Here is a 46,690-nt window from a genome sequence, read left to right as displayed (position 1 = left end):
CGGCCAGTAACGTGGTAAACTTCTGCCAATGGATTTTGGGGGAGTTCATGAAGCGATAGATCGTATCTTTTCCAAACTCCGGACAATGGTGACTGGTCACATAATTCATGTACATCGATCGGTTGGTAAAAATGACACTTAGCAGATACTCAAAAACCGAAATCACTGAAAAGCCTTTGGTTTTATAGGCGTTGCATCGCTTCAAAAGAAGGCCAATCTGATATTTTCTCAAAAAACGGGTGACGAGTTTTAAATTGGAATTCAATTCTGCACAGGTTTGTGTTATAATTTTCATAGCATGATCCTCCAGCTTGTTTGTTTGTTTTTAGCAATTCAATTATAACAAATCTGGTGTTTTCATGCTATTTTTATGTTTGCAACATCGAATTTACGATGATTTTGCTCGATTATTATGTGCGAAGTTTGAGTTAATCAGATAAAAAATAACCGATATCGGTTCATGATTATTGATAATAGAATTGTCTGGTATGGCGGTATCGATATTCTGGGAAGAAGCCTCAATGAGCAATCTTTAATTCGGATCGATAACGAGGCATTGGCAAATGAATTGACTGGTATTATTTATGAGCACATCAGTCAATAGATTAAAATACTTACTCCCGGGTGGCATTGCATGATAATCGGTTGGAGATCACCTTGCCAGGGATGCTGTTGGATGAGGTTTCCATATTAAAATTAGGTTTAGATGAAGAAAGCATAAGAAGACAAAAAATGCTGATTTGAATTTGTCTTTATCGTTTGTATAATATATAATATAAACGAACGATAAAGACAAAGAGGTGCTCAAATGACCTATAAAGAAATGATTCTGGATGCTCTAAAAAAGAATAACGGTGTGATCGAGACGAAACAATTTGCTGAGCAGGGGATTGATAATAAGGTCTTCCGCCGATTAGAGCAAGAAGGAAAAATCGAGCGAATCAGCAAAGGCATTTATATTGATGTAGAACAAATGGTGGACGATTATTTAATCATGCAGTATCGCTGTAAAAAAGGGATCTTTTCTCATGAAACGGCTTTATTTCTTCATGATTTATGCGATCGATCGCCGTTGAAACTGATGATGACCATTCCCACCGGTTATAATACCCGGTTGTTGAAAATGGACGATCACTATCAATTTTTTTATATGAAAAAAGAATTTCATGAAATTGGTAAAATGAATGTGCAGTCGCCATATGGTCATACGATTGCAGTTTATGATAAAGAGCGAACCATCTGCGATTGCCTGAAAAAAAAGGATAAGCTGGATACCGATCTTGTTTTAACGGCAGTCCGACAGTACATGCGTGATCCGGAGAGAGATTTTATTAAACTTCAGTCGTATGCAGGTGTTTTTAAGATTTCATCCCTGGTACATCAATACATGGAGGTGTTAGCATGACCATCAATAGCCCCAGACAACTGAAAGATTGGATTAACAATCGTGCCAAAAGAGATGGTGTAATTGCGAACACCTTGCTTCAGAGTCTCATGATGGAGCGCCTACTGGAAAGAATTGCGATATCGGACTATCGGGATAACTTTATTTTAAAAGGCGGCTTTTTAATTGCCGCAATGATTGGGATTGACATGAGAAGTACGATGGACATGGATACCGTGCGACAAGAAGTCGCATATTTAATTGCTTAACAGCTACCCTTACCATTTGGGGTATCCCTACCGCAACATGCGCAACTGGTAACGGTGGGTATGAAGCTTGCGGAACAATGTTGGAATGACGAGAAGCCTTAATCTGGTCTACTGCTAGGGAAAGAGAGTCATGGAGAACAAATGTGAACCATCGCAGGTATCGTAAGGTCCAACAAGTGAAATAAAGGCTGATACACTTGAACCAAAAGGTATGGGAACAGTCAATATCTGCACAGTGTCAGGATGTTGAAAATGGTCGTAGTTTCCCCGGTATTTAGATGGCTCCTAAAACTCTCATAATTATTAGATATGCGGAACTTGGTAAACCCAATGGTTTCCTCTAGCAGGTATCTACTCTGTAAAGAGTGGAAATGAACTAGTGGGCAGAGGAACGGAGTAAAAAGCGAATACTGTAACTGTAATGGTATGCAGATAAAGGTTCAAAATTTGCCTTGCCTTGAAAGAGGGCTGACTTACTCTATGGTATTACATGGTATGAAGGATGAGGTATATCTATGAATGGTACTACTACAATTACAGAAGATATTTCTGAGAGAGTATCAAACGGGAGAATGCTAGAACAACAATGGGATTTGATAAATTGGGAACTAGCGCAGAATTATGTTAATAGACTACAATCCAGGATTGCCAAGGCAACTCAAGTAGGTAAAAAGAGCACTGTAAAGCGCTTGCAATACTTGCTGACACATTCTTTTTATGCTAAAGCTATGGCGGTAAAGAAAGTAACAACGAACAAAGGGAAAAAAACAGCTGGTATAGATGGGGAAATTTGGTCAACAAAAGCAGCAAAGATGAATGCCATCAAGAGCCTGAACTGCCGTAATTATCGAGCAAAAGCCGTTAAGCGAGTTTTCATCGAAAAGAAAGGGACGAACAAGAGACGACCATTAGGCATACCATGCATGTACGACAGAGCAATGCAAGCATTGTACACGCTATCACTAGAGCCAATATCTGAAATAACCGCTGATAGAAATTCTTTTGGGTTTCGTCAAGGAAGGTGCGCACAAGACGCCTGTTCTGAAATATTTGGGGTAATGTCTCAAAAGCGTGCAGCAAAATACGCTCTTGAAGGAGACATTAAAGGTTGTTTTGACAACATAAGCCATAAATGGCTACTAGATAACATTCCGATGGACAAAGATATATTGGGTCAATTTTTGAAAGCTGGGTACGTCTATAAAGGTCAAATGTTTCCCGCGAATGAAGGTGCAGCACAAGGCTCAATAATTGGGCCTGTACTTGCTAATATGACGCTCGACGGACTGCAAGAATTACTCTATTCAAAGTTCAGAATAACGCATAGAGAAGCTAACAAAAACAAGGTTAATTTCATAAGATACGCAGACGACTTTATCGTGACTGCTGCAACGGAATTGGTGGCACAAGAAGCAAGAGCACTTATTGCGGAATTTCTAAAACAACGTGGCCTTGAGCTATCCGAAGAAAAGACGGTCATAACCCATATTGATAAGGGGTTTGACTTCCTTGGTTGGAATTTTCGTAAATACAGAGAAAAAATGATTATTATGCCCTCCCAAAAATCTGTTAAATCAATCTTGACGAAGATATCCGCCACTATAAAAGATGGCGTTGCCATGGAACAGGATACTTTGATAGCAAGGCTAAATCCAATTGTTCGTGGATGGGCAAATTATCATCAATCGGTTTGTTCAAAGTCAACATTCCAGCGGATTGGTCATGAAACTTTCGAATGTCTCTGGAAATGGGCAAAGCGACGACATCCGAACAAAGGTCGTGGCTGGAAACGTCATAGGTACTGGCAATGTCGTGGAACTAGGTCTTGGGTCTTTGCTACAGATATAAATACACTATGCAACCCTGCATATATTCCAATCGTAAGACATCCTAGACTTAAAACTGAACTTAACCCCCATCTTAGCAAACAGTATTTTATCAAACGTCAGAAATCTCTCAAATTAGCAAAAGAAAATGCGAAAAGAGTTTCCGCCCTAAACAGGGTTTGTAATGCTTGAGCGCAATGAGGTGAAAGTCTCACGTTGCGTTCTTAGAGGAGGGAGCTGAAGTAATTTAGCTTCCTTACTCGACACAATCAAAGGAATTTCCATCGATCAACCGGAAATTCAAAAGATACTATCAGAAATCATATCGATCGATATTGAGGATCATGTTAATTTTAACATTAAAGGAATTAAAAGTATTCATGATACTTCGGAGTATGATGATTTTCGAGTCAGTCTTGAGGCAAATTTCTTTACAATTAAAGTCAATTTAAAAATTGATATTACAACAGGAGATGTGATCATTCCTGGTGAAGTGGATTATGGCTACAAATTAATGTTTGAAGAACGTGAAATCAGCATTAAAGCCTATAATTTAAACACCATACTGGCGGAAGAGTGAATCAATATTGGTAAGAAATATTTCCAATACCAGAGCTAGAGACTATTATGACCTCTATATTCTTATTAAGCTCAATCACTCAATGCTGAATCGCGATGAACTGAAAGTTGCAATCAGGAAAAAAGCTGAAGAACGAGACAGCACTAAGTATGTAGATGATTACGTTGTTTATCTGGATAGTATTTCTGAAAGTCAGGAACTCCGAAAAATCTGGAATGACTACAGCAAGAAATATTCATATGCAGAAAATATTGAATTCGATCAGATCATTGAAATAATTTGGGATTTATTGGCATCGTTCACTAACTGAAAGAAATTGGCGGATGTTTCAGTTGAATCTGTTTCGATCTGGAAAAATGACTGCTCAATATACCTACGACCCGCGAGGTCGGGAGCTAGAATCTTTTAGGAAAGGCATTTTTATAAATTTATTGCCACCTATTGTATTACAGATGGATAACCGTGACCTTGTTTACTATTGACTTTTTTCGAAAACATACCTACAATTAGTAAAAAGACCGCTTTTAATATAAAATAGTCATGTTTAGTAGAGGTGGAAAATGCTATCGATAGAAGAAATTAGAAAAATTTTTTGTGAACATGGTAATGTGATGCGGACAGCTGATCTCGTTGCTTCCAAGATCTACTATGCCGATATTCAAAAATTGTTAAACGATGATCATATTGAAAAAATCAAGCGCGGTTATTATCACCTGGTAGATTTAGAAAACTTGAGCGAAGCAAATATTATTAATCACTTGTTTCCGGAAGCGGTTTTATGTCTGGATACAGCATTGTTTTATTATGGTTATAGCGATCGTACGCCTTCAAAATGGCATTTGGCGGTTGATAAGGATATCAAAAAATCACGTTTGGAAATTGATTATCCATTTATCAAGCCTTATTTTTTAGAACCTCATATCCTGAAAATTGGCATAACGGAAGGTGAAATCGATCATAATAAAGTCCGGATATATGACAAAGACCGTACCAGCTGCGATTGTCTCAAATACATGGGGAAGATGGACAAAGAGGTCTTTAACAAGGCCATTCAAAGTTACATTAGAGATGAGAAGAAAAATATTTCAAACCTTCTGAATTATGCTAAACAATTACGTGTATTAAAAAAAGTTAAAGATCTGATCGGAGTTTGGTTATAATGGCAGATATGGGTGCATCGATTCTGGCGAAACTAAAAAATAAGGCGAAAGCCTCTGACGTTCCTTATCAACAATGTTTGCAACTATTTTTACAGGAAGAATTTTTAAGAAAACTTTCTAAATCTGAATATGTGGATAATTTAGTTTTAAAAGGTGGTTTGTTCATCTACACCCTGACAAATTTCGAAAGCCGTGCCACTGTGGATGTGGATTTTCTGCTCAGAGAACAGTCCAATTCCATTGAGGATGTGAAGATAATAATCCAGGAGATTCTTGCGATACCGACAGGGAATGATTATATTAAGATGGAAGCTAAGGGATTTGAACAGATTTCACTACAAAGAAAATACGATGGTGTCAGCACCCAGATTATTGGTAGCATAAAAAATGTCCGCGTACCATTTAATGTTGATATTGGCGTCGGAGATGTGATTATACCAAATTCGGAGCAACGAAAAGTCATAACCCAGCTCCCTGATTTTGAGAGTCCGGAGATCATGACGTACTCATTAGAAAGTACCGTTGCTGAAAAGTTCGATGCTATTTTACAACGTTTCGAATTAACCGGGCGGATGAAAGACTTTTTTGATATTTATTATTTGGCTAGGATATTTGATTTTGATGGTCTAAAACTTCAGAAAGCAATTTTTGAAACCTTGAAAAATCGTGGTACACCTTTTGATGATAATAGTTTTGTGCGTGTTGTGGCACTCGAAGAGGATGCCGATATGCAAATTAAATGGCGATATTTTTTAAAAAACATCAAGACAGATACCTTAGAGTTTAAAATGGTAATGTCAGGAATAAAAATATTTTTAGAACCAGTGATTGATGCAATACTTGTAGAAGAGCCATTTAGAAAACATTGGAGTAGCAAAATGGAAGTGTGGGAAACGGTTTTATAACTGTTTCTAATGATGCTTTAACTAAATGAATTACAGGCGTTTTTTGGCGTCCATTTGGCGTCCATTTGGCGTCCGTTTCTATGAAAAAACATATTAAGTTATGAACTCTATTGAAAAGCACGAAAAGAACGAAAAGAACAATCACATAAATGGCATGATAAAGACATTTATCCTGGATTCCCGAGTATACATAACTAGGAATTACTAAAAACCCGGAAAATTCAATGCATTCAGCGATTTTTCAAGCGCAAGTAAACTAGTTATGTATATTTCACCTAACTAGGCAACTTTCTAGCATTCAATCGCTTTTGAGACTACATAGTTATGTTTTTCCGGGAATCCAGGATTCAGCACATATCAACCTATAGTAGAAGTAAATTCATCATAAACGATCAGGAAGAAGCATTCTGGACAAAACACGAAATCGGAAACGTCAAATAAACCATGAGGTGATGCAAATGAAAACAGGACGGTTCATTTATAATTTGAATTATCCTACTTATGAAAAAGAAAGTTGCGAAATTGAGGTGCGCTCTCTTTTTAAGTTCGATTTGAAAGGAAAAGTCTTTTTTGAAAGTAGAAAAGTTCATCCTTCCATAAGTCCATTTTTAAAATGCAGGTTGGAAATTATATACAAGGCTTCCACGTTTTTAGAACTTATAGAATTGACAACGAAAGATAAGATAGCAGCATCAGATTTCATGGTTAAATATATGGAATTGGGAATAGATGACCCGCACTTCACGAAAAGACGAGAGTATTGCAAAGCAATAGGTCTTGTTATTGAGGGGCTTGCTTGTTATACTTCACCTAAAATTATATTTGGAATTACTTTTTATGAGGGGAACTGGTATTTTGGAAAATTAACAGAGAGAAGTCCTTATTGGAAAAAGCACAGTAAGAAACCGAATTCGTATTCTAGTTCTATCGGTCTAAGCACTGCAAAAGTACTTATAAATATTGCGGGGAATGGAGATACATCCAAACGATTAATAGATCCATGTTGTGGTGTCGGGACTGTATTATTAGAAGGTATTTGGGCAGGATATGATATTATAGGGTGTGAAATAAATAGTAAGACTGCTGAAAATGCACGAAAAAACTTGAGACATTTTAATTATGAAGCAAAGGTTATTACTGGAGATATTCAGGATATAGATGACAGTTTTGATGCTTCCATTGTGGATCTTCCATATGGTAATTTCAGCCTTAAAAATGATGAAAATCAATTAAAAATCATTAGGAATGCGATAAGAATTTCAAAAAAAATCGTATTGGCTTCATCAGAAGATATGAGAGATGAACTCACACAGGAAAATCTCAAAATCATAGATCATTGTAAAATTGGGAAAAATAAAAATGGCGATTTTTTCCGTTATATCTGGGTTTGCGAAGTAAGATAGATGAATTTAGATGAAAACAAGGACTTGGATTAAGATGACAATACGCAATATGGTTATAAATAGAGTATTCGAATATAAGATAATTCAATTAGCACAACAAGTGACACATCTATCGAGTTTGAATAAGGAAGAAAATATAGCAATAACGTTTATCGATAATAAAGGGAGATGGATTAAAATGTTTAATACAATATCTGGAGGTGCTATTATGATTAAGACATCAAAACAATTGAAGGATTTGATCCGTAATCTATCAAAAAAGAAAGCAGCGGATGCCCAGATGATGATGCGACATTATATGATGGAACGATTTCTGGAGCGAATTTCTCTTTCTGAATAAAAAGATCAATTCATTTTGAAGGGGGGAATTCTAGTAACGGCGATGATCGGGTTGAACGCACTAATGGGTGCACAACTTTTTGGGGACCCTTTGCTTAACTAATATTTTACCAAACACATTAAACCCTGATAAACTCTTCACAGCTTAACAATAATTTTGTTTTTGGCATTTCCGACTCATATCTTTTCAAATCACTTTGGGCAATTTTGATATAATTGTAGCTATCTTCATTCTCAAAAGGCAGATGATAAATCAGCAATTGTTGGGGATTGACTTTATTGATGAATGCTCTTCCTATACGGTTGTTTAAGAACAGCCAGTTGACAATCAGGATATCAATGCTTTGGCTGGCAAGCAGCGGTTCTAATTCAAGGCGACGAAAATCGGTATCCCCCATCACTAAAATGTGACGCTCCAAAAGATTGATCTGATAGACGTAATGGTCAACATCGCGATATTCTTTGCCATCATGGATGGTTTTATAGGCAATCAGCTTTAAGTCATGTTCTTCGTGGATTACTTTTTCTGCCCATAATTCCATGTCTAAAAAAGTTATATTCCCGGTTATATTTTCCAAACTACTACCATCTTTAGGTAGGACAAGCATTTGGGGCGTATTCAATAAACAATAATCAGTTAATTTATGCATGTTTAAATGATCTTTGTGACAATGGGTAAAAAGAAGATAATCAATATCTTCATAAATACCTTGCCCCGCGATGATATGATTCAGCACCGTTGCAGGAACCGGACTGAAACCAAACGGTTCAAAAGAGTGGATTCCATCAATCAGAATTTTTTTTCCGGCTCCAGTAATCAGTATACCGGCATTGGCAATATATGTAATTTTTATTTCATTCACGGATATTCTCCTTTTAAAATTCACAAATTTTAATTATTTACGTCACTTACCCGGGTACCACTTTCAAATAATTTTCTTTGTGTAATGCATTGTATTGTGATTTCGTGCATTTGTCAATGCTGAAGATAGTGGGAAAAGCTTTCAGATATCACCATCTAATACCAATATAGTCATGGGTATTTTGTTATAATGCGCTAAGAAAATCTATTGGGAGGTTTTGCATGGAAAAGACAAAAATGAAACTTTTACGTGTGCTGGATATTCTGAAAGAAACGGATGAGAATCATCCGCTTACTGCCAACGAAATTTGCGAAAAGCTTCAGTTCTATGGGATCGAAGCAGAACGAAAGTCAGTTTGCCGGGATATCAATACATTAAGAGAATATTACAATAATGAAAACGATTATGGATATGAAATCGAATTATCGGACGATAACCGCAAAGGCTATTACATGTGTAGCCGCAGTTTTGAGGACTGGGAACTGAAAATCCTCATTGACGCCGTCTGGCAGGCCCGGTTTCTAACTGAGAAGAAATCGGAATCCCTGGCCAAGCGGTTGAGACTGTTGGCCAGTTCGGAGAGCAGAAAAGTTCTGCAAAATGTAACACCGGTAAAATCCTATGTAAAAACCAATAAACTAAAGGTGGCAGAACACATTGATATGCTGTTAATCGCTATTCGAAAAGGACATAAGGTAAGGTTTCAGTATGAATATACGGATACAAATCTAGACCGACAGGTCAGGTTTGATGGAAAAGAATATCTGGTCAACCCCTATTCCTTGAAATGGCGTGGGGATCGCTATTATCTGATCGGGAATTATAATAAATATGACAATTTATCCTTCTATCGGCTCGATCGGATTGCTAATCTGGTCATTACCGACATTTTGGTTAAACCAGCCAAAGACGTGGTCGGTGATAACCCATCCAACAAAATCGAAGAATATGTTGCCAAAAGTCTTTATAATTTTGGTGGAGAGAAGATACACGTCGTTTTAAGCGTGAAACCAAACATGGTCGATGAACTGATTGACTATTTTGGCGAACACATTGAGTTCAAACAAAATGGCTCGGATGAGTATGATGTCAGAGTTGCTGTCAATGATGGTGATGGACTATATTTCTGGCTTTTGCAATATGGCGAGAATGTTAAGGTTGTTTCGCCGGTTCAGGTTCGTGAGGAACTGTTGAAACGGATACACAAGATCAAAGAGCTTTATGAAAACGATTAAGCTTAAATTGCGCAGATTTAGATCGTCAAGCAGGTAATTGTTCATTGATACCAGGGGAGCGATGGAAGATCTGGCCACATTCAAACAAAATTTAGTGGCTATCTGCAAACCCCAGCTTGATTTGTATACGCTGGCACTAAAGGAAATGGTGGGGGAGGCAGTGGTAGAAGCAGAGATTTATAGTTTGTCTAATTAGTATAATAGTAGTGTCGACTTTCCGTTTTGCGATCTCGGATGAGCAGGTCGTGGCAGGATTTCTGTTGCATTTTTCTTAAAAAACTTGATATTTATTCATTTGTTTGATATAATTAAAAGCACATAGTTGAAAAGCATTAAAAAGATTATTCACTTGGTTTAATTGAAATTTATCAAATAAAACAACACGAATAATATTATGTGAGAAGTTTATCAAGAAAGGAGAAAATAATATGAACGAAAAAGTAACAATTGCGGTTGAAAAAAGAGAAACAATGAGTGGTAATGCAGGTAAAAAACTAAGAAAAATAGGTTATATCCCTGGTGCGATCAATCGAAAAGGTCTGGATTCAGTTTCAGTAAAAATAAAAAAAGATGAATTAATAAAAAACATTTCTAAATATGGGAAGAACTATTTATTTACTCTCAATCTTGGGGGGCAAGAAGCACATGCGGTAATGATAAATGAAATTCAACATTCGCCAATAAAAGGCGAAATTCTAAATGTCGTTTTTCAAGAGGTTTCAGTGACTGAACAAATCAAGTTTAACCTGAATATTAAAATAATCGGCAAGGAAGAACTAGAATTAAAAAAACTTCATTTTGTACAGCAAATGGACAAAATTCTGGTGACCGGTTTACCACAGGATATACCTGATTTTCTTGAAATCGATGTAACGGATCTTAATTTGAATGACAAAATATGTGTCGGTGATATTAAATATCCCAAAGGCATTGAATCAGACATTGAAGCTGATAAAATAGTATTAGTGATAAATGAAACGAGACTAGATGATACAATCATTGATGATGTGTTAGATGATACAAGCCTAGAAACAGTACAGGAAGACAACCAATAAAGTGTATTGACTGGGTGGGCAGACGACAATGTCAAGGAGCATGCTTTAGTCCTGATGGCAAAAATAGCAGTTGTAAAATTTCATGTTTATTGTAAGATGAACATGAACAATATTTTTCAAAAAAAGATCAGTCGGCACATAATCGGGCCAACTGATCTTTTCAAATCCCGTAAAAATTATGATCAGCTCATGGTTTCTTTGGTTTGGGTGAGGCCAGGGAGGCGAAAAAGCAGATAGCCACTTATACTGCACCCATTCAAAGGCCATTCTAAAAAAGTTGAATAAATTATTTGAGATCGCAAATTCATTCAACCTTCCCAAAATCGCCATTTATTAAGCCTAAGATAACATTTCCAAGTTTTTTCGGAGCATTTGGATCTGAAGGATAAATCCAATTGTCATAAAATTCTTCAACTTCGCCATTATTTAAAATATCTTTAATAGCTTCTCTTTTTGCCACCATCAAACCATCCTCGAGGATTTCAAGATGATCTCCGTTTTTTATAATCTTTACATTTAATTCAGTTAGCATCGTCTGCTCCTTTCGATTTAAGAATAAACAATTTTGAATGATTGGATTGCCATTAAAATATGTCCTCAAAATAGGTGGATAGCAAGTTGGCCGCAAAGGAATTATATCAATGCAATAGGGGATGTTTTAATCAGTCTGGTTTATCCTTGGTTTCTCTAGCCAATGGCGTTGCCGATTAATTTGATAATGAGGCTTAAATCAAACTTGCCGGGAAACTCGAAGGCGATTTTATCAACATAGTAATTGTATAATTCCAATTCGTTTTCCATACTATCGTCATTTGAATTTTTCACAGAAAAAGCAACAAACTTAGAGTAGGGTAAAAACGTAAAAATGGGAAAATCCTGTTCTTCATAAGTACAAATAATAATCCGTTTAGAAGTAAATAATACCTCGGAAGGGACAGGAAATCGATCAGCTACGTAAAATTCAACCACCCGTTCGTTATCATTCAGCATTCCTTGAATATTATTATGGACCATGGAAGTGCTTTTTTTATCAGTGATAATGAATCGGGAATCTTTAAAGTCGATCATTTTCAGCTCCTTGATTATAAAAGAAAGCTACCCAATTATTTAGTCTTAATTGAGTAACTTTCTTAATTTTGAATTTTAGAAAACCATTTTTTTAACCACGATTGTATTGAGGGCGGCTAATTCTTTTTCCATAACGGTGATTTCGTCTTCTTTGTCGGGTAAGAATTCCAAAATAATCAGTCCGGTTACGCTGCACATTTCTTCGGAAGACTCGTGCAAACCGAGACGTGTTTTAATAATGCAACCATTTTTGGTTAACAATTCCTGTACCTTCAACGCTTCACTTTCGCGATTACCAACCTGGATTCCCATAATTTGTCTCATAAAAAAAACCCTCCTATTAGTATTTGTATCTAAATAAAATACCCAATAAAAAGAGAGTTAAACCATTTTGTTTAAAATAATTTTAGCGGCTAGTCAGGCCGCTGATTGTCTAAAATTCGTCTTTTAAGCACCAACTTACGTTTTTCCCCAGCTCATTGTTTTCCCCGGGAATCCAGATATCAATTTTCAGATTTTCAAGTTTTGCTATGGATTCAGTGTCATTCAATTCTTTAGCTTTTTCATAAGCTTTAATAATCCAGTTTTTTGTCAGCTTCTGGAAATCACCGCCCTCGGTTTGGATATAATCATTTCTAATATTTAGTTTACCGTCTATTACTTTGCTTGAGTATCTTAAGCCCATTTTCGTATCCTCCTAAGATTTGTTGAAATTTTTCTATAATACATTATATCTCGTTCTGCTAAAACTTGACATACTATTTTGAAATATTTATTTAAATTTGTATTAAAGTGTTTATATGAGCTTTGATTTGGCTGTTCATCTTTAGTTTCTTATGGTAAAATTCAGATAAATAATGGAAAATCAAAAAAAGATAAGCGCAGGTGAAATGAGTGAATAAAATTACCCGAATCTCCCATCGCATTGATCGGGAAGAATTATTTGAACGGATGCATATTTCGAAGGAGCGGCCAAACTATCAGAAATTTGAAGAATGCTATCAGAATTTGCTAGAGTCGTTGCCAGACTTATTGAACATTCAGGCTACTCATGTCCTAAAAGCAAATAATGAGGCGAAAAAAATTCATAAGGGTCTTTGCGAGGTTAGCCACATTGTTTACTGTCTGGTGACTTTGGGACCAAAAATCAGTGAACAATCGACAGCGTATTTTGTCGACAAAGACTTTTTAAATGGTCTGATGATTGATGCAATGGCGGATATCCTGCTATTTAATGCTTCAAATGACTATTACGACACGGTAAAAAGGGATGTGTATGAAGAACAGGGCTATGCGCTGACCCTACGTTACTCACCGGACGACAACATTATTCCCATGCAGGTGCAGAAAAAAATATTGGAATATGCCAAAGGTGAAGAACTTTTATCGGTGGGCATCTCAGAAGGATTTATGTATAATCCGGTCAAAACATTGGGCTATGTATACGGTGCGGATCAAAGCATTGAACTGGCGAAAAAAGATCATGACTGTGTGATGTGTTCAAATCTTACCTGTAAATATCGAAATATAGATCAATAAAAAAGGTTTCCGCAGGATTTTGCGGAAACCTTTTTTATTTTGATAACCGGAGGGTTGCTTTCTCGAATCAGTATCCTGGTCGCTTTCCTTTAATGGCTCACGGTCTTAAAGGGAAGAATATTTTTTTCGTATAATTCCGCACTAAATAAGCAACTTCAAGTTGAGACATAATTAAAGTGTTAGATTAGAATTTTCCATCAGTGGTTCGTAAAATGCTAAATAATAATTGAAAAATAAATGCTAAATAATAATTGAAAAATAAATTGACAATATATTAAACCATGATATACTACATATAAGGACTGGTCATGACCACTACTGACGTGACAATAGTATTGTTGACTAAGCCATAGAAAAATTTCGTTCTAAAGAAAAGTTATCTCGATTATTACAGGTATTAGTTATTAGGTAATTGCGAATAGTAACATAAATATTTAAGGAGAGTGCAATGCAAATAGAAACCATCGAAAGAAAAGCATTTGATATTCGGAAACACATTGTTCATACGGTAATTAATAATGGTGACGGTCATGCCGGGCCATCATTGTCTTGCACGGATATTCTGGCGACCTTGTATTTTGATATTATGGATGTCAAAGTTGATGAGCCCAAATGGTCCGGTCGCGATCGCTTTGTTCTCAGCGCGGGTCACAAATGTCTGGCACTTTATGGAACACTGATTGAAAAGGGATTTGAAAAAGCTGAGGTATTGGAAACATACAATAAGCTAGGATCAAAAGTACCAGGTCATCCAGATATGAAGAAATTCAATGGCGTTGATTTCAGTTCAGGTGCATTGGGACACGGTTTGCCAATTGGCGCGGGGATGGCTCTAAATGCAAAACTTAAAGGCGAAAAAAACCGTGTTTTTGTCTTGATGGGGGATGGCGAACAAGGAGAAGGATCCAATTGGGAAGCGGCAATGTTTGCAAGTCATCACGGTCTAGACAACCTAATTGGTATCATTGATCGAAACGGTCTTCAAATTAATGGGACAACCCGTGATGTCTTAGACACCCGTGATTTGAGAGAAAAATATTCTGCCTTTGGATGGTCAGTCAAAGTGGTAGATGGACATAATATTGAGGAACTTTTAGAGACGTTTCAATCGATACCTTTTCAAAAGGGGAAACCAAGTATGGTGATTGCAAATACAATCAAAAGCAAAGGGATGCCTTTTGCCGAGGGAAATGTAAAGTATCATCACTGGAATCCCGGAAAAGATTCAAGGGAATCAAAAGATGCACTGGAAGCATTGGAAGGATATGCGAAAGAAAAAGGATGGATAAAATGACAGCTAAAAAGCGAAATCCACGAGATGTTTTTGGAGAAGTATTATTGGAACTTGGTAAAGAGAATGTCAATATTATGGCGGTGTCATGTGATTCCGGAGCAGGATCGGGTATGAATTCTTTTAAAAAGGAATTACCACATCAGTATCTGGAGGTTGGTATCAACGAACAAAATGCGATTGGAGTTTGTGCCGGATTGGCCGAAGGAAGTAGTATTCCAGTTGTATCAGCCATTGCACCCTTTATTTCAATGCGAGCCTTTGAACAGGTTCGGAATGATCTTGGTTATGCAAATATGAATGTAAAAGTAATTGGTTCAAGCAGTGGTTTATCTCATTCGGCGCTGGGTTCCACGCATCAGGCCATAGAGGATTTGACACTGATGAGAACGGTTCCCAATATGGTTGTATTGAATCCGGGTGACGTATATGAAGTTGAGATGTCACTGCGAGCGGCAATTAAGCATGAAGGTCCGGTTTATATCAGGATGCCACGCCATGAAATGGCTGAACCGATTGAGGCATCCAAGCGGAGATTTGAAATAGGCAAGGGCGAATTTTTAATGAATACCGGTGATCAGATTGTTATTGCAGTTACCGGAACCTTAACATTAGATGCGCTCATGGCGGCAAAAATTTTGGATGAAATGGGCTATGGATTAAAAGTTGTTAATTTTACAACCGTAAAGCCTTTGGATACTGTGATTCTCAAGGAAGCTTATCAAAATGCCAAATATCTTTTCACGTTTGAAGAGCATTCGGTGATTGGTGGTTTTGGGAGTGCCGTCGTTGAAGCTTTGGCTTCAATTAAGAATGAAGCTCCGATTCATATAGTGGGTATAGCCGATGGCTCCATTAATACCGGCCCCTATCGGGAATTATTGGAAGCCTATGGCCTTACCTGGGAAAAGATTGTCGATCGCATCTTAGATGTGGTGAAAAACTAAAAAAGAAAGTTGGAGGAAAAGAAATGAAAACTGTCACCTGTTCATTGAACACCTTATTAAATGATGACGTTTCTGTGATTGAGGATCAAAAAAAGAACGTGGCCCGAGTTCTGGATCTTGATTTACCCTTGTCAGAATACGATTTTTTGAAAAAACATGTAAAAAAAGTTGGCGTGACCAAAGAATTTGAAAATGTCATTTCGACATTCAGGACCCCAGATAATGAGACTCCAGAGGGTTTTAGGATCGAGTATCGACTGGAAGCCAACGGCGTACTTAGAGCAGATTTGATTCGGGATATTTCTTATGATAAAAATGGTAAAAGACGACCAACTAATGTTCTCTTTTCAGCTGATTCCGCCAATCCATATGAGGTAAAACCAATCAGTAAAATGATTGCAAATCTTACCTGTAATCCTGGAATTATCTATGATTTGTTTATTAATAATCCCAAAGCAAATATCGGCAATAAATTCAAAACCCGAGACGAGGTTATGGGGGAAATTGGCCGAATTTTGGGCCCGGGAGCTGATATCAGTGTAGAGCTAAATGATCCGTTTGGTAAGTCTGATACAGAACTTATTGAAGAAGCAGAAAAATTTAGAGAAATGCTTTCTGAATACCGTGTGGTTATCAAAGTTCCGCATATGGGGCCAGTCACTAATGAAAACGTTTCAGAGCTGCTCTCTGGAAATAAAAAACTAAGTAAATCATTTGCGGATGTCACCACAGAAAGTGCTTTTCGCGGACATAATCTGGCATTGATGTTGAAGGAACGTGGCTTCAGGGTAAATTTCACTTTGATGTTTGAACCATATCAGACAGCATTGGCATTACAGGCGAAACCATATTTCGTCAATTGTTTTATTCGTCATCGTTTAATACAATCAGAATTCATGGATCAGAATTTAAAAGAATACAAAGCTACTGGAGATATTAAATTTCTGGAAAAAATTCGGCATATGTTTATCGATAAAGATTATATCAACTTGGATCAGGCGCAAATGGATTTACTGCTGGTTCAGAAAATGGCTGAAGATATGATTCGATACCGTCATTTCAATGACCCGGACGGGTCGGATGGATTAGATAGCGTACGACACAGTTTAAGACTCTTTAAAAACACTAATCTGGATGATTCAAGACTGATTATCTGTAGTATGGAGGGGGAATTCAATTATCCGGATATTGATAAATTGTTAGTGGAAAAAGAGTTTGAAGACCTTGTTCATCGGGTCGTTGTGACGGCTGAACCAAATTATCTGGCACGGTTTACTTCCTGTAATCAGGTCGTGTCATATCAACGTCGCTTTATGAATGCGGCTAATGGACAAAAATAAGAAAAGATTTAAGAGATCATTTATTTTTTTATCGAATTGTGATATACTCGTCCTAGGTGGTCATAACCTATCATATTTATGTATGATGTCGTGAAATTTTAGTAGAAAAGAGATGATGATCATGAGTTATGTTAATATGAAAACAATACTTGAAGATGCTAGAAAGAATCGTTATGCGGTTGGGGCATTCAATATTGTTAACTATCTGACAGCAAAAGCCGCCGTTGAAGCGGCAGAAGAGCTGGGACAACCAATTATTTTGCAGACATCTGTAAAAACGGTAAAAGCTTTTGGCGTTAATGAGATGATGGCGTATTTAAAACCCATTGCTGAAAATGCCAGGGTCGATGTGGCTATCCATCTTGATCACTCTACCGATGTTGACTTTACTAAAGCTTGTATTGATGGCGGTTGGTCTTCTGTCATGTATGATGGGTCACAATTATCCCTTGCTGACAATATCCGAAATACCAGTGCCATTGTGGCCTATGCAAAAACCAGAAACGTGACCGTTGAGGGCGAATTGGGAGCTATTGTCGGTGTTGAAGATGATATTGTGGTGCTTGAGGGAAATCATGCCCATGCTAATCCGGACGACTGTCGGATCTATCTTAAAGAAAGCGGAATTGATGCTTTTGCACCGGCAATTGGCACGGCTCACGGGGTTTATAAAGGGGAAATCAATATCGACTACAATCTTTTTGAAACAATTAATCAATTTTCCCCATGTCCGCTGGTCCTGCATGGCGGCACCGGATTAACTGATCAGATGTTTCACAGATTGATCGCTTTGGGTGCCTCAAAGGTAAACATTTCAACGGCCATAAAAATTGCTTATTGTCAGGGAATGGTAGTTTATACAAATAATAATCCAGACCAGAATGACCCGCTGAAACTGGATGCGTTTACTAAAGAACAGGTAAAAAAAGTGGTTGCTGAACATATCCGATTTTTCGGTTTGCTGGACTAAAGTGAATATCATCTAAATACCAATTTCAGAACAATTCAGCTACGGTTCCTCAAGAAAGCGAAAAAGGTAAACTGATTAAATAATGAATCAGCAGCATTAATTTAGGGTGTTGACATGACCCTGAACTTGTGAGGTTACATGTCTTTAATCCTTTCAGACAAGCTTCTATAATAAAAATGTCATGGATACACCAGGTTAATGATGATTAAAATACAAGGAGAACAATCATGAAGAATACCAAATGCATTGAAGATCTCAAAAAAGAATTTGATGCTTATGCAGAGATGTATGTTCCAGAAGGACTGGATCAGGAAGAACAACTTAGAATGTATCACATCATGTGGGTGATGCGTAAGTTTGAAGAAGCAGTGAAACCTCTATGGATGGCGAATAAAGTACATGGTTACTATCATCCCTATATTACTGAAGAAGCGATTGCAACTGGTATTATTACACAGTTGAAAAAGAGCGATTATGTTGGTTCAACACATCGTGGTCATGGGCATCTGATTGCCAAGGGTGGTGATATCAATAAAATGATGGCTGAACTCTTTGGAAAAGAAGAAGGCTATAACAAGGGTCGCGGCGGTTCAATGCATATCAGTGATATGAGTATCGGAATGCTTGGGGCCAGTGGTATTGTTGGTGCGGCAGTTGCACCGGCAGTTGGGAGTGCTTTAAAAAGCTGGATAAAAGGAACGGATGATGTCACGGTTGTGTTTTTCGGAGATGGTGGTGCTAATGCCGGTTCCGTTTCTGAATCGATGAATATGGCGGCTGCCTGGAAACTTCCGGTTATTTTTGTCTGTGAAAACAACCAGTGGGCCATTGCTACAGATTATGCCAGAATAACTGGTGAAACCGACTTATACAAGCGTGGCATAGGCTTTGGGATTCCCAGTTGCCGATGTGATGGATACAATATTTACCAGATATGGGAAACCGCTAAAGCTGCGATTGAACGTGCCCGGGCTGGAGAAGGACCGACCTTTATTGAATGCAAAACCATGCGAATGCTGGGACATCATGCAACCGATGACAGCTGGTACCGTGATATGTCAGTATGCGATAAGTACTGGGAAATTGAACCAATCAAGCGAATGGGCGAGTTTTTGGTTGAAAATAAAATGGCCACGATTGACGAGTTGAAAGCGATTGAAGCTGAAGCAATGAAAGAGGTTGAGGCGTCCATCGAATATGCAGATACTCAATGCCATGAACCCTCTCCGGATACTTTCTATGATTACATTTACACAGATGGCGAAGTTATAAAGTAGACATGGTATCATTTAGTGAGATTATAAAAACAATGGTTAGGAGATAAGATTATGTCAATCATTACACTTAGAGAATCCATTACCCAGGCATTAAGGGAAGAAATGGGATTGGATGAAAATGTATTTATCATGGGTTGCGATGTAGGGCTACGTGGGAATCCGTTTGGGATAACAAAAGGTCTGATGAAGGAATTTGGTGAAAGACGGGTCATTGATACACCGATTTCTGAAGCTGCATTTACTGGTCTTGGCGTGGGCGCAGCCATTGCCGGGATGCGTCCGTTGGTGGAAATTCTGTATGCTGATTGGATTACGCTTCCAATGGACAATATTGTCAATACCGCTGCAAAAACATGTTATATGTTCGGTGGTCAGGCCAATGTCCCGATTGTTGTACGAGCACCTTTTGGCGTTGGCGGGGGTGTTGCGGCACAGCATTCGCAAAATAACGAAAACTGGTTTGTCCATGTTCCGGGCTTAAAGGTTATTACCCCCTCAACCCCGTATGATATGAAAGGTTTGTTAAAATCGGCCATTCGAGATAACGGTCCAGTCATTTGTTTTGAACACAAACGAAATTATTCGGTAAAGGGTGAGGTTCCGGATGGTGAATATCTTGTTCCCATCGGAAAGGCTGCGATTCGAAAGAGTGGCACTGACTGCACAATTGTGGCGTATTCCTATATGACCTATGTGGCAGAAGCCGCTGCAGCCGAACTTGAAAAAGAAGGTATCAGCTGTGAAGTCATCGATTTACGTTCACTGTTACCGCTGGATTATGAAACCGTAATGGATTCAGTGAAGAAAACTAGTCGTGTCGTTGTTGTGACGGAAGCCCCATTGCGTGGATCAATTGCCGGCGAAATCGTTGGTGAAATTATCGATCGTGGTTTTGATCTGCTGGATGCACCACCGCAACGTGTGGGCAGCAAGAACTCTCCAGTTGCATATAATGAAGGGCTGGAAGCAATGTGCACACCTAAAAAAGAGGACATTATTGCAGCAGTACGCAAAACATTTGAATAAATTGTGAAGGAGTGTTTACAATGGCGAAACTAATGAATATGCCAAAGATCGGCGTTAATATGACGGACGGTACGGTTACGGAGTGGTACGTAAACGAGGGTGATGAAGTCATATTCGGCGAAATGGCACTGGCTGCTGAGACCGATAAAGATGTTCAGGATATTCCGGCAGATCAGACCGGCACAGTTTTAAAAATTATTGCCCAGGTGGGAGATAATGTCGAATGCCATAAACCGCTGGCAATTGTCGGTACTCCTGGAGAAAACATTGACAGCCTGTTGGCTGAAATTAGCGGCGGTGGCGTTGTACCGGTTCCTGTTGCAGCCGGAGTAGCATCGGAAACGACAGTGGTTCAGACCGCTGAGACAGTAGAAAAATCGCCAACTGGACGGGTTCCAGTTTCACCACTGGCTAAAAAAATGGCCAAAGATATGGGCATTGATCTTAATCATGTAAAATACAGAGGTGTTCGGGTCACTAAGGCAGATGTTCTTGCCTACGAAGAAGCGTCACCAGTAGCTCCGGTTGTTGAGGCGGTTCCGGTTACAGCAACTGCGGTAACGGCCTCTGGAATCAGGAACACAATTCCCTACAATGGAATGCGTAAGAAAATTGGCAGTCGTATGACTGAAAGTGTGGTAACAAAACCATGGGCGGCACTGACAGTAGCGGTGGATATGACAAAAGCCATCGACTGGCGAAAGCGCGTCAATGAATTGGCTGATATCAAGGTTGGCTTTAACGAGATGGTGGCTAAGGCCTGTTCACGGGCTTTACATGAATTCCCGATGATGAATACGCAATTGACAGCAGATGGCACAGAAATTTATGAGATGGAAGATATCAATATTGGTATCGCTGTGAATACAGAGCGAGGGTTGATGGTGCCAGTGCTGAAAAATGTGGCAGCCAAAGGCGTTGTTGAATTGGCTCGGGATTTTTCGGATCTAGTTAGCCGAACCAAAGAACAGGAAAATATTCAGGGAGATCTGTCTGGTGCTACTTTCACCATCAGTAATTTGGGTTCCCGGGGAATTTCAAGTTTCCGCGCTGTGATCAATCCGCCTGAATGTGGCATTCTGGCATTGGCAGCAACCGTCAAGACTCCAGTTGTCGTCGATGACGAAATCGTCATCCGTCCGATGATGAACATCACCCTGAGCTTTGATCACCGGATTGTTGACGGCGATTACGCAGCTCAGTTTGTGGCTTACATCGGGAAACTGCTGGAAGATCCGATGAAAATTCTGATGTAATAATACTGAGAACTCCAAAAGGTGGACGAATGACCCCGTGATTCAGTACAGGAGATAAAGAATGAATAAGTTTGATCTAGTTGTTATCGGAGGAGGCCCGGGGGGATATGTGGCAGCGATTTACGCTGCCCAGAAGGGCCTGAAGACCGCTTTGGTCGAGAAGGCTGATCTTGGCGGTGTTTGCCTCAACTGGGGTTGTATTCCCACGAAAGCGTTGGCAAAAAATGCTGAAATCCTGCGGATGGTTAAGGAAGCAGATAAATATGGCATTGCATTGAATAGCAGCGGTGTTAAAGCTGATTATGCCGTGGCGCAGAAGCGTAGTCGGGAAGTCAGTGGAAAATTGACCATGGGCATCAAGAGCTTAATGAAGAAAAATAAGGTAACTGTTTTTCAGGGTGAAGCCAATCTGATTAACGGAACCAGTCTGAAAATAGTGCCATCCGGAGAAATACTGGAAGCTAAAAACATTATTTTGGCAACTGGTGCTCATGCTTTTCGCATTCCCGGAATTGATTACAGCAATCCTCAGATCATGACATCCAAGGAAGCCCTGGAACTGACCCAGGTGAATCCGGGAGACAAAATTGTCGTCATTGGTGCGGGTGCCATTGGAATGGAGTTTTCCAGCATCTGGGACAGTTACGGTGCCGCGGTAACGGTGATTGAAATGTTACCACACCTGTTGCCTAACGAAGATGCAGATGTTTCGAAAGAGATGGAAGAAGCCTTTAAAAAACGGGGCATCAAATTTAAGGTCGAAACAAAGGTGAATACAGTGGTCGTGGATGGAAGCAAGATTAACCTGGTGATTGATGAAAAAGGAAAATCCGAAACCATTATCTGTGACCGTCTGCTTGTGTCGGCTGGTATTCGACCAAATGTTGAAGGCATCGGGCTGGAAAAAGCCGGCGTGAAGCTAACCGAACGTGGCTACGTGCAGGTGGATAATCAACTGCAAACAACCTGCCCATCGATTTATGCCATCGGTGATGTAACGGGGAAACTGGCTCTGGCCCATGTGGCTTCAGCCCAGGCCCTGGCAGCGGTTCATGCGATTCTTGGTGAACCAGTGAAACAGTTCAATTATGCCAATATGCCACGCTGTACCTATACCTACCCGGAAGCAGCGAGCGTAGGCTTGACCGAAGCCCAGGCCCGGAAATCCGGCTATGCTATTAAAGTGGGAACCTTTCCATTGGCTGCAAATGGAAAGTCCGTGGCAATGAATGAGACCGGCGGTTTTGTCAAAATTGTCGCCGATGCTAAATATAATGAAATACTGGGTGTTCATTTGATCGGAGCCCATGTCACCGAGCTGATCACTGCGGCCACTTCTTACATCGATCTGGAGTTTACTGCTGATGAGATCGCCCAGGTTGTGCATCCACATCCATCGGTATCGGAAGCGATTATGGAAGCTGCCCACGCCGTGGTTGGACAGGCCATTCATATTTAATAAAAAGCCAACTAAAAAAATGACTGGAATTTGCCGGGATATCGCAACGGCGTAAAGAGAGTTCTCTTGAAGTCGTCAAATATCCCCGGCAAATCCGTTTAAATAATCAATACAGGTATTAATTAAAATGACCATCAATGCAGAACCGCAGCTATCGGGTTGCAACAGATTCAGCAAGGAGCTCAGATTGAGCCCTGACAAAATGATTTAACCATGAGGTGGGTTGATGATGTTTTTTTACTACAGTGAATCCACTGATCCCTATTATAATCTGGCATTGGAAGAGTATATTTTTTCGAATGTTAAAGTGGATAAGGGGTTGTTTATGCTCTGGCAAAACGACAACACGGTTGTGATAGGCCGGAATCAGAATGCGATGAAAGAGGTCAACCTCCAGTATGCAAAAAAAATGAATACCCGAATTACCCGAAGAAATACCGGGGGCGGAACGGTTTATCATGATCTCGGAAACCTCAACTATTCATTTATTCAAAATTGTGAAAGTGGACAGGCCATTGATTTCAAGCAATTTGCCGGACCAATTCTTAATGCTTTCAATCAGCTTGGTGTTCAGGCAGAATGTAATGATCGTAACGATCTGGTCATTGATGGTCGGAAATTTTCTGGAACAGCCCAGACCGTCAAAAATGGGCGGATGTTGCATCATGGGACACTACTATTTAATTCTGACCTTGATTTTGTGCAGAAAGTATTGGTAACAAAAGATGAGGTTGTTCAGGGCGGCGGGGTAAAATCAGTCAGAAGCCAGGTCACCAATATCAGTGAACACTTAGCGGAACCAATGAGTATCAATCAATTTTGTAATCATTTGATGGCAAGCGTCCGTGAAAAAGAACAGGCAGTAAGTTTAAAACTCATTGAAAAGGATTACAAAAGTATTGCGACATTGAGAGAATCCAAATACCTGACCTGGGACTGGACATATGGTCGGGCCCCACGTTATGAAGTCCAGAAGATTCGCAGCTATGCTGGCGGTAAGATAGACATCACCATGAGTATTGTAAAAAATGGAGCGATCAAATCGATTGTAATTGGTGGCGATGTTCAGATTCGTCGAGATATCAGCGAGCTGGAGCAACTTTTAACTGGCAAAACGTTAAAAGAAGACGTCTTGCAAGAGGTTCTCAGCTATTGTGACATCAATGATTATTTCACTAACCTAACCCCACATGAATTGATTGAAATCCTTTTGTATTAGTGTTAAAGCTTCCTGATGATAGCCGATAAATGAGGCTGTCATCACGAATATTTATATTATTTTCAATTTCAAAACCATTGAAAATCTGCCAAGGAATATGATTCCAAACAAAGAATATAGGCTTAAGTATCGATCCCAGGTGAACAAATCAAATTAGCATTTTGTTCAGGAAGGGAAAAACTAATCTCGCAAAAAATGCGTAATCTTGCATTTTTAATAAAATGAAAAGGTGGTAAACGGATGAAGGAGTATATTTTAAGTATTGATCAGGGAACTACAAGTATTCGTGCAATTTTTTTTAATCATGACGGTGACATTGTCAGCGTGTATGCAAAGGAATTTGCACAGTTTTATCCAGACTCAGGCTGGGTAGAACAGGATCCAATGGAAATGTGGGCTGTCACTGGTGAAGTCATTGAAAAAGCCATGGCAAAATCCAACATAAAAGAAGAAGAGATCATTGCTATCGGAATTACCAATCAACGGGAAACTTCCATCGTCTGGGATAAAAACACTGGCGAACCGGTTTATAATGCCATCGTCTGGCAGGATCGCAGAACAGCTGAATACTGTGATCAATTAAAAGCAGATGATCCTGAAATTGAGGGTGCTGTTAGAAATAAAACCGGCTTGATGATCGATTCGTATTTTTCAGGCACAAAGGTAAAATGGATTCTTGACAACGTTGAAGGCGCCAGAGAAAGAGCTGAAAAAGGTGATCTCCTTTTTGGAAACGTTGACACTTGGATTATGTGGAAGCTTACCGATGGAAAAACCCATGCCACCGATTACAGTAATGCTTCGAGAACATTAATGTATAACATTAATGATCTGAAATGGGATGAAGAGTTATTGAAGGTATTTGATGTACCAGCAAATATGCTTCCAAAAGTTCAGGAAAGCAGCAGCCATTTTGGTGTAACAGCAAAAATTTTCAAACGCGCTATTCCAATTACTGGTGATGCCGGAGACCAACAGGCCGCAACATTTGGACAATGCTGTTTCAAAAAAGGGATGGCAAAGTTCACCTACGGTACAGCTGGGGTTATGACAGTAAATATTGGCGACAAACCGTTCCTCTCAAACAACGGGTTGACCACCACCATCGGTTGGGGATTAAATGGAAAAGTAGAATACCTTCTGGAAGCAGTTGCTTTCTCAGCTGGCTCAGCCATTCAGTGGCTTCGGGATGAAATGGACATGCTCGATGAATCCCCTGATTCTGAATATTTTGCTTTGAAAACAAAAAAAGTCAGCAATTGCGGCGTTTATTTCGTACCGGCGTTCACCGGTTTATGCGCGCCTTACTGGAACTCTTATGCACGTGCCGCCATTGTTGGGATTGAACGGGGTACTACCAAAAATAATATTATCAGAGCTGTACTTGAATCATTAGGCTATCAAACCCGTGATATGTTTGATGCTTTCTCAGAAGATTTAGGCGAAAGATTATCAATCCTGAAAGTTGATGGCGGGGCTTGTAATAATAATTTGCTGATGCAATTTACTGCCGATATCGTCAATGTGGACATTGAAAGACCAGACAATACCGAAACCACGGCGGCTGGGGTCGCTTACCTGGCGGGATTGGCAGTTGGCTTCTGGAAAGATCAGGATGAAATCGTCGCAAAACGAACGGTTGAGCATGTTTTCCATCCACAAATGGATGAAGGCTTACGTTCAGACCTCTACAAAGGCTGGAAACGGGCAATCAATTCCAATCTCTGCTGGGCAAATGATCGTTAAGATTTAAACGTAATAAAATTGACTTTTGGCAACGTTTGCATGATTCTCATGTAAACGTTGCCGATATAAAAAGAATATGGAGGTGACACCATGAAAACAGAGGTTTTAATCATTGGTGGTGGTGTAATTGGTGCTTCCATTGCACATCAGCTGGCAAAATATAATCTGGATATTATATTGGTAGAAAAGGCAAGCGATGTGTGTATGGGGACGAGTAAAGCAAACTCGGCAATGATTCATAGCGGTTTTAATATTGATGGTGGCACATTAAAAGGTAAATTAGTATTAGCAGCAAATAAAATTGTCAAGCAATTGTGTGAAGATCTGGACGTTGATTTACTGAAACCACTGGGGTCAATTACGGTAGGATTCGAAGCGTCAGATTTGGAAAAAATGAAGCAAACCATGGAGAATGGAATCAAAAATGGCATCCAGGGGATGAAACTGATAGATCAGAAAGAATTACATGAGATGGAACCCCATTTGAATCCAGACGCAAAATACGGCCTATTCGAACCAGAAACGGGAATCATCAATCCTTTTGAATATACCGTTGCACTGGTAGAAAACGCTGTGATCAATGGAGCGAAAGTGATGCTGGATACAGAAGTTCTGGATATTATGATTGAAAATAAAACTGTAAAAGGTGTTAAAACAAATAAAGGCGACATCGAAGCCAAAGTGATTATCAATGCAGCTGGATTATATGCTGATAGCATAGCAGCAATGGTTGAAGACATTGATTTTGAAATAAAACCCCGAAAAGGACAATATTTTCTCTATGATAAAAAATGGAGAGATATTCTGACCTACACCATCTATTCAGCACCGACGAAGGTATCAAAGGGAATGATCGTTGTACCGACGATAGATGGCAATATTCTGGCTGGTTCCAATGCCGAAGCCCTCGAGGATAAAACAGATTTGCGAACAACAACGGAGGCCCTTGATCAGATCTATACCAGCACAATTTCACACCTATTTCCCGAGCTACCCAGAATGGGGGAGGTGATTACCACCTTCACCGGGCTGAGAGCAGCCAGCAGCAATGAAGATTTCATCATTGAACCGGCAAAAACGGTGACGGGAATGATCAATGTCGCGGGTATTCAATCACCAGGGTTAACCTCGGCCCCGGCAATTGCAGCCATGGTCGAGGAGCTGGTTCGAGAGCAGAATCTGGAACTGGACTTTTCGCCAAAAGCTAACTATGAAAAAGGTCGTAAAACACCGGTCATGCTGGCTGAATTATCCTATGAAGAAAGAAATGCGTTTATTGAAAAAAATCCGGACTATGGTGAAATCATCTGTCGCTGCGAATCAATCAGCAAGGGGGAGATCAAAGATGCCATTCACCGGCCGGTACCGGCAACTAACATGGATGCCATTAAGCGCCGGGTTCGTGCCGGGATGGGACGCTGCCAGGGTGGTTTCTGTGGCCCCAAAGTTCTGGGTATTCTCAGCCAGGAGCTGAACATATCTCCCCTTGAGGTGACGCAAAAAGGCAATAAATCCTTCGTGCTGGCTGCCAGAAACAAGGAGTTACCTTTATCAGAAGGAGATCAAAATAATGAAAAAATTCGAGTATGATCTGGTTGTCATCGGCGGTGGTCCGGCTGGTCTGGCAGCCGCATTGGAAGCTAGAAAGAATGATGTCAAAAATATTCTAATTTGTGAAAGAGCACCCTACCTGGGTGGGATTTTGCAACAATGTATTCATAATGGTTTTGGTTTGCAATATTTCAAGGAAGAGCTAACCGGCCCGGAATATGCTAGTCGGTTTATCGAAGCAGTTGAAAAATCGGACATCGACGTGAAACTTGGCACAATGGTGATGGAAATTCTTGATGATAAAAAAGTCATTGCTGTCAACCGGGATGATGGCATGTTTGAAATCAATACCAAAGCTCTGATTTTGGCGATGGGCTGTCGGGAACGAACCCGCGGGGCGATTACCATTCCGGGTAGCCGTCCGGCCGGGATTATGACCGCCGGTACTGCTCAAAGCTACGTCAATCTTGAAGGTCTTATTCCTGGCAAGGAAGTGGTTATTCTGGGATCCGGGGATATCGGTCTGATCATGGCAAGACGTTTGACGTTAGAAGGTGTTAATGTTAAAGGGGTTATTGAGTTGATGCCTTATTCAACGGGACTGATCCGTAACAAGGTACAGTGTCTCGATGATTTCAGTATTCCTTTGCTGTTGAGCCATTCCATTGTGGAGGTTCATGGCAAAGAAAGATTAGAAGGGGTAACGATTGCCGAGGTGGACCAACGGCTTAAGCCAATCAAAGGAACTGAACAGTATGTCAGTTGCGATACCCTGCTGTTGTCAGTGGGATTGATACCGGAGAATGAATTGTCCAGTAAACTGGGCTGTGAAATCGATAAGGTCACTAGAGGACCGGTGGTAAATGAAAAACGGATTACCAACATTCCCTGGGTGTTTGCCTGTGGTAATGTACTGCATGTTCACGATCTGGTTGATAATGTAACCCAGGAAGCGGAGATTGCGGGAAAAGCCGCCGCTGCTCTGATCAATCAGAATGTCATTGAAGCTGAGAAGAATGTGATCATTAGCTACGATCAGAATATTGGCTATGTCGTTCCACAACATATTGATGCCCTCAACAACAAGGAAAAAACTGTCAAATTCTTCCTGCGAGTCAAAAATCCCGATGAGGATGTTCGCCTGGTCGTTAAAGATAACTTTGATAGAACCCTGATGAACATTAAAAAATCAATTGTTGAACCAGGTACGATGGTGACATTTAATTTACCACGTGAATTTCTGACGAAGGATACTTCATCAATTAATATTACGATTGCCCGGGAACTGGCAGAATAAAGATGGAGGTTAAAAGCATGGAAGTAACAAAATTAATATGCATCGGTTGTCCCAAGGGGTGTAATATGACCGTTGAACACAGCGGAAAAGTCATTGACAAAATATTGGATTACGGCTGCAAAATTGGCCTTGAATATGCCAAAAATGAGTTTGCCGAACCGAAACGAATTATCACAACGACCGTCAAAATAAAAGCCGGCGAGTTACCCTTTGTACCGGTCAAGACCAAAGACCCGGTCAACAAAGAGAAAATATTTGCAGTCATGAAGGAAATCAGCAAACTGGAGATCGATTCACCAGTTAAGGTCGGAGATGTGGTTATCTCCGATATTGCGGGAACCGGCGTTGATATTGTCTGTACCCGGAATATTAAAAAAGTTTCTTGAGCGAAAATGCAGTCTCGGAGTAAAACGCCAAATTTGGATAATGGATGTTGATAAAGCGGAATTATCAAACTATTCCTATTAATATCCTTTCGATAAAAAACAGTAGTCACTCAGGTGTAAGAAATACTATCAAAGAGATAAAGAGTCACAATTGGTTACGGTGGTTTGATTTCATATAGCGATCTGATAAGCCTCTCTGAGTTATTTCCTGTGTTTCAAAAAATTGTTTTTGAAATAGAGCGTTTACACACAATGTTATAGCTGTCATATCGTTTAAGAAAGGATCTGAAGCAATGGTTAACGTTAGTATGGAAAACAAAGTCGTCATAGTGACAGGTGCAGCAAAAGGGATTGGCCGGGCAATTGCACTTAAAATGGCAGAAGCGGGTTGCCTGGGTTTGGTGATTAATGACTTGCGAATTGACGAGTATGCTGAATCGTTGGCAAAAGAGGCACAAGCATACGGTGTCAATGTCTTGTTAATGGCAGGTGACATGAGTAAGGAAGAGGATGTTAAGAAGTTGATCGACATAACAACTGAAAAATGGAACCGTCTTGATGTGATGATCAACAACGCTGGAATTGCAAAAGCAAATAATTTATTTGATACATCGACAGAAGATTGGGATCAGGTCATCTCTGTTAATATGCGGTCAGCTTTTCTAGGGATGAAATATGCGGCAGCATATATGAAGGATCACGGTGGCGGTAGCATCATTAACATGGGTTCAATAGCTGGGATTACCGGTGGAAGTACCAGCCCTGATTATGGCGCATCAAAAGCAGGAATCCTGGCCCTAACAAAGTATGGAGCAAAATTTTTGGCAAAATATAAAATACGTGTCAATGCGCTTGCACCTGGAACGATTAATACAGAAATGATCAAACGAAATTTTGAAAACTTGGAGCCTGAAGAGCTCCAAGAGCGTTTATCGGCAATACCAATGGGAAGAATGGGAGAACCAGAAGAAGTTGCAAAGGTAGCCTTGTTCTTTGCTTCCGACTTGTCTAGTTTTATCACGGGAGATTCATTAATGATTACTGGAGGAAGAAATACCTGAGTTGATGGATCGGTCATTTTAACGTGTTTAAGAATTTAAACGAGCTGGATTATGGGAATCCTGCTGGTATTAAATAGAGCTTCACAAATTCTTTTACTGTAGGAGGTAAATGATGAACACGAAACCTTGTTTTATCGGATTCGATTGTGGGACAATGGGTACAAAGGTGGCATTGTACGACATTGACGGAACATGTCTGGCTGAGGCTTTTTCCGAAAATGCTTTTTCTTACCCACATCCAGGCTGGGTAGAGATGAGCGCGTCGGCATACTTTGAAAACATTGCCAACGGGATCACGGAATGTCTGCAGAAATCAGGGGTGCCGGGTTCTGCCGTCAAAGGGATATCTTCCAGTGGTATTGTTGATGGAACGGTTCCTATCGATGAAGATTTCAATCCAGTAGGTCCTTTCATTCCTTATCTTGACATGCGTGCCCAGGAGGAAGCAACTCAGATTCGTGAAAACTGCGAGCCAATTTGGGTGGAAGAAAGTGGTAAATCTGGAATTGGTCCGGACTGTGTTCCGATGGTTTTAAGATGGTTGTACAAAAATCGTATTCCGTATGTCGAAAAGGCAAAAAAATTCGTTAACATCGCGCCTTTTGTTACAGGTAAACTGGGTGGACTGAAAGCTAAAGATGCTTATGTTGACTGGTCCCATGCATCTGGATGGTTGGTTGGTTTCGATCTCAAAAATAACTGCTGGTCTGAACGTCAATTTAAAATGTTTGAAGTACCAATGCACGTTCTGCCGAAAATTGTAGCCCCCTGGGAAGTAGTTGGCTATGTATGCAAAGAAGTTGCAGATCGTACCGGTTTACAGGTAGGTACACCGCTGGTAGCAGGAGCTGGCGATTTAATGGTATCTACGCTTGGAGCGGGCGTTGTTGGCGCCGGACAAGCTTTTGATGTGGCGGGAACAGCGTCAATTATGACGTTTATAACAAAAGATATTAATGCCGCCATTAAAAATGAAGTTTTAGTAACAAGTAAGCATATTTTTGCAGATGAACTCTGTTTATGGGGCTGTCTGTCGTCCGGTGGATTTTCGCGAGGCTGGTATCGCGATGGAATTCTCAATCTGAAAGGAATTTCGCCGGCCTATCCCATGATGGATAGTTTAGCTGATACGGTTCCGGCAGGAGCTCTCAATCTCCTTTTTGCGCCCTATCTGACGGGGACAATGACTCCCTCATGGCCTGATGCAAAAGGAACCTTCATGGGATTGACTCCGAATCATAATCAAGCTCATCTGTGGCGAGCAATGATGGAATCGGTAGCCTATGAATATCTGATGTTCTTGCGATCATTGGAAGAACAGGGCGTGTATTATGACCGCGTCATTGGTGTTGGTGGTGGCGCAAAATCAGCGATCTGGGATCAGATCAAAGCTGATATGCTCAATGTCCCCTACACACTTATTTCTACACAGGATACAGGGGCATTGGGGAACTGTGTAATTGCGGCTCATGGAACAGGCTATGTTTCGGATATGATAAAAACCGTGAAAGAATGGTCAAAAGAAACCCGGACTTTTACACCGAGAACTGAATATAATGAATTTTATAAAAAAGTATTTGAAGTTCGTCAGGAAATTTTCAATGGACCTCTTGATGAGATTTTTAAAATGTGGTCAAGAATTGAATCAATCCAACCGCCAAAATAAGTGGCTAATCCAGAAATCAACAATATAATAGGTTTTCAGTAGATAGACGAGAACTTCGATAAAACTTGGAAGAAATTTATGTGTCATGTTATAGATACTGATGTATGAATTAAGCCCAGCTTTGGAAGTTGGGCTTTTTATCTGTTTACGAATAAAATTAAATCGGCTGTTGCTTGATTTTAGTCATCATTTTTATAGAAATATGCTATAATAAAAAAAAATAGGCATGACCCATCATAAGTATGATGAGTTAAAAAGGATAAAAGTGGAGGGTTAACCTTAGTATCCGATTTTTTAGTCAGATGTATTAGAGAGGTAATATGATGAACAAAAAACCAAATTATATTGTAGATTTACATAGTCATACCACGCGGTCTGATGGGGGCGATACGCCTCAAGAATTTATCACCAATGCAGCAGCCTTGGGTATGAAGGTAATCGTTATCACCGATCACGATATTCTTCCCCCAGATCGAATCGAAGTCAATGGTGTAATGGTTGATCCGGTTCTTTATGCAAAGAAAAAAGGAATCAAACTTTTGCCGGGAATTGAATTTTCCTGCGAAACCTTGGTCGAGGATGTACACATCGTAGTATTAGGGTGCGACTATACAAATCCTAAAATATTAGAAATGAATGAGAAGATTGTCAAAAGTAAAATCTACTCATATCAAAAGCTTTTGGATGTTCTGGCTGATAATGGTATCGATATTACTTGGGATGAGGTGTTGAATTATGATGATATTCCCCGGGATCCCGAGGATGTTCAGAAGAAGGTAATCTTTAATCTGATGGCTGAAAAGGGCTATACCAAAACCTGGAGTGAGGCAAAATTATTAATCAGAAACAATCCTGAATTCAGTGTAAAACGAGAAAAGCCAGATCCCGTTGACATCATCAGTATCGCCCATGAAAGCGGTGGGATTGCCATTTTAGCGCATCCCTATCTGATTGATGAGACGGTCATGACCAAAGATGGGATGATGACTCGAGAAGCCTATATTGATAAATTGATCAACGCTGGGTTAGATGGTATCGAAGCCAGCTATACCTATGATAAGACGACCTATAATGGACCAAATACAAAGGATGAGATTATCGCTAAGGTTAAAGCAGATTATGAAGACCGTGTAAAAATTATTTCAGGTGGTTCGGATTATCATGCTGACTATAAAAAGACCGATAAAAATGTCAGAAACATCGGCGAGTGCGGTGTTACCCTGGAATATTTTAACAGCAATGAGCTTTTGAGGAATCTGTGATCGGTTTCTAAAAGTTTAAAATTTTAAGGGAGGCTGGTTATGATTATAAAAAACAAGGAACCGAGGGCATACCAGTATATTATTTTTGATTTGGATGGAACCTTGGTAGATACTTGTCCAGATATTATCGAAACGATAAAGTATATCATCGATCGCTATAGTTTTGAACAGAAAGAGGATTCGTTTATTCGGAGCTGTATTGGCGGGGGTGCCCGGAATGTGCTCATCCAATCGCTGGGTAAGGATAAGGAAACCCTGATCGATCAAGAAATATTGCCACTATTTGTTGATTATTACACTGAAAACTGTGATAAAAAAACCTTTGCTTATGACGGTGTGGAAGATGTACTGGAATATTATAAACACAAGGGGAAATCATTGTCGGTGGCTACTTTCAAAATCAGAAGTGCAACCGAAAGAATTTTAAGAACACTAAAATTATATGATTATTTTGACATCCTGGTGACAGCGGATGACGTTAAAAACCCCAAACCTCATCCTGATTGTATTAATGCGATTCTCGAGTATTATAATTGCAGGAAGACTCAAGCGATTCTCGTCGGGGATACCAAAACCGATTATCTCACTGGTACAAATGCAGGCATTGATGTTTGCGGTGTCACTTTTGGATATGGCGCTCCGGAGGTCGTAAGATCATTAAATCCAACCTATGTTATTGATCGTATGGAAGAGCTTAAAAAAGTTGTTTTATAAAATAAAAATAGGAGGCATGAAGTTATGGTTGATTTATCAAAAATGGATAAAAATGCCCTCGGAAAGTGTTTCGATCACTCGGTGTTGCCTAAAAACACCACTGAAGCTGATATCCGGTCCGGTTGTCGTGAGGCAGTAGCCTATAATTGTGCCGCATTTTATTCTGCGACACCCTATTGGACCCCCGTGGTGGTGGATGAACTGAAAGGAACAGATATTCATATTGGAACCGGTCTGGATTTTCCCTTTGGCGCATCAGCGTCGATTGTTAAAGCCTTTGAAACAGAACAGGCGGTTAAAGCGGGTTGTACCGTGTTAGACCTTGTGATGAACGTTGGGGCTTTGAAAGACAAAAGATATGATGTGATCAAAGGGGAATTGATGGATTTTAAAACCGCAGCTCAGGGTCATATCACCAAATGTATTATGGAAGTTTGCTATTTAACTGATGAAGAAATTGCGACGGCTTGCAAGTTGATTGCAGAAGTGGGCATTGATTATGCCAAAACCTCAACCGGGCAATTCGAAGGACCCAGTATGGATCAGTTTTTAGTCATGAAAAAAACCTTGACCGGAACCGATGTAAAGCTGAAAGTTGCCGGCGTGAAATTTCCACGGCCGCAAAATGCCTATGCTTTTATCTTAGCTGGTGCTGATCTGATTGGCACTCGTGCGGCGGTCGCGATCATTGAGGCACTGGATCAAATGCGGGAAATCGGTATCGTACCGCAATTAAAACTTTAAGATCTTGACGCAAAAAATCCTTCTGAGTTGGCATACGTGCCAAATACGTTCATAAAATAGTAAAATTTTATAATGATAAAGGAGATTTTTAAGATGGGTAAGTATTTAATCGGGATTGATGTGGGAACAACTGGCACAAAGGCGATGATTCTTGATAAAGAAGGCAAAATCTATGGCAAAGGATACGGAGAGTACCCCTGTAACTATCCCAATCCCAATTGGGTTGAGCAGGATGTGGATTTGTTGGTCGAGGAAACCTATAAAGCATGCAAACAAGCGGTCACATCATCAGGACTTGATCCAAAGGAAATTGAGGCAGTGGGATTTTCTTGCCAACGGGCAACTTTTGCGCTGGTAGATAAAAATAATCAGGCCATCGATAATATTTTTTATGGCTGGCAGGACAATCGTGGTGCGGAGATCTTAGAAGAAGCGATGGCTCTGGTGGATCCGGATACTTTCTTTAAAAGCACCGGCATGCCAATGGCACCAACCTTCACTTTTATCAAATTGTTGTGGTTAATGAAAAAAAGACCAGAACTGTATGAAAAAACGAAGTACGTGGCGATGATGCCGGAATACATCCAATATTGCTTTGGCGCGGATGATTTTTATTGTGAGGTGACCAATGCCTGCACATCTGGGTATCTTAATCCCAATACAATGGATTGGGCGGATAATATTATCAATGCTTTTGGCATAGATAAAACAAAATTACCAAAATTAGTGAAGCCAGGTGATATTGTCGGAAAAGTGACACCAGAAACCGCAGAGAAAACGGGCCTGGCTGTCGGCACGCTGTTAGTTGCCGGAAGTGGCGACCAGCAATGTGCAGCGATCGGTGCCGGCGTTATTGAAGACGGTTATGCTTCTTTAACACTTGGGACTGCCGGTCTTCTGGTCGTTGGCACAAAAAATCTGGTGCTTGAAGATGTTCCTGGGGTTATGGCAACTTCATCTGCATCATTGGGATTATACAATCTTGAGGGAATCCAACTGGGTGCTGCTAGCAGTTATCGATGGGCAAGGGATGAGTTGGCTGAAATTGAAGTTGCGTTCGGGAAAAAGACCGGAATGGATCCCTATGAAGTGATGGATTATCATATTCAGAAAAGTCCGATAGGATCGAAGGGGATTGTCTTCATGCCGTTTCTGACGGGGTCAGGTTATCCTTATTGGAACCCCGAAGCAAAGGGGATCTTTGCCGGGATTACTTTCGCCCATTCTAAGAGTGATATGATTCGTTCGGTCATGGAAGGTATCACGCTGGAAAGTAAGGATATGTATGAAACCATGAAAAAATCCGGCGTGATTTTGAAACAATTAGCCATCACCGGCGGAGCTACAAAATCCGGAGCATGGCGTCAGATCATTGCCGATATGTTTGGGGTTCCCATTCGCAAACTGGAAATACCCGATGCCACCATTGTGGGAGCGGCTGTTATCGCAGGTGTTGGCGCCGGGTGGTTTAAGGATGTCACCGAAGGCGTCAATTCAATGGTTCGTTATCTGGAAACCATTGAACCCATACCTGAAAATGTCAAGAAGTATAATGAAATTTATGACATTTACAAAAATTTGTATACAGCATTAAATGATAATAGCATATATTCACAATTTGCTAAATTAAAATAAACAGATATGGATCAATTTTGGCGGATGCTCTTTTAATTCTATTGCGTCTATGATAAAATGAAAGATATTTTTGCTGAATAAACTGCACAAAGGAGTTATATGGAAGGAAGTATTGATATGTACAAAATTAAGCGAGAAAACCCCAAACCATTGTACATACAATTGGAAGAGTTAATCCGCAATAACATCGAAGAAGGTATTTGGAAGCCGAATACAGCGATACCATCTGAGAGTGAAATGAATCGGTTGTACGGGGTTAGCCGCATGACAATACGTTCAGCGTGTTCTCAATTGGTACAGGATGGTGTTCTCTATCGCGTTCCTGGTAAGGGCACCTTTGTCGCAGAACCCAAGATAATGACGGAATCTCTGGCATATATGGGCTTTAGAGAGCAATTGGAGAGAATGGGATATCAAATTACCACAGAGCTTTTAAATGTTACCGAAAAAGATGCCTCGTTGAGTGTTGCAAAGCGTCTGCAATGTCCACAGGGGTCTCCAATACTGGAAATTGAGCGGTTGCGTTTTTTGAAAGGTGAGCCCATTAGCCTTCATTATTCTCGGATTCCTTATGATTTGTGTAAGAATCTAAGTGATCGTGCTCTCGAAGAAGAACAACTTTGTGTGCTTCTTGAAAAAGAGTATAATTTAAAACCCAGCCGGGTTATGGAAACTTTTGAGTCGGTTACGGCTTCGGAAAAAGAGAGCAAACTTTTAAAAGTTCCTCAAGGATTTCCTCTTCTTGTTTTAGAAGATATTCTTTACGATAAGGATGATAAGCCCTTTGAGTATTCTAAGGTAATCTTTCGTGGCGATAAAATTAAATTAAAGTATGAATACCGTAATTAAATTACGGTATTTTTTTTGTAGTGATCCAGATAATGATGAATAGATTTTTGAAAAACATATCTGTCAGTCATCATTTAAAACTGGTGCCAGTGTGGTATCCCTGAAAAAGGTGTTGGCATTAAAGAGGTACAATATGTCGGTGATTTGAGCATCGGTGATGAGGGCATCAATGCTGTCATAATAGTAACGGGGATCAATTACTGTGATCTCGCTGTAAAACGGTACTAAAAAGGGGATAAAGGCGTTGGCATAAGAATCCTTGATCACCAGCAGATTTTTTCCATTCGCCACCGGACTTTTAATTTTAATAATGGGATGGTTGCCTTCCAGAAAAACCGCATACTTGTCCTTTCCCTTTAATTGTTCGCTGTCATAAAGGGAAGGGGATTTTTTTTGTTCTTCCACATAATTTACCACCGAATAGGTATCTCCGCTTTTGGGAACATAAACATCAATGGTATCAGTGGCAAAGGTCAGATAGCCGCTTTTAGAAACCAGCGCACCAGAAAACGAATGAGTGACAGGATAGACAGTATAGGCATCGGGGTCTGGTTTGATCGCCATGGCATCGGCAACGCCCTGAAAAGAAAGCCAGGCACCCAGGGTAGTCCAGTGATGATCGGTTTTATAATAGAGCAGTTGGTCCTGATTCTGTTCCAGAACTGGTCTGGGATCAAGGATCGTTAATTTTTCGTTTAAGCCCGCAGTAAAACCATCGATATAGTCGTTTTGACTCAAAACCGGGGCATATGCCGGCAGTTTTTTATCGCTGACACTAATCGCATTGGGAACCAGCATAAAAAAGTGGTTGAGATCGGGATGTCTTTCAGCAAAGGTGTTTATTGCGGTTTTTGTTTGTTCGACAGCATCAGCAGGAAAGGGATCAAAGTTTTCGATTAGGGTGGAATTTTCACCCAAATAAACCCCATTAGAGCTATTTTTTCCCATCAGTCGATCGATACTGGTTTTGGTATAAATCCAGAAATTTCGACCGATTAACTGGTCGGCCGTGTATTTTTGCATTTTCTTCATATATCGGCCATCGATGATGCTATCCACCGAAAAACGGGGTAATTGGGTTAAAATCCGGTTTTCGTTTTCGGACATTTTAGTGTCCGGCAGGATTAGTGAAGCCAGTGGAAAAAAAATGATAATCCCAACAAAAAGAAGGCACAATAGATTAATATATTTTTTGTAAAACAGAGAATGGGAGTATTGATCATGTTCACGGTGGTTATCTTGTTTTCGCATAATGCTTCACCTAAAATCTAAAATATAAGAATGGATTATATGTTTCGGTTACTAAATAAGCGATGGATAAAAACATGATTACGCTGTTGAGTCCCAGTCCAAAGGGAACAACCCAGTTTTTTTCGCTGTGAATCAGTTTGTTATAGCGTTGATGGACAATCGGGGTGCAGCAGATCCCGCAAATCACCAATAGAATAAGACTGGTGTACAAGTAATAGAGTCCGGTTGAATCGACCAGTGATGCACCAGCGGTAAAAAACATCACCCGGAGGTAAGACAGTGCAAAACCGATATCCGGACTGGCAAAGAAAACCCAGCCGATCACCACCAGAATAAGGGTATAACTGTGCTGAATGAACTTTGGCAGTTTTTCCAGCAGGGCCTTTAAAAATACTTTTTCAGCAAAAAGGATCAGCCCATAATAGCCGCCCCAGATGACGAAATTCCAGCTGGCGCCATGCCAGAGTCCAGTTAAAAACCAGACAATACAGAGGTTTAGAAATAACCGGGAGATGGGGACACGGTTTCCGCCCAGTGGGATATAGAGGTATTCTCTGAACCAGGTGCCCAGAGAAATGTGCCAGCGTCGCCAGAATTCTGATACGCTTCGGGAAATATAGGGATAGTTGAAGTTTTCCAGAAATTCAAACCCGAACATTTTCCCCAGCCCAATGGCCATATCCGAATAGCCGCTGAAGTCGAAATAGATTTGGAAGGTAAAGGCAATAATCCCGATCCAGGCGGTGAGTACTGATAGTTCGCCCACGTTCATCGCAGAAATAAGGGTCCAGACATAGCCGATATTGTTGGCCAGAAGGACTTTTTTGCCGAGACCCTGGATAAAACGTTCGACCCCGAAGCCAAATATTTCCTGATTTAGTACCCGGTCCGAAAGTTGATCATCGATATCCTTATAGCGAACAATGGGTCCAGCGATCAGCTGGGGAAACATTGTCACATATAAACCAAAAGAGATAATATTTTTTTGAACCGGAACCTTCCCCAGATAGATATCGATGACATAAGATAGGATCTGGAAGGTATAAAAGGAAATTCCAATCGGTAAGGGCAGTGGGGTATAGGGGATAGCCAGACTAAAGATCTGGTTAACGGTGTCGAGCAGAAAGCCCCAGTATTTAAAAAAGAATAAAAATCCCAGATTCACAATGACGGTGAAAATAAAAATACGTTTTCGGACTAAATGGGGCTTTTTTTCCATCAGAATCCCCATGCCAAAGTCGAAGGCAATGGTGAAAAGCATTAAGAAAACATAAACGGGTTCGCCCCAGGCATAAAAAAACAAACTGACCAGAAGCAAAATCAGGTTTTTCCCCTGTTTTGGGATAATGGTATATAGAATCAAAGCAATGGGTAGAAAAGCAAAAATAAATAAGATACTGCTAAAAACCATGGCCACTCCTTACTGATTATTTTTGATGCTTTTGACAAAGGTATCTTTTAATGTGGACGCATCATGTGATACGCAATAAAAAAGAGTGTTTCCCACAATTTTAAACTCATAATTATCAAGCAGCGCGACCTGCTCAGGTCCGTACCCCCCAAAGCTTTCCTGCTGCATGGCGTTGCGGGTATCTACTGCGGCTTCAACCAGATCCAGTTGGGCGGGATCATTGACTTTAATCACCAGGAGCTCGGAAACATCCATATAATTTGCCGGGACGTAAATCAGCATTTCCTGATAGTCATTAATATTGAGTCCGTAATAACGTTTCAAGGCTTTGCCATCGCCTTTCTCCATCCCGCCGAGATTTTGAGAAGCAGCCAGCAGATCGGACTCCACCTGCGATAAGGGTGGCTGTTCCGCCGAGTGACAGCCAAAACATGGCAGCGCGAGTATTAAAATGAACAGTAGCACAGCAAATTTTTTCATGATGTTCCAATTCTATAATAAATTTTTCAGATCGCTGTTATTAACAAGGGTATCCATCCATAGGGGGTAAAATTCCCGGATCACATGGATGCCATCCTGCTCATGATACTGAGGATTATTTTTTAAAAAGGTATAGGTGTCGATATAATGCACATTTTTTCGTTTCGCCATTTCGGCAAGGGCGGCATTATAGGTCTCAATCTGACTGAACTCGGGATTTTCCTTGAGGGCTTCATTGGTAACCGGAAAAATACTGCAAATGTAGATTTGCGTATTGGGCAATTGCAGACGAACTGAGTCGATCATTTTTTCATAATGACTGAGATAGGACTCCAGTGTATTGTCGGGATGACTGATGTCATTGAGTCCCAACTCGAAAAAAACATTTCGGGGGGCCAGATTGACCAGGTCAGGCACATCTTCCAGACTGTTTTCGGTGGATTTTCCCATCACTGCTACCAGTGAGGTAGGGCTTAGAAAACCGTATAAACCAAGTCCTTCGGCGATGGAATCGCCAAAAACAACGGCATTTCCAAATAGCGCCGAATAATCACCGGAATCAACAGCTTTTCGTTTCATAAAATCAATTTTTTCTTCCATCGTATAAAGGTCACGGGTTTCCAATGCGGTGAGGACCTCGATACCTTCGTCCAGTTTTGCTTTTTCTCGGGAGACACTTTGATAGTGAATAATCAAGGTAATCATAATAATGGTACAGGGTACTAGAATAATAATGGCAAGATTTTTATTAAAAAGTTGTTTTATTTTTTCAAACATGGGGCAGCACCTTTAATTGTAAAATTTGTATAGTTAAACATATCACAAAAGATGGTTGTAATTCAATGTCTGTTTTGTAACAAATTAATATTTTGTCGTTACGAGTTCAATTCGCAGAAATGAAAAAAAGGAGTTGAAAATAATTGGTGAGATTATTTTCAGACTCCGTTTTAAATGATTCAGATCAAAGGTATTAACATTTATCCATGGTTCTGGTAGCGACCACATCAATCCCAAGACCTAAAAGATCTTTGATGACAACGTCACCGGTTTTGATGGGAGCTTCTACAACAACCTGGTTAATAACGGCCATAGCATCAAAAATCTGGCCTTTGGGGATGGGCTCTGCAGTCTTAACCGGCAGACGGGGAAGCATGGCGTTTTTAATCACCACAGTGGTGGGAATAACCCGGGTTGGGTTGGTCATTTCATTGACAGCGTATTTGGGACCACGTTTACAGGTGTTGCCAGTAACCTCGTAGGTACCATCGGCTTTTTCCTCAATGGTCATTTGGCACCCGATGGGGCAAACAATACAGGTCATATCTTTTTTCATTATTTTGCCTCCTCTACGACAAAGCGGATTTCTCCGGCGGGATATTGAGCTAAAACATCTTTTGCGATTTTGAAATTTACCATTTCAGCGGGCAGTAATTTCTTTTCTTTTTTGGTGGCGATTAACTGGTCGCCGATATAAGCATTAACAACCTTATCCTTAAAGACCTGACGCACCCGCATATAGAAGGTGACCTTTTCTTCGACATTCTTCATGGCAACCTGCTGGGGAACAACATAGCCAATGCCGTCGCCGTTGGTGGTGGTAAAGGTGATCTCAGTATCCAGATCGCCCTTGATGTATTTGGCCGCACCTTTACCGGCAAGAACCGCTTCTTCACTAACAAAATCCACTAGGTCATGAACGTGAACGACATTTCCACAGGCAAAAACACCAGGCATGGAGGTTTGACGCAGTTCGCCGACAATGGCACCATTGGTTCGGTTATCCATTACAACACCGGCGTTACGGGTAATTTCATTTTCGGGGATCAGTCCCACTGAAAGCAGCAGGGTATCACAGGGAATAAATTCTTCGGTGCCAGGAATCACTTTCAGTTTCTCGTCTACCTTAGCAACTGTGACTCCTTCTAAGCGATCTTTACCATGGATAAAGGTAATGGTATGGCTTAATTTTAGTGGAATATCATAATCATCCAGACACTGAACAATGTTACGGACCAAACCGTTAGAGTAGGGCATCAGTTCACAAACAGCTTGAACATGAGCACCTTCTAAGGTCATTCGTCGAGCCATGATCAGTCCGATATCACCAGAGCCGAGGATAACCACTTCCTTACCAGGCATGTAGCCTTCCATATTAATAAAACGTTGAGCTGTACCGGCGGTGAATACACCAGATGGGCGATAACCGGGGATCCCGATCGCTCCAGAGGTTCGTTCCCGACATCCCATGGTTAAAACAACAGCTTTGGTTTCAATAATCATGTACCCGTTTTCTTCATTGATAACGTGGATGGATTTGAGATCGCCGTTGTCATGCATATCCAGAACCATGGTGTCCAACATGTAAGGGATATTCAAATCGATTACCTTCTGAATATAGCGTTCGGCATATTCCGGCCCGGTCAATTCTTCGTTAAAAGTATGCAGACCAAAACCATTGTGAATACATTGGTTAAGAATACCACCTAATTCCCGGTCTCGTTCAAGAATCAGGACATTTTCCGCCCCATCATTTTTAGCTTCAACAGCAGCAGCCAACCCGGCTGGTCCGCCACCTAAAATAACAACATCATAAATCATGATTACGCCTCCTCCTTAACGGATTTCGTGTGACCTGAAAGGATATAGGTCGAATCCTGTTGATCATACATAATATCATCCAATGAACAATTCAGTTCCCGGGCTAGAATTTCGACAACACGGGGAGAACAGAAACCGCCCTGGCAGCGACCCATTCCGGCGCGACAGCGTTTTTTAACTGATTTAACGGTTCGGGCCCCCGCACTGCGGTGAATAACATCAATGATTTCACCCTCAGTGATGGTTTCACAGCGACAGATAACCTTGCCGTATTTGGGATCCTCTTTGATAATTTCAACTTTTTCTTCCTCGGTCATTTCATCAAAACGTAGATGCTTGCGAACCTTGGGATTATAGTCGTGATTTTCTTCGATATCTGGGATCATTGGTTTCACAATCTCTTCAACGACATAGTGGGCTACGGCAGGAATTGAGGTCAGTCCTGGTGATTCGTAACCAGCAACATTTATAAAGCCTTTTACCGGTGATTCTTCAATAATGAAATCACCATCGGTGGTGGTAAAGGTGTCTTTGATTGGGGTATTGCGAAGTCCGGCATAGGATCGAATGATTTTATTAAACGGTAGCTCAGGACAGTTCTTAAGGGCATTTTGTTTAATATAATCCAGTCGATCGGTGGTGGTGGAAATATCACCTTTATCAACAGGTTCGGCATCCGGGCCGATTAACAGGTTGCCATGGACAGTGGGAGCAACGAGAATTCCTTTGCCTTTTTTTGATGGACATGGAAAGATAACACTATTAACAAGGGATCCAGCTTCTTTATCGAAGATAAAGTAATTTCCTTTTCTGGCCAGCAGTTGGAAATAAGGTTCGCCAACCATCTCGTAAATATCATCGGCATAGACACCGGCAGCGTTGATAACATATTTGGCTTCGATTTCTCCGCAGTTGGTGGTAATTTTGAAATGTTCATCGACCTTGTCAATGGCAGTAACCATGTGATTCAGTTTCAGGGTGACACCATTGTCGACAGCGTTTTCAGCAGCGTGAATACACAGTTCAAAGGGAGATACAATTCCTGCAGTTGGGGCATAAAGAGCGCCACAAATATCTTCGCTAATATGGGGTTCCATGGCATGAACCTCGTCTTTAAATAAGATTTTCAAATCCGGTACTCCATTTTTCAAACCATTCTGATAAAGTTCATGGATGGTTGCCATCTCGTATTCGTTATGGGCAACAACCAGCGAGCCGCAGCGTTTAAAGGGAACATCCAGATCATCACAAACCTTATCGTACATCAGGTTTCCGGTTGTGTTAAATTTTCCTTTCAATTTAGAGGCTGGGGCATCAAAGCCAGCATGAACAATGGCAGAATTGGCCATTGTAATCTGATTTCCGACATCATTTTCTCCATCTAACAAAACAATGTCCAACTTGTATCGGGTCAATTCCCGAGCAATGTAGGAACCGGCAATACCAGCTCCAATAATGGCGATATCGTACATAATATATTCCTCCTAAGAACTATAAAAAATTAAAAGCCATACAATTTTCTTAAATGAGGATTCATTTAAGAAAACAGTATGGCTCTCCGTTGCCTTGTATTTTATTTTTGCTTATTCTTTCTGTAGCAATCGCTGCTCTTCCCGAATAAGTTCTATTTTATCCCACAACGGCTTGTGAGATGTGCTGGCTGATAAAGCTCCAGCAGCAAGACACGAACGAACTTCTTCCTCTGTCTCTATGAATCCCCCGGTAACAATTGGAATATCGAGTTCCTTTTTAATAGCTGTGATCAGCTTTGGAACCAGGCCAGGCAAAATTTCGATGGCATCGGGCTTGATTTTTTTTGCCGATGTAATTGAAATATCCATAGCAGAAGAATCCAATAGAAATAAACGCTGGACAGTCATTAGACCTTCCTGTTTTGCCCGAGTGATAATATTGTTTTTTGTGGTAATAATTCCCGTTGGCTTGATCTCATCTTTCAGATACTTAATAAAATAATTATCCTGAGAATAACCTTTAATGAGATCCAAATGGGTAAACACGTGTTTGCCAGCTTTGGTACAAAGTTCCACCATTTTTTTTAGATTATAGACGTTACCAGTCAGTAAAAAGATGATCTGCGATTTTGAATGAATAGCATCGTAAATATCTTTCGGATTACGAACAGCGACAATAATGGGGTTGTCTTGAAACATGAGAAGACATTTTCTCGTCGACATAAAACTCCTCCCGGTTGGATCGTATTTGCAAATTCATTATAACACAATCACAAAAATAGGAAAGAGTAAAATCTAAATTGCTGGGGTGTTTTAAACACCCCAACAATAGAATGATTAATGAATTTTGAGATTAAATCGGATTACTCGGCGTCTTCCCAGCCTTTAGAGCATTCAACAGCTTTTAACCAGCCAGTATATAATTTAGCACGAACATCCGCATCCATAGCAGGATTGAATGAACGGTCAAGTTTCCAAGCAGCAGTTACATCAGCTTTGCCATCCCAGAATTTAACAGCCATACCAGCAAGGTAAGCAGCACCCATAGCGGTTGTTTCAACGATCGAAGGACGATCAACAGGAACGCCTAAAATATCAGCCTGGAATTGCATTAAGAAGTCGTTAGCGCAAGCGCCGCCATCTACTTTTAATGCTGCCAATTTGATGTTAGAGTCTTTTTCCATCGCATCCAGAACATCTTTTGTCTGATAAGCTAATGATTCAACAGTTGCACGGATTAAATGAGCTTTGTTGGCACCACGGGTTAATCCCAGGATTGCGCCACGAGCATACATATCCCAATGTGGAGCGCCCAGTCCTACAAAAGCAGGAACCATATACACGCCATTGGTATCAGCAACTTTATTACAGTAGAATTCGCTGTCTGGTGAAGAATCAACTAATCTTACTTCGTCTCTTAACCATTGGATTGCAGCACCAGCTACGAAGATAGAACCTTCTAATGCGTAATCCACTTCGCCATCTAAGCCCCAGGCAATGGTAGTAACCAAACCGCTGTTTGATTTAACCGGTTTGTCGCCAGTGTTCATCAGCATAAAGCAACCGGTTCCATAAGTATTTTTAGCCATACCAGGTTCGAAGCAAGCTTGTCCAAAGAGGGCAGCTTGTTGGTCACCAGCAGCGCCGGCAATTGGAATTTCGGTTCCATAAAGGGTGGTAGTTCCATAAACAGCTGATGATGGTCTAACTTCTGGTAACATAGAAGCTGGGATATCCAGTTCTTTTAACATTTTTTCATCCCATTTAAGGGTTTTAATATTAAATGCCATAGTACGGGAAGCATTTGAATAATCAGTTACATGTACCTTACCATCGGTTAATTTCCAGATTAACCAGGTATCAACGGTTCCGAAAGCGAGTTCGCCTTTTTCTGCTCTTTCACGAGCACCAGGAACGTTATTTAAAATCCAGTTGATTTTTGTTCCAGAGAAGTAAGCATCGATTACAAGACCGGTGTTATCACGAACATAGTCTTCTAATCCACGGGCCTTAAGTTCATCACAGAAAGATGCGGTACGACGGCATTGCCAAACAATGGCATTATAAATAGGTTCGCCAGTTTTTCTGTCCCAAACGACAGTTGTTTCACGTTGGTTTGTGATACCGATAGCAGCAATATCTTCAGCGGTAGCGCC

At 40.5% G+C, this 46,690-nt stretch carries 45 protein-coding genes and 3 pseudogenes; 33 read left to right on the top strand and 15 right to left on the bottom strand.

Features of this window, described 5'->3' with window-relative positions:
* Positions 1 to 295 (bottom strand): annotated as a pseudogene (locus ACEW8F_RS00425) (transposase); the annotation flags it as partial.
* A gap of 165 nt (positions 296 to 460) precedes the next feature.
* Between ACEW8F_RS00425 and ACEW8F_RS00420 the strand changes: the two are divergent.
* The 9 genes and pseudogenes from ACEW8F_RS00420 to ACEW8F_RS00380 all read left to right on the top strand — a co-directional run.
* Positions 461 to 604 carry a hypothetical protein gene (locus ACEW8F_RS00420; RefSeq protein WP_373481498.1) on the top strand — a complete coding sequence of 48 codons (144 nt, stop codon included), beginning with the start codon at positions 461 to 463 and terminating at the stop codon, positions 602 to 604.
* Between the two features lie 204 nt (positions 605 to 808).
* Positions 809 to 1,405 (top strand): type IV toxin-antitoxin system AbiEi family antitoxin domain-containing protein, encoded by a 597-nt coding sequence (locus ACEW8F_RS00415; RefSeq protein WP_373481497.1) that lies wholly within the window; start codon positions 809 to 811, stop codon positions 1,403 to 1,405.
* Positions 1,402 to 1,653, top strand: a complete 252-nt coding sequence (locus ACEW8F_RS00410; RefSeq protein ID WP_373481496.1) for a nucleotidyl transferase AbiEii/AbiGii toxin family protein — start codon at positions 1,402 to 1,404, stop codon at positions 1,651 to 1,653. The genes ACEW8F_RS00415 and ACEW8F_RS00410 overlap by 4 nt, the downstream gene beginning before the upstream one ends.
* Before the next feature lie 515 nt (positions 1,654 to 2,168).
* Positions 2,169 to 3,671 (top strand): group II intron reverse transcriptase/maturase, encoded by a 1,503-nt coding sequence (gene ltrA, locus ACEW8F_RS00405; protein WP_373481495.1) that lies wholly within the window; start codon positions 2,169 to 2,171, stop codon positions 3,669 to 3,671.
* A 76-nt stretch (positions 3,672 to 3,747) separates the two neighbouring features.
* Positions 3,748 to 4,369: pseudogene (locus tag ACEW8F_RS00400) on the top strand (nucleotidyl transferase AbiEii/AbiGii toxin family protein).
* 250 nt (positions 4,370 to 4,619) lie between these two features.
* The gene (locus ACEW8F_RS00395; RefSeq protein ID WP_373481494.1) at positions 4,620 to 5,219 is read left to right on the top strand and encodes a hypothetical protein; all 600 of its coding nucleotides are present in this window, start codon (positions 4,620 to 4,622) and stop codon (positions 5,217 to 5,219) included.
* Positions 5,219 to 6,124: a nucleotidyl transferase AbiEii/AbiGii toxin family protein gene (locus ACEW8F_RS00390; RefSeq protein ID WP_373481493.1), complete on the top strand. Its 906-nt coding sequence runs from the start codon at positions 5,219 to 5,221 to the stop codon at positions 6,122 to 6,124. Before ACEW8F_RS00395 ends, ACEW8F_RS00390 begins: the two co-directional genes overlap by 1 nt.
* Before the next feature lie 458 nt (positions 6,125 to 6,582).
* Positions 6,583 to 7,527 carry a TRM11 family methyltransferase gene (locus tag ACEW8F_RS00385; RefSeq protein WP_373481492.1) on the top strand — a complete coding sequence of 315 codons (945 nt, stop codon included), beginning with the start codon at positions 6,583 to 6,585 and terminating at the stop codon, positions 7,525 to 7,527.
* Positions 7,528 to 7,735: 208 nt separating this feature from the next.
* Positions 7,736 to 7,927, top strand: a pseudogene (locus tag ACEW8F_RS00380) (nucleotidyl transferase AbiEii/AbiGii toxin family protein); the annotation flags it as partial.
* Between the two features lie 58 nt (positions 7,928 to 7,985).
* Here the strand turns inward: ACEW8F_RS00380 and ACEW8F_RS00375 are convergent.
* Positions 7,986 to 8,729: an MBL fold metallo-hydrolase gene (locus tag ACEW8F_RS00375; protein WP_373481491.1), complete on the bottom strand. Its 744-nt coding sequence runs from the start codon at positions 8,727 to 8,729 to the stop codon at positions 7,986 to 7,988.
* A gap of 221 nt (positions 8,730 to 8,950) precedes the next feature.
* Here ACEW8F_RS00375 and ACEW8F_RS00370 point away from each other — a divergent pair, with 221 nt between their 5' ends.
* The 3 genes from ACEW8F_RS00370 (at position 8,951) to ACEW8F_RS00360 (ending at position 11,019) form a co-directional block, all read left to right on the top strand.
* Positions 8,951 to 9,964, top strand: coding sequence for a helix-turn-helix transcriptional regulator (locus tag ACEW8F_RS00370; RefSeq protein WP_373481490.1), 1,014 nt, complete (start codon positions 8,951 to 8,953; stop codon positions 9,962 to 9,964).
* Positions 9,965 to 10,001: 37 nt separating this feature from the next.
* Complete coding sequence (locus ACEW8F_RS00365) at positions 10,002 to 10,160, top strand: hypothetical protein (RefSeq protein WP_373481489.1); 159 nt, start codon at positions 10,002 to 10,004, stop codon at positions 10,158 to 10,160.
* 232 nt (positions 10,161 to 10,392) lie between these two features.
* A complete protein-coding gene (locus tag ACEW8F_RS00360) occupies positions 10,393 to 11,019 on the top strand; it encodes a 50S ribosomal protein L25 (protein ID WP_373481488.1) in 627 nt (208 codons plus the stop codon).
* Positions 11,020 to 11,323: 304 nt separating this feature from the next.
* Here ACEW8F_RS00360 and ACEW8F_RS00355 read toward each other — a convergent pair whose 3' ends face one another.
* From ACEW8F_RS00355 to ACEW8F_RS00340, 4 genes are all read right to left on the bottom strand, one after another.
* Positions 11,324 to 11,551 (bottom strand): hypothetical protein, encoded by a 228-nt coding sequence (locus tag ACEW8F_RS00355; protein WP_373481487.1) that lies wholly within the window; start codon positions 11,549 to 11,551, stop codon positions 11,324 to 11,326.
* A gap of 155 nt (positions 11,552 to 11,706) precedes the next feature.
* The gene (locus ACEW8F_RS00350) at positions 11,707 to 12,087 is read right to left on the bottom strand and encodes a hypothetical protein (RefSeq protein ID WP_373481486.1); all 381 of its coding nucleotides are present in this window, start codon (positions 12,085 to 12,087) and stop codon (positions 11,707 to 11,709) included.
* 75 nt (positions 12,088 to 12,162) lie between these two features.
* Complete coding sequence (locus ACEW8F_RS00345) at positions 12,163 to 12,411, bottom strand: hypothetical protein (protein ID WP_373481485.1); 249 nt, start codon at positions 12,409 to 12,411, stop codon at positions 12,163 to 12,165.
* Between the two features lie 109 nt (positions 12,412 to 12,520).
* Positions 12,521 to 12,772 (bottom strand): hypothetical protein, encoded by a 252-nt coding sequence (locus ACEW8F_RS00340; protein ID WP_373481484.1) that lies wholly within the window; start codon positions 12,770 to 12,772, stop codon positions 12,521 to 12,523.
* A 209-nt stretch (positions 12,773 to 12,981) separates the two neighbouring features.
* On the opposite strand from ACEW8F_RS00340, the gene ACEW8F_RS00335 reads away from it, so the two are divergent.
* From ACEW8F_RS00335 to ACEW8F_RS00235, 21 genes are all read left to right on the top strand, one after another.
* Complete coding sequence (locus ACEW8F_RS00335) at positions 12,982 to 13,626, top strand: 5-methyltetrahydrofolate--homocysteine methyltransferase (RefSeq protein WP_373481483.1); 645 nt, start codon at positions 12,982 to 12,984, stop codon at positions 13,624 to 13,626.
* A gap of 448 nt (positions 13,627 to 14,074) precedes the next feature.
* On the top strand, positions 14,075 to 14,920 hold the full coding sequence (locus ACEW8F_RS00330) for a transketolase (protein WP_373481482.1): 846 nt from the start codon (positions 14,075 to 14,077) through the stop codon (positions 14,918 to 14,920).
* Entirely contained in the window at positions 14,917 to 15,864 is a 948-nt protein-coding gene (locus ACEW8F_RS00325; protein WP_373481481.1) for a transketolase family protein, read from the top strand. The genes ACEW8F_RS00330 and ACEW8F_RS00325 overlap by 4 nt, the downstream gene beginning before the upstream one ends.
* A gap of 23 nt (positions 15,865 to 15,887) precedes the next feature.
* Entirely contained in the window at positions 15,888 to 17,204 is a 1,317-nt protein-coding gene (locus ACEW8F_RS00320) for a transaldolase family protein (protein ID WP_373481480.1), read from the top strand.
* Between the two features lie 121 nt (positions 17,205 to 17,325).
* Positions 17,326 to 18,174, top strand: a complete 849-nt coding sequence (locus tag ACEW8F_RS00315) for a ketose-bisphosphate aldolase (RefSeq protein ID WP_373481479.1) — start codon at positions 17,326 to 17,328, stop codon at positions 18,172 to 18,174.
* 227 nt (positions 18,175 to 18,401) lie between these two features.
* Complete coding sequence (locus tag ACEW8F_RS00310) at positions 18,402 to 19,451, top strand: thiamine pyrophosphate-dependent dehydrogenase E1 component subunit alpha (protein ID WP_373481478.1); 1,050 nt, start codon at positions 18,402 to 18,404, stop codon at positions 19,449 to 19,451.
* A gap of 51 nt (positions 19,452 to 19,502) precedes the next feature.
* Positions 19,503 to 20,477 (top strand): alpha-ketoacid dehydrogenase subunit beta, encoded by a 975-nt coding sequence (locus ACEW8F_RS00305; protein WP_373481477.1) that lies wholly within the window; start codon positions 19,503 to 19,505, stop codon positions 20,475 to 20,477.
* A gap of 20 nt (positions 20,478 to 20,497) precedes the next feature.
* Positions 20,498 to 21,733, top strand: a complete 1,236-nt coding sequence (locus ACEW8F_RS00300; RefSeq protein WP_373481476.1) for a dihydrolipoamide acetyltransferase family protein — start codon at positions 20,498 to 20,500, stop codon at positions 21,731 to 21,733.
* Positions 21,734 to 21,794: 61 nt separating this feature from the next.
* On the top strand, positions 21,795 to 23,192 hold the full coding sequence (gene lpdA / locus ACEW8F_RS00295) for a dihydrolipoyl dehydrogenase (RefSeq protein WP_373481475.1): 1,398 nt from the start codon (positions 21,795 to 21,797) through the stop codon (positions 23,190 to 23,192).
* Between the two features lie 226 nt (positions 23,193 to 23,418).
* Positions 23,419 to 24,411 (top strand): lipoate--protein ligase, encoded by a 993-nt coding sequence (locus ACEW8F_RS00290; RefSeq protein WP_373481474.1) that lies wholly within the window; start codon positions 23,419 to 23,421, stop codon positions 24,409 to 24,411.
* A gap of 240 nt (positions 24,412 to 24,651) precedes the next feature.
* Positions 24,652 to 26,157 (top strand): glycerol kinase GlpK, encoded by a 1,506-nt coding sequence (glpK, locus tag ACEW8F_RS00285; protein WP_373481473.1) that lies wholly within the window; start codon positions 24,652 to 24,654, stop codon positions 26,155 to 26,157.
* Between the two features lie 90 nt (positions 26,158 to 26,247).
* Positions 26,248 to 27,747 (top strand): NAD(P)/FAD-dependent oxidoreductase, encoded by a 1,500-nt coding sequence (locus ACEW8F_RS00280; protein ID WP_373481472.1) that lies wholly within the window; start codon positions 26,248 to 26,250, stop codon positions 27,745 to 27,747.
* A complete protein-coding gene (locus tag ACEW8F_RS00275; RefSeq protein WP_373481471.1) occupies positions 27,728 to 29,005 on the top strand; it encodes an NAD(P)/FAD-dependent oxidoreductase in 1,278 nt (425 codons plus the stop codon). The genes ACEW8F_RS00280 and ACEW8F_RS00275 overlap by 20 nt, the downstream gene beginning before the upstream one ends.
* 17 nt (positions 29,006 to 29,022) lie before the next feature.
* Entirely contained in the window at positions 29,023 to 29,391 is a 369-nt protein-coding gene (locus ACEW8F_RS00270; RefSeq protein ID WP_373481470.1) for a DUF1667 domain-containing protein, read from the top strand.
* Positions 29,392 to 29,699: 308 nt separating this feature from the next.
* Positions 29,700 to 30,452, top strand: coding sequence for an SDR family NAD(P)-dependent oxidoreductase (locus ACEW8F_RS00265; protein ID WP_373481469.1), 753 nt, complete (start codon positions 29,700 to 29,702; stop codon positions 30,450 to 30,452).
* A 109-nt stretch (positions 30,453 to 30,561) separates the two neighbouring features.
* On the top strand, positions 30,562 to 32,118 hold the full coding sequence (locus ACEW8F_RS00260) for an FGGY-family carbohydrate kinase (RefSeq protein WP_373481468.1): 1,557 nt from the start codon (positions 30,562 to 30,564) through the stop codon (positions 32,116 to 32,118).
* Between the two features lie 320 nt (positions 32,119 to 32,438).
* On the top strand, positions 32,439 to 33,380 hold the full coding sequence (locus tag ACEW8F_RS00255; protein ID WP_373481467.1) for a PHP domain-containing protein: 942 nt from the start codon (positions 32,439 to 32,441) through the stop codon (positions 33,378 to 33,380).
* A 39-nt stretch (positions 33,381 to 33,419) separates the two neighbouring features.
* Entirely contained in the window at positions 33,420 to 34,094 is a 675-nt protein-coding gene (locus ACEW8F_RS00250; RefSeq protein ID WP_373481466.1) for an HAD family hydrolase, read from the top strand.
* 24 nt (positions 34,095 to 34,118) lie between these two features.
* Positions 34,119 to 34,838 (top strand): deoxyribose-phosphate aldolase, encoded by a 720-nt coding sequence (gene deoC, locus ACEW8F_RS00245; RefSeq protein WP_373481465.1) that lies wholly within the window; start codon positions 34,119 to 34,121, stop codon positions 34,836 to 34,838.
* Positions 34,839 to 34,931: 93 nt separating this feature from the next.
* The gene (locus ACEW8F_RS00240; protein WP_373481464.1) at positions 34,932 to 36,473 is read left to right on the top strand and encodes an FGGY-family carbohydrate kinase; all 1,542 of its coding nucleotides are present in this window, start codon (positions 34,932 to 34,934) and stop codon (positions 36,471 to 36,473) included.
* 99 nt (positions 36,474 to 36,572) lie between these two features.
* On the top strand, positions 36,573 to 37,322 hold the full coding sequence (locus ACEW8F_RS00235; protein WP_373481463.1) for a GntR family transcriptional regulator: 750 nt from the start codon (positions 36,573 to 36,575) through the stop codon (positions 37,320 to 37,322).
* Between the two features lie 63 nt (positions 37,323 to 37,385).
* Here the strand turns inward: ACEW8F_RS00235 and ACEW8F_RS00230 are convergent, their stop codons facing one another.
* From ACEW8F_RS00230 to glpK (ACEW8F_RS00190), 9 genes are all read right to left on the bottom strand, one after another.
* Positions 37,386 to 38,573 carry a DHHW family protein gene (locus tag ACEW8F_RS00230; protein WP_373481462.1) on the bottom strand — a complete coding sequence of 396 codons (1,188 nt, stop codon included), beginning with the start codon at positions 38,571 to 38,573 and terminating at the stop codon, positions 37,386 to 37,388.
* 10 nt (positions 38,574 to 38,583) lie between these two features.
* Entirely contained in the window at positions 38,584 to 39,984 is a 1,401-nt protein-coding gene (locus ACEW8F_RS00225; protein WP_373481461.1) for an MBOAT family protein, read from the bottom strand.
* Between the two features lie 9 nt (positions 39,985 to 39,993).
* Complete coding sequence (locus tag ACEW8F_RS00220; RefSeq protein WP_373481460.1) at positions 39,994 to 40,464, bottom strand: DUF4358 domain-containing protein; 471 nt, start codon at positions 40,462 to 40,464, stop codon at positions 39,994 to 39,996.
* 12 nt (positions 40,465 to 40,476) lie between these two features.
* Positions 40,477 to 41,241 (bottom strand): GDSL-type esterase/lipase family protein, encoded by a 765-nt coding sequence (locus ACEW8F_RS00215; protein WP_373481459.1) that lies wholly within the window; start codon positions 41,239 to 41,241, stop codon positions 40,477 to 40,479.
* Between the two features lie 193 nt (positions 41,242 to 41,434).
* Positions 41,435 to 41,797 (bottom strand): DUF1667 domain-containing protein, encoded by a 363-nt coding sequence (locus ACEW8F_RS00210; protein WP_347411479.1) that lies wholly within the window; start codon positions 41,795 to 41,797, stop codon positions 41,435 to 41,437.
* On the bottom strand, positions 41,797 to 43,062 hold the full coding sequence (locus ACEW8F_RS00205) for an NAD(P)/FAD-dependent oxidoreductase (RefSeq protein ID WP_373481458.1): 1,266 nt from the start codon (positions 43,060 to 43,062) through the stop codon (positions 41,797 to 41,799). Before ACEW8F_RS00205 ends, ACEW8F_RS00210 begins: the two co-directional genes overlap by 1 nt.
* 2 nt (positions 43,063 to 43,064) lie before the next feature.
* Positions 43,065 to 44,534, bottom strand: a complete 1,470-nt coding sequence (locus tag ACEW8F_RS00200; protein WP_373481457.1) for an NAD(P)/FAD-dependent oxidoreductase — start codon at positions 44,532 to 44,534, stop codon at positions 43,065 to 43,067.
* A gap of 111 nt (positions 44,535 to 44,645) precedes the next feature.
* Positions 44,646 to 45,257 (bottom strand): glycerol-3-phosphate responsive antiterminator, encoded by a 612-nt coding sequence (locus tag ACEW8F_RS00195; protein WP_373481456.1) that lies wholly within the window; start codon positions 45,255 to 45,257, stop codon positions 44,646 to 44,648.
* Positions 45,258 to 45,397: 140 nt separating this feature from the next.
* Positions 45,398 to 46,690, bottom strand: a 1,293-nt coding sequence (gene glpK / locus ACEW8F_RS00190; protein ID WP_373481455.1) for a glycerol kinase GlpK, incomplete at its 5' end; no start/stop codon positions are given.

Source organism: Acetobacterium sp. (genome assembly GCF_041752335.1).
Lineage (GTDB): Bacteria > Bacillota > Clostridia > Eubacteriales > Eubacteriaceae > Acetobacterium.
The sequence above is the reverse complement of the archived record's forward strand: the minus strand, read 5'-3'. Positions and strand labels throughout refer to the sequence as shown.

Coding starts and splice junctions, on each gene's coding strand:
- ACEW8F_RS00420 (WP_373481498.1), top strand. CDS start 461: ATGATTATTGATAATAGAATTGTCTGGTATGGCGGTATCGATATTCTG.
- ACEW8F_RS00415 (WP_373481497.1), top strand. CDS start 809: ATGACCTATAAAGAAATGATTCTGGATGCTCTAAAAAAGAATAACGGT.
- ACEW8F_RS00410 (WP_373481496.1), top strand. CDS start 1,402: ATGACCATCAATAGCCCCAGACAACTGAAAGATTGGATTAACAATCGT.
- ltrA (WP_373481495.1), top strand. CDS start 2,169: ATGAATGGTACTACTACAATTACAGAAGATATTTCTGAGAGAGTATCA.
- ACEW8F_RS00395 (WP_373481494.1), top strand. CDS start 4,620: ATGCTATCGATAGAAGAAATTAGAAAAATTTTTTGTGAACATGGTAAT.
- ACEW8F_RS00390 (WP_373481493.1), top strand. CDS start 5,219: ATGGCAGATATGGGTGCATCGATTCTGGCGAAACTAAAAAATAAGGCG.
- ACEW8F_RS00385 (WP_373481492.1), top strand. CDS start 6,583: ATGAAAACAGGACGGTTCATTTATAATTTGAATTATCCTACTTATGAA.
- ACEW8F_RS00370 (WP_373481490.1), top strand. CDS start 8,951: ATGGAAAAGACAAAAATGAAACTTTTACGTGTGCTGGATATTCTGAAA.
- ACEW8F_RS00360 (WP_373481488.1), top strand. CDS start 10,393: ATGAACGAAAAAGTAACAATTGCGGTTGAAAAAAGAGAAACAATGAGT.
- ACEW8F_RS00355 (WP_373481487.1), bottom strand. CDS start 11,551: ATGCTAACTGAATTAAATGTAAAGATTATAAAAAACGGAGATCATCTT.
- ACEW8F_RS00350 (WP_373481486.1), bottom strand. CDS start 12,087: ATGATCGACTTTAAAGATTCCCGATTCATTATCACTGATAAAAAAAGC.
- ACEW8F_RS00345 (WP_373481485.1), bottom strand. CDS start 12,411: ATGAGACAAATTATGGGAATCCAGGTTGGTAATCGCGAAAGTGAAGCG.
- ACEW8F_RS00340 (WP_373481484.1), bottom strand. CDS start 12,772: ATGGGCTTAAGATACTCAAGCAAAGTAATAGACGGTAAACTAAATATT.
- ACEW8F_RS00330 (WP_373481482.1), top strand. CDS start 14,075: ATGCAAATAGAAACCATCGAAAGAAAAGCATTTGATATTCGGAAACAC.
- ACEW8F_RS00325 (WP_373481481.1), top strand. CDS start 14,917: ATGACAGCTAAAAAGCGAAATCCACGAGATGTTTTTGGAGAAGTATTA.
- ACEW8F_RS00320 (WP_373481480.1), top strand. CDS start 15,888: ATGAAAACTGTCACCTGTTCATTGAACACCTTATTAAATGATGACGTT.
- ACEW8F_RS00315 (WP_373481479.1), top strand. CDS start 17,326: ATGAGTTATGTTAATATGAAAACAATACTTGAAGATGCTAGAAAGAAT.
- ACEW8F_RS00310 (WP_373481478.1), top strand. CDS start 18,402: ATGAAGAATACCAAATGCATTGAAGATCTCAAAAAAGAATTTGATGCT.
- ACEW8F_RS00305 (WP_373481477.1), top strand. CDS start 19,503: ATGTCAATCATTACACTTAGAGAATCCATTACCCAGGCATTAAGGGAA.
- ACEW8F_RS00300 (WP_373481476.1), top strand. CDS start 20,498: ATGGCGAAACTAATGAATATGCCAAAGATCGGCGTTAATATGACGGAC.
- lpdA (WP_373481475.1), top strand. CDS start 21,795: ATGAATAAGTTTGATCTAGTTGTTATCGGAGGAGGCCCGGGGGGATAT.
- ACEW8F_RS00290 (WP_373481474.1), top strand. CDS start 23,419: ATGATGTTTTTTTACTACAGTGAATCCACTGATCCCTATTATAATCTG.
- glpK (WP_373481473.1), top strand. CDS start 24,652: ATGAAGGAGTATATTTTAAGTATTGATCAGGGAACTACAAGTATTCGT.
- ACEW8F_RS00280 (WP_373481472.1), top strand. CDS start 26,248: ATGAAAACAGAGGTTTTAATCATTGGTGGTGGTGTAATTGGTGCTTCC.
- ACEW8F_RS00275 (WP_373481471.1), top strand. CDS start 27,728: ATGAAAAAATTCGAGTATGATCTGGTTGTCATCGGCGGTGGTCCGGCT.
- ACEW8F_RS00270 (WP_373481470.1), top strand. CDS start 29,023: ATGGAAGTAACAAAATTAATATGCATCGGTTGTCCCAAGGGGTGTAAT.
- ACEW8F_RS00265 (WP_373481469.1), top strand. CDS start 29,700: ATGGAAAACAAAGTCGTCATAGTGACAGGTGCAGCAAAAGGGATTGGC.
- ACEW8F_RS00260 (WP_373481468.1), top strand. CDS start 30,562: ATGATGAACACGAAACCTTGTTTTATCGGATTCGATTGTGGGACAATG.
- ACEW8F_RS00255 (WP_373481467.1), top strand. CDS start 32,439: ATGATGAACAAAAAACCAAATTATATTGTAGATTTACATAGTCATACC.
- ACEW8F_RS00250 (WP_373481466.1), top strand. CDS start 33,420: ATGATTATAAAAAACAAGGAACCGAGGGCATACCAGTATATTATTTTT.
- deoC (WP_373481465.1), top strand. CDS start 34,119: ATGGTTGATTTATCAAAAATGGATAAAAATGCCCTCGGAAAGTGTTTC.
- ACEW8F_RS00240 (WP_373481464.1), top strand. CDS start 34,932: ATGGGTAAGTATTTAATCGGGATTGATGTGGGAACAACTGGCACAAAG.
- ACEW8F_RS00235 (WP_373481463.1), top strand. CDS start 36,573: ATGGAAGGAAGTATTGATATGTACAAAATTAAGCGAGAAAACCCCAAA.
- ACEW8F_RS00230 (WP_373481462.1), bottom strand. CDS start 38,573: ATGCGAAAACAAGATAACCACCGTGAACATGATCAATACTCCCATTCT.
- ACEW8F_RS00225 (WP_373481461.1), bottom strand. CDS start 39,984: ATGGTTTTTAGCAGTATCTTATTTATTTTTGCTTTTCTACCCATTGCT.
- ACEW8F_RS00220 (WP_373481460.1), bottom strand. CDS start 40,464: ATGAAAAAATTTGCTGTGCTACTGTTCATTTTAATACTCGCGCTGCCA.
- ACEW8F_RS00215 (WP_373481459.1), bottom strand. CDS start 41,241: ATGTTTGAAAAAATAAAACAACTTTTTAATAAAAATCTTGCCATTATT.
- ACEW8F_RS00210 (WP_347411479.1), bottom strand. CDS start 41,797: ATGAAAAAAGATATGACCTGTATTGTTTGCCCCATCGGGTGCCAAATG.
- ACEW8F_RS00205 (WP_373481458.1), bottom strand. CDS start 43,062: ATGATTTATGATGTTGTTATTTTAGGTGGCGGACCAGCCGGGTTGGCT.
- ACEW8F_RS00200 (WP_373481457.1), bottom strand. CDS start 44,534: ATGTACGATATCGCCATTATTGGAGCTGGTATTGCCGGTTCCTACATT.
- ACEW8F_RS00195 (WP_373481456.1), bottom strand. CDS start 45,257: ATGTCGACGAGAAAATGTCTTCTCATGTTTCAAGACAACCCCATTATT.